Here is a 54938-nt window from a genome sequence, read left to right as displayed (position 1 = left end):
CAACCAGCTGTACATGCCGTCCGGTGCGTCGGCCGAGCGGAGCAAGGACGCCGCGTATCGAGGTCGCGGCGTCAGACCAGGCGGTTGCCGCTCGACGGATCGAACAGGTGGACCGCCTTGTCGGCCTGGCGCAACCGGATACTCTCGCCGCGCTTGGCCGGTGACCGTTCCGCCGAACGCGCGACCATGACCATCGGTTCGCCGTCGAGGTTCTTCACCGACTGGTCGGCGAGGTTGGCGTAGATGTAGGTCTCGCTGCCGAGCTCTTCCAGCAGTGCGACCTCCGCCTCGATGCCGGTGCCGCCGTCGGCGAGGGCCAGGTGCTCGGGGCGGATGCCGACGATCACCGAGTCGAGACCGGAACGACGCAGGGCCGCCTCGGTTTCGGCATCGATGTCCACCGTGCCACCGGAGATGGCGATGGTGCCGTCGATGACGGGTGCGGTGAACAAATTCATCCCGGGCGAGCCGATGAACCCGGCGACGAAGGCGTTTACCGGCTTGTCGTAGAGATCGGTCGGAGTCGAGAACTGCTGCAGCTGACCGTTCTTCAGCACCGCGACCCGATCACCCATGGTCATGGCCTCGACCTGGTCGTGGGTGACATAGACCGTCGTGGTACCGAGTCGACGCTGCAGCGCGGCGATCTGGGTGCGGGTCTGGACGCGCAGTTTGGCGTCGAGGTTCGACAGCGGCTCGTCCATGCAGAAGACCTGCGGTTCACGCACGATCGCGCGTCCCATCGCCACACGCTGGCGCTGACCGCCGGAGAGCTTGGCCGGCTTGCGGTCGAGGAAATCGGTGAGGTCGAGCAGTTTGGCGGCCTCGGCGACCTTGCGCTTGCGCTCCTCGAGGGGCACGCCGCGCATCTTCAGTGCGAAACCCATGTTCTCCCCGACGGTCTTGTTCGGGTAGAGGGCGTAGTTCTGGAAGACCATGGCGATGTCGCGGTCCTTGGGCGCGACGCCGACCATGTTGTCACCGCCGATGCGGATCTGGCCGGAGTCGATCTCCTCCAGTCCGGCCAGCATGCGCAGGGCGGTGGACTTGCCGGAACCCGACGGTCCGACGAGGACGACGAACTCGCCGTCGTTGATGTCGAGGTCGAGGGAGTCGACGGCCAGCTTGTCCGCGCCCGGGTAGACGCAGCAGGCCTTGTCGTAGGTGATGGAAGCCATGATGTTCTCCGGTTCTCTCTCAGAGGTTTTCGAGTCGGTGGGTGCGGGCCGCGGTCACTTGATGGCACCAAACGAAAGGCCGCGGACCAGCTTGTTCTGCGCGATCCAGCCGCAGATGACGACCGGCAGCGCGGCGAGGACGGATGCGGCGGACAGCTGCGCCCAGTAGAGGCCCTGTCCGGACATGAAACCGGTCAGGAACACCGGCATCGTCTGTGCGTTGACCGCGGTCATGTTGACGGCGAAGAAGAATTCGTTCCACGAGAAGATCACGCAGATCAGGGCGGTGGCGGCGATCCCCGGCGAGATCAGCGGGAGGATGACCTCCCGCACCGACGTCCAGAGGCTCGCGCCGTCGATGCTGGCGGCCTCGAGCAGTTCGCCGGGCACCTCGAGGAAGAAGGACCTCATCATCCACACGGCGATCGGAAGATTCATCGCGGTGTAGAGGATCACCAGCGTCCAGATGTTGTCGAGCATGCCGATCTCGCCGACGATCACATACAGCGGGATGATCGCCGCGACGATCGGCAGCATCTTGGTGCTGATGAAGAAGAACAGGGCGTCCTTGGTCTTTCGCACCGGCCGCAGCGACAGGGCGAATGCGGCGGGCACGCCGAGCAGCAGCACCAGGATGGTCGAGACGATCGTCGCGAACAGCGAATTGAGCAGCGGTGTCGCGATTCCCGCGTCGAAGACGTCGCGGAACTGTTGCAGCGTCGGCTCGAAGAAGAAGGTCGGCGGGTTGGTGGCCGCGTCGCTCTCCTGCTTGAACGCGGTCAGGACCATCCACAGGACGGGAAAGAAGAATCCGATCGCGATGATCCAGGTGACCGCGGTCAGCAGACCCTGCCGGGGATTGCGGTGTCGCCGGATCTTGTTGCCGGACTGCTGTTCTGCGGGTTCCGCTGCGGTGCGGTCGGGGCGGATGTCGGTGCTCATCAGGCCGGCTCCTCTGTTCCGGAGAATGATTTGAAGATCAGACGCAGCGCCAGTGTGGCGACCACGATCGTGCCGACCACCGTCACGACACCCATCGCGGCGGCCTGACCGATGTCGAAGCCGAGGAAGGCGCGTTGGTAGATGTAGTACGAGAGGTTCGAGCTCGAGACCCCTGGGCCACCCGAGGTCATCATGTACACGGCGTCGAAGGTGTTGACCAGGTAGATCGCGCCGAGGACGGCGCCCAGTTCGATGAACCGCCGCAGGTGCGGGAGCGTCAGCTCACGGAACAGCCGGAAGCTGGTCGCACCGTCGACGCGGGCGGCCTCCTGGACGTCGCGGGGCATCGACTGCAGTCCGGCGAGGATCAGCAGCATCATGAACGGCGTCCACTGCCAGACCAATTCGGCCATGACACTCATGAGCGGGAACTCCGAGAGCCAGTCCACCTTGACGCCGAACGGGCTCAGCATCCAGTTGACCAGGCCGTTGGTCGGCGACAGCAGGCTCGTCTTCCACAGCAATGCCGCCGCCACCGGGGTCACCAGGAACGGGGTGATCAGCAGGGTCCGAACCACGCCCCGTCCCAGGAACTTCCGGTCCAGCAACAGAGCGAAGATCAGTCCGAGGATCACCGAGATCAGCACCGTGCCCACGATCAGCAGGATCGTGTTGACGGTGACCCGCCAGAACTGGCTGTCACCGAAGACCGCGACGTAGTTGTCGAGGCCGACGAACGCCCGGGAGTCGGGACGGACGAGGTTCCACGACTGGGTCGAGTAATACAGGGTGAACACGAACGGGACCTGCGTGACCACGATCATGAAGATCAGGGCCGGCAGCAGGGGTCCGCGCCGGCGCCACCCCTCCGCCCGCGAGATGCGGTCGCGGGATGACGTCAGTGGTGTCCGCTCGGGCGAGGATTCCTCGGGCGAGCGCGTCGAGACTGCGGTGGCCATGATCACTGCTCCCTCTGGTAGGACTTGCCGACGACCTCGGCATACTCCTGGGACTGGGCCAACGCGTCCTTGACGCTGATCTGTCCGGCGATGGCCGCCGAGATCTGTTGGCTGACACGGGTACCGAGATCCTGGAATTCAGGGATCGCGAGGAACTGCACCCCGGTGTAGGGCACCGGCTGCAGCGTGGGCTTCAGCTGGTCGGCGGACTGCATCGAGGTCAACGTCTGCTCGGCGAACGGCTTCGCGAGCTCCTTGTACGCGGGCAGTTCGTAGGTCGACAGTCGGCTGCCCGGCGGAACGTGGCTGGGGCCGAGCTTCTCCGACACGTATTCGATGTAGCTCTTGCTCGTCATCCAGCGGATGAACGACCACGCCTCGTCCTGATGCTTGCTGCTCGTGGGGATGCCGAGCGACCAGGTGTAGAGCCAGCCGTTGTCCTGCTTGGCCATGCTCGGGGCGGGGAGGTAGCCGACGTCGCCGGCGATCGACGAGGTCTCGGGACTCTCGAGGACCGAGACCGCCGACGTGGCGTCGTACCACATGGCGACCTGCCCCTGGGACAGGAGATTTCCGCATTCCTGGAAGCCCGACGACGATGCGCCGGCCTCACCGTGGTTGCGGACGGTGTCGACGTAGAACTGTACGGCTGCCTCGACTTCCGGGCTGTCGAGCTGCGCGTTCCACTCCTCGTCGTACCAGCGGCCACCGAAGGCGTTGATGACGGTGTTGAGCGGAGCGAGCACCTCACCCCAGCCGGGCTTGCCACGCAGGCAGATCCCCGCGGTGCGGTCGTTGTCGAGCTTCTTCGCGACCTCCGCAACCTCGGGCCAGGTCGGGTTCGGCGGTAGGGAGACCCCGGCCTGCTCGAAGAGCTTCTTGTTGTACATCAGGAACGACGACTCGCCGTAGAATGGCGCCGAGTACATCGACCCATCATGTGACAGCGCGGTTTTCAGCGTCGGGATGAAGTCGTCGGCGTCGTATTCGGGATCGGCGTCCATGTAGGGACTGAGGTTGACCAGCCAGCCGTACTCACCCCACATCGGGGTCTCGTAGTTGCTGATCATCACGACGTCGAACTCGCCGCCGCCGGTGGCGACCGAGGCGGTGATCTTGGCGCGCGCCTCGTTCTCCGAGAGCGTCACGAACTTCACCGAGACACCGGGGTTCTGCTCTTCGAACTGGCCGGACAGCGCGACCGCGTCCTGCATCTGGGAGTTGGAGACCATCGCTACGGTGATCTCGCGCCCGCCTCCGCCGGTGAGTGAGCCGGCGCCGGAACAGCCGGTCATCACCAGCGCCACGGTCGCCACCAGGGCGCCGAGCATCCGGGGTCGGGAGAACTTCATTGTTCACCTTTCTTCTGCAACACAAGCCATTCCGCCGTGGGGACGTCGGTGACCAAGATGGTGGCGTAACCACCGCGGAGAGCACCGAGGATGGACTCCCGCCGATGCTCACCACCGGAGACCAGGATCGAGGTGGGGCAGGCCCGGACCGCGTCGAGGGAGACCGACACCGTCCGGTCCACGAGGCTCGATGCCACCGCGTTTCCTTCTGCGTCGTAGAACCGGCCGCCGATCTCGCCGACCGCGCCCAGCTCGACGAGTTCGTCGAGCACGATCGCGTCGATGAAGGCGCCTTCGAAGAGGGTGGTCGAGGTCGAGACCGAGCCGACTCCGAAGAGCATGACCTGCGCGCCGCGGGCGGCCGAGAGCGACTGCGACAGAATCGAATCGCGGTTGACCGCGGTGACCGTCTCCGGATCGACGTAGAGCGGCGCGACCAGCCGCAGAGGCCGGGCGTGCAGGCGTTCGGAGAAGCGTGAGAGGGCATGGTCGACGCCCGTGTGGTACTCCACCGAGGTCATCGAGCCGTCCATCTGGACGACCCGCTGGCACGAGGCGGCGGCGCCCATCGCGTCGGCGACGGCGACCTGCTCTGGCCCCCAGGTGAATCCGAAGGTGTCTGCGGCCTGGATGCGGCGGGTCAGCACCGATGCGCCGGCCCGCCCCAGTGCGGCGTTGCCGGTGGTCGATCCGTCGGCGATCTCGTCGATGACCAGCACCTCGTCCAGACCGAACGTCTCCTCGACCGCCCGCTCGAGCTCGGTGTGGATCGACGACGACAGATGCGGCGGCGCCGAGACCGACACGTGGACCAGTCCCTGCGCACGGGCACGGGCAACCAACCGACCGGCCGTGGGTCGGGAGACTCCGAGGCGGGCGGCGATCTCCGCCTGCGTCAGGCCTTCGAGGTGATACATCGTCGCGGCGCGGACCAGCAGTCGCAGATCCTGGCCGGCGTCGGTGCCGCGCGGTCCAGCCGCCCGTCCCGACGAACCCTGTTGGTCGTCGGCGGTCTCGGCCGACTGCTTACGAGGTGCCATCGATGGCCTACTCCCGTTCTCTCGTGAGCAGATGCTCACTAGCGGTGAATATGCTCAGTAAGCTAGCATCCTGATGTGACCCACGCAACAACCGATACGAACGTCCCTGACGCTCCACAGGCGATGCGCGCCGGCGTACTACACCCGGACCTCTCGGTCGGCACCGAAACCCGCAGGTCACCACGCCCAGCTCCCGGTGATGTGCTGGTCGCGGTGCGGGCGGTCGGCGTCTGCGGCTCCGATACCCACTACCTGCGTCACGGACGCATCGGGGACTACGTCGTGCGCGAACCGCTCGTCCTCGGCCACGAGGCGTCCGGGGTGATCGTCGCGGTCGGCGACGGAGTGAGCCCCGATCGCATCGGCGAGCGCGTCTCCATCGAGCCGCAACGACCCGATCCGACCACCGCCGAGAGCAAGCGCGGCGACTACCACCTGTGTCCGCGCATGGAGTTCTATGCGACACCGCCGATCGACGGCGCCTTCGCCGAATACGTCACCATCGGGGCCGATTTCGCTCATCCGGTGCCGGCGGAGGTCTCGGACGAGGCCGCAGCACTGTTCGAGCCGTTGTCGGTCGGTATAGCCGCTCTGCGCAAGGCGACTGTTGCGGCCGGTGACTCGATCCTCATCGCCGGCGCGGGACCCATCGGGCTGATGATCGCACAGGTCGCCCGGGCGTCGGGACTGGCACGGATCGTGGTCAGCGAACCCGACGAGCAGCGGCGCAGACGCGCCCAGGACTTCGGCGCGACCGAGGTGATCGCCCCCGATGAGGAGACCGATCCGGTCGATGCCTTCGTCGACGCGAGCGGCGTTGCCGCCGCGGTCCGGGACGGGATGGCCCGCGTGCGACCTGGTGGTCACGTCGTACTCGTCGGAATGGGTTCGGACACAATGGAACTACCGGTCACACTGATCCAGAACCGAGAACTCGTGATGACCGGCGTCTTCCGGTATTCCAACACCTGGCCCACTGCCCTGGCCCTCGTCCGCACCGGCGCCGTGGACCTCGACGCCATGGTCACCGCACGGTTCGGACTCGACGAACTCACCGACGCCCTCAACGCCGACCTCCGGCCCGGGAACATCAAAGCCATCGTCTATCCCGGCATCTCACAGTGGCGCGCCGCCGAACAACAGACAGGAGAAGCTCGCCGATGAGCACCCCGCTGAACGCCGAATCGTTGGCCCGCATCGACGGTGCCGCTGTTCCCGCGTACGACCGCACCGCCGTCACACCCGGCATCGTGCACTTCGGAGTCGGCGCATTCCACCGCGCCCACCAGGCCATGTACCTCGACCGACTGCTCGCGTCGGATCCCGCTGCGAAGGAGTGGGGTATCTGCGGTGTCGGAGTGCGGCCGGCGGATTCCGCCATGCGCGATGTACTCGTCCCCCAGGACGGCCTGTTCACGCTCACGCTGAAGCACCCCAACGGCGACACCGAAACCTCGGTGATCGGGTCGATCGTCGAATATCTGTTCGCGCCGGACGATCCCGGGGCAGTTCTGGACCGCCTCAGCGATCCGGCCACCCGGATCGTGTCGCTGACCGTCACCGAGGGTGGTTACAACTTCTCCCCCACGACCGGCGAGTTCGACGCCGCGAACCCGGACATCGTCGCAGACCTCGAGGGATCGGCACCTCCGAGCACGGTGTTCGGACTGGTCACCGAGGCACTCGCCCGACGCCGCGAACGCGGGATCCCGTCGTTCACCGTCATGTCCTGCGACAACATCCAGGGCAACGGACACATGGCCCGGTCGACATTCCTCGCCTACGCCCGGCTCCGCGACGAGGCCCTCGCCGACTGGATCGAGAAGAACACGCGCTTCCCCAACTCGATGGTCGACCGCATCACTCCCGCGACGCCCCCCGATCTCACCGACGAGGTCGCAGCCCGCACCGGGATCGCCGACGCGTGGCCGGTCGTCGCCGAACCCTTCACCCAGTGGGTCCTCGAGGACGACTTCTCGATGGGCCGCCCCGGCCTCGAGACGGTGGGCGTGCAGGTGGTCGACGACGTGATCCCCTACGAACTGATGAAACTGCGGTTGCTCAACGCCGGCCATCAGGCGCTGTGCTACTTCGGATATCTGCTCGGTTACCGCTACGTCCACGATGCAGCGTCGGATGACGACATCCGAACCCTGCTGAGGCGCTACATGATCGAGGAAGGTCGCACGACGCTGCAGGAGATGCCCGGTGTCGACGTCGAGTCCTACATCGACACACTGCTCGAGCGCTTCGCCAACCCGGCCATCGCCGACACCATCGCCCGGTTGTGCCAGGATTCTTCGGACCGCATCCCGAAGTGGCTGCTGCCGGTGATCCGCGAACGGTTGGCGTCCGGTCAGCGTAGTGAACTGGCGGCGGCCGTCGTCGCCAGCTGGACCCGATACGCCGAGGGCACCGACGAACAGGGTGAACCCATCGACGTCGTCGATTCCCTGGCCGCGGAGCTCGTTCCGCGGGCCAAGCGCTCGCGCACCGACCCACTGGCGTTCGTCGCCGACCGCGACTTGTTCGGGACTCTCGCCGACGAGGAAGGATTCACGACGCCGTACCTGGCCGCGCTGGATTCGCTGCGCACCAAGGGGGCTCGCGCCACACTCACCGAGCTGCTGTCATGACCCTGGTCGCCGGGATCGATTCGTCCACCCAGTCCTGCAAGGTCGTCGTCTGCGAGGCCGAGACCGGGACCGTCGTCCGGTCGGCGAGCGCAGCACACCCGGCCGGCACCCAGGTACACCCCGACCGGTGGTGGGATGCCCTGTGCGAGGCCGTCTCCGCCGCGGGCGGGTTCGACGACGTGGCCGCGGTGTCGGTCGCAGGGCAGCAGCACGGGATGGTGTGCCTCGACGCCTCCGGGCGAGTGGTGCGAGATGCCCTGTTGTGGAACGACGTCCGATCGGCGTCGAGCGCCGCCGACCTGGTCGACGACCTCGGCGGTCCGGGAGCATGGGCAGAGGCGGTCGGCGTGGTCCCGGTCGCCGCCATCACCGCCGCGAAACTGCGCTGGCTCGCCGACAACGAACCCGGGAACGCCGACGCGACTGCCGCGGTGTGCCTCCCCCACGACTGGCTCACCTGGCGACTCCGCGGGAGCACCGACATCACGGAGCTGACCACCGACCGCAGCGATGCATCGGGAACCGGCTACTTCGACGCCGCATCCGGTGAGTACCGCAAAGACTTGTTGGAACTGGCTTTTCGCGGTCGAAGCCCGCAACTGCCGACCGTCGTCGGAGCGGGTGACCGGGCAGGAACCACCGCCGCCGGGGTGGTCGTCGGCCCCGGTGCCGGAGACAACGCGGCCGCGGCCCTCGGACTCCACGCCCGACGCGGCGACGCCGTGGTGTCCCTCGGGACGTCGGGCGTGGTGTGTGCCGTTTCGGACACCGCGCCCAATGATCCCGCCGGCCTGGTCGCCGGTTTCGCCGATGCCACCGGTCGGCACCTGCCGCTGGTGTGCACCCTCAACGGTGCACCGGTGCTGGCGTCGACGGCGAAGATGCTCGGCGTCGACTTCGACGAGTTCGCACGGCTCGCCACGTCCGCCGAAGCGGGTTCCGGGGGACTGACGATGGTGCCGTGGTTTGCGGGCGAACGCTCCCCCAATCTCCCGGATGCCACCGGGACCCTCATCGGCATCACGGCAGACAATTTCGGTCCTGCGTCGATCGCGCGCGCCGCGGTCGAGGGGCTCATCTCGTCCCTGGTGTTCTGCCGGGAGAAGATCGAGGAACAGGGCGTGCGCGTCGACCGCATCCTCCTGACCGGGGGCGGCGCGAAATCGGCTGCGGTGCGGGCGATTGCGCCGGCGCTCTTCGGAGGCGAGGTCGAGGTCCCCGCGGACGGCGAGCACGTGGCACTCGGCGCCGCCCGCCAGGCCGTGTGGGCGCTGACCGGCGACCTGCCGGAGTGGACGGTTGCGCGCGAAACGCTCACCGCGGCAGAAACTCCCGAGGTGTATGCCCGATACCGCGAGATCGCAAAAATGGTTGCCAATTCCGCTCTCTGAGGAACCGGATCTGGCGCCACCGCCCTCGCTCCCTGAGGTGCGAGGAGCGCAAGCGACGAGCCTCGAAGGGCTCGCGACTTCCGCTGCTACGCAACCACGTTCCGGAGCGATGTCACACGCGACGTCGCTTCGGCTGACCACGCGACAACCACGCAACTGACCTCGATACGCGGCGTCCGAGCTTCGCTCGGTCGACGCACTCGGCCAGCGGACAGGAAGGGCTCGCGAGTTCCCGCGAACCCGCGCGGACTCGACCGCCGCGGGTGGACGATGGGAGTCGATGCTCCGACGGCGGGAGAAGCGATGGTCGACTGGGATGGTGCGCGGTACGCGGAGGTGAGCGGGCTCCAGCGCATGGTCGCCGAGGAGTCGATTTCCGGTCTCACGCTGGCCGGGAACGAACGTCTCCTCGACGTCGGGTGCGGGGACGGGTTCATCACGATGCTGCTAGCGGAGCGGCTCCCCGAGGGGTCGGTGGTCGGCGTCGACGCCTCGCACCGGATGATCGACCGCGCCCTGGCGCGGGTGCCGTCCGACCTGCTGCGCGTCCAGTTCCACGTCGACGACGTACTGTCGTTGCCGTTCGACGCAGATTTCGATCTCGCGGTCTCCTTCAACGTCCTGCACTGGGTGCACGACCAAGGGGAGGCGTTGCGACAGATCGCGCGGAGCCTCGTCGACGGCGGGCGTGCCGTGTTGCAGATGGTCTGCGCGACCGACCGGCCGAGTATCGAGGACATCGCCATGCAGGTCGCGGCCGATCCGCGTTGGGCCGGCAGTTTCGAGGGGTTCAGCGCACCGTATGAGCATGCGGAGCCCGCCCGTTTCGGTGAGCTGGCGGCCGCGGCCGGTTTCTCCGTCGATGACCTGACGATGAAGGACCTGTCCTGGCAGTTCGATTCGGTCGAGGACTTCCGTGCCTGGTTCGCCGTCGGATCGCCCGACTGGACGAGCCGTCTCCCCGAGTCGGAGGCCGACCGGTTCGTCGCCGAGGTGGTCGAGAAGTACCAGTCGGTGGTCGGCGAGCCCGCGCTCTTCCGCTTCGGCCAGCTACGGGCCTCACTCACCAAGCCCGCCGGCCATTGACCAGAGCACAAAAACGGGCGGGCCACCTTGTTCAGGTGGTCCGCCCGCTCGCACCCTGAGCGATCAGGGAATGTAGTTGAAGGTGTCCGGATCGGGACCGATGCGCTCGTCGGCGTTGAGTCCCTCGATCGCCGCGACCTCGTCGTCGGACAGTTCGAAGTCGAAGAGCGCGAAGTTCTCCTCGACGCGGGCCCGCGTCACCGACTTGGGGAAGACGATGTCGCCGCGCTGGATGTGCCACCGGAGCGTGACCTGGGCGGCCGAGCGTCCCTTGGCCTCCGCGATCTTGGTGATGACCGGGTCGTCGACAACCTTGCCCTGCGCGATCGGCGACCATGCCTCGGTCGCGATTCCGTGCTGAGAGTTGAACGCGCGCAACGGGTTCTGCGACAGGTACGGGTGCACCTCGATCTGGTTCACAGCGGGGACCACGTCGGTTTCGGCGAAGAGTCGCTCGAGGTGGGACTGCTCGAAGTTCGAGACACCGATGGCACGGGCCTTGCCGTCGGCGTATGCCTTCTCCAGGGCCTTCCACGTCTGTACGTAGTCGCCCACCTCGGGGAGCGGCCAGTGGATCAGGAACAGGTCGACCTGGTCGACGCCGAGATCGGCGTTGGTCTTGTCGAGCGCCTTGAGCGCGTCGTCGAAGTCGTGGAATCCGTTGTTGAGCTTGCTGGTGATGAAGACTTCGTCGCGAGCGAGCCCGGAGTCGCGCAGTGCTTCGCCGACGCCCTTCTCGTTGCCGTACATCTCGGCGGTGTCGATATGCCGGTAGCCGACCTCGAAGGCGGTCAGCGTGGCCGCCCTCGTGTCCTCCGGCGGCACCTGGAACACGCCGAATCCCAACTGCGGGATGGTGACTCCGTTGTTGAGCGTGATGTTGGGGACTGTCATATGCGATCCGTCCTTTCGTTGGGCGAGACGAGGGCGTATCTCGTCATCGGGTCTGTGGGACTGCGCACCCGATCCCGGGAGCGCCGCACGACCATGTTCAGGTTCAAGGCCTCCGGCCACCCCGGATATTCCTGTCCACACCCTGCACCGTTGTGACCTGGCGTTCTCGATGAACCGCTGACACGGCCGGGGCCCACCCGGTCTCGCGACCCGGCCAATCCGTACGGTTCTCGTCACCGCCGGGATGACGACGCTGGTCTTCACCATCATCCGGACCGATGTCGTCGGCTGGGGTTCACCGGCCACCGTCGGCACGCTGGTCGCGGCCACCGTCGGCACGCTGGTCGCGGCCGCCGTCCTCCTGGCCGGACTCCTGGTCGCCGAGCGGACCACGCACCGTCGGTGGCAATGGGGTGGCTGCAGGTGTTGCCGTGCATCGCCGGGCTGGTTGCCGTGCTCGCATCTGGTGACGATTAACAGGCGTCGATGCAAGCTGCGTGAAATCCGTTTCGCCCTCCGGACCTGGCCATCTGCGCCGAAATCGGTCGAATTCGTCACTCACCGTTTCCCAGGACGCGTTTTCTGTGCCACACTTGGCGGGCGGTCATCAGTTTTGGTGGCTGCTGAACTGAAGAAGGAAGTACAGCAGTATGGCACAGGGAACCGTCAAGTGGTTCAACGGCGAAAAGGGCTTCGGCTTCATCGCACCCGACGATCAGGGCGCCGATGTTTTCGTCCACTACTCTTCGATCACCGGTAGCGGCTTCCGCAACCTCGAAGAGAACCAGCGCGTCGAATTCGACGTGGAGCAGGGCCAGAAGGGCCCCCAGGCAACCAACGTCAGCGCGCTCTAAGCACACCTGACTTCACGAAGCGCCTCATCCGGCTCCGGCCAGATGGGGCGCTTCGTCGTTTCCGCGGTCTGCGCAAATCGGCTGCTGCGCAGCTTCTTTCGCTACCGAAGTGCGCGCGGGAGACGGGACACCGGGACGACGCCCGTACCCTCGAGGGTCGCCGAGGACAGGATTCCGACGACGCGTCCCCGGCTGTCCCGGACACCCGCGCCGCTGTCGCCCGACTCCGAACGCAAGCTCGTCTGAACCGAAAACGAGTCGTGGCTCGTCAGGAACGGCGGTGCGAGCGAGAAGCCGTGCGAGGTGCGCAGGACCTCTGCCGGATCGGTGACCTTGCCGGTTCCATAGCCCGTGGTGATACCCGACTTCCAGACCAGCTGTCCCCGGTGGAACTTCGCATCCCAGTCCACCGTGTCGATCCGGGCCGAGGTACGCGGAGCCAATCCGACGACCGCGATGTCGAGCCGTTGGCCGATGCGATTGGCGGTGATCGTCCCGATCTTCTTTCCCGTGCGGTCGTGGACGGCCCGGCCCACGGCCCCGCAGTGTCCCGCGGTCAGCGCCTTCTTGGCGGAGATGACCGCACCGAGCGTGCAGCTGTTCGAGGTCAGGACCGTGTCGTCGATGCTGATCGCCATCCCCGACCGCACCGTCGGCGTGGCCGCGTCCGCCACCACCGCAGGCGTCGTGACCAGAGCCGCCGAGGCACCCAGCGCCGTCAACGCACGAAATCGCATCCCCATACTTCCTCCCCAGGCAACCTGCTCAGCCTAACCGGGCCGGGACCTTCCGCGCCGGGGAGTGCCGCGCTCACCCGAAACCCGCCCCGCCCGCTGTAACCCACGACACAATGGGACCATGGGCGGTCTCCGTCGGGGGAGCGGCCATGGGACACCGATGCTCGGAGCACACCGAACGGCGCGGTGTCGACGACGATGACGTGAGGGTGATGCAGATGTCCGATCCCGTTCTGGTCCTGACCAAGGCGCGTACGTCGTGCGAGATGCATGCGGTCAAGGACTGGGCCGCAACCGCCTACCCGGACGCCGAGGTCCGGCAGGGTGCCGACGTCGATTTCGACGAACTGTCGCCGAACACCCTCCTCGTGCCGGTGCGTCCGGTGTGGCTCCCCGCGGTCCGCCAGGGCGAGCGGCGGGTGACCCTCGGCGACGTCCTGGTGCTGTCGAACCCCCGGCGCCCGCTCGGCCTCATGCAGCCGATCATCCGCAGACGCCGCCCCGACGCCCTACGCGTGGTGGCCGGGGAACCCGCCACCATTGCCGAACTCCGCGAACGGCATGCACGCGATCAGGCCGAGGGCGAACCCTTCGACCAGTACGTCCGGATCGCGGCGTCGGTCTCCGCCGAACGTGCCGAACGCCAGATCGTCGGCGATCGGTACAAGGTCCCGCGCCTGGTGGCCGAACAGATCAGCAGTTCGGCCAGATTCCAGAGCGGTGCCGCCAAACTCGCCGCCGAACTCGGCCGGCCCACGGATGCGGTCGTGTCCGAGGCAACCGACAAGCTGTCGGGGTTCGTCGCCACCCAGAGCCGGCTGATGGACGACATCTTCTCGGCGACGTTCAACCGGCTGCACGAGCGCGCCTGGAACGTCACGGTCGACGTCGACACCCTGAACTCCCTACGGACCCTGAACAAGTCGACCGGCCTGGTCTTCCTTCCCTCGCACCGCTCCTACGTCGACCCGTTGGTCTTGGCAACGGTGCTGCGCAACAACGACTTCCCACCGAACCTCGTGCTGGGTGGCAACAATCTGTCGTTCTGGCCGGTGGGACCTGTGGCCCGCCGCGCGGGGATGATCTTCATCCGCCGCAAGTTCGGGTCGGACCCGGTCTACAAGTTCGCGATGCGTTCCTACCTGGCCTACATCATCGAGAAGCGGTTCAACCTCGAGTGGTACATCGAGGGTGGTCGCAGCCGAACGGGCAAGCTGCGCAAGCCGATGCTCGGACTGTTGAACTATGTCGTCGACGCCGCAAGCCAGCTCGACGACGCCGATGTGACGATCGTGCCGACGTCGATCGTGTACGACCAGCTGCAGGAGGTCGGCGCGATCGCCGCAGAGGACGCGGGCGGCGTCAAGAAGCCCGAGGGCGTCGGCTGGCTGTTGCGCTACGCCAAGGCCCAGCGCAGCTATCTCGGCGAGGCGAGAGTTCGTTTCGGTACGCCGATCTCGCTGAAGCAGGCGCTGGACGAGGCCGGCGACGGACCTGCGCGTCTGGAGAAGGTCGCCTTCCGGGTGATGGACGAGATCAATTCGGCCACGCCGATCACCGCGACCTCGCTGGTCGGTTTCGCCGCGCTGGGTGCGCAGGATCGGGCGTACACGCTGCGGGAGATCGAGGCCGTCCTCGCTCCCCTGCTCGACTACATCGACCGCCGTGGCCTCCCCGGACCCGATCCAGCACTGTGCCGCGGCGTCGGGCTCGTCCGGACGCTGCGGGTGCTGGCCGGCAACGGCGTGGTGACCTGTTACGAGGGCGGTTCGGAGCCGGTCTGGTCCGTCGTTCCCGAGAACCGCGCCGTCGCCGCGTATTACCGCAACGGCGCGCTACATCATTTCGTCGACCGCGCGATCGTCGAGATGGGTCTGCTGGCGCTGGCCGAGGGCGAGGTCAAAGCCGGCAGCACCCCGATCCGGAGCAACCATGTCGGTTCTCCGCCGGCACCGGACGAGGAACTGCTGACCGCAGCGCAGCGCGAGGCCCTACGAATCCGCGATCTCCTGAAGTTCGAGTTCTTCTTCCCGCCCAAGACCGAATACCTGCACCGACTCGGCATCGAACTCGATCTCCTCGCCCCCGGCTGGCGAGCGGTCACCCCCACCCAGGAGTGGACCTACGAAGTGCTGCACGGCCACACGGGAGCACTCTTCGCGCGACGCACACTCCAGACCTTCTTCGACGCCCAGCTCGTGGTCGCGACCAAGCTGGTGGAACTGGGCAACACCGCCCAGGAGAAGGATGCCCTGATCGCCGACTGCCTCGGACTCGGACGCCAACTGGCGTTGCAAGCCGTTCTGCGCAGCAAGGATTCGGTGTCGAAGGATCTCTACGACGGGGCTTACCGCCTGGCCGACAACCGCGGCCTCATCCACGGCGAGGACATCGTGGATCTCCGGGCCGCCCGTCAGGACTGGCTCGACGAGGTCGAACTCATGCGGGATCGGCTCGCGCGGATCGCCGCGATCGAGGACCTGCAGCCCGTCGTCGCCGGCGAGGAGGAGCAGTGAGCGCCTTCACCGATCGCATGCGGGCCATCCGTTCCGCGCCGACGGGCAAGAAGGTGGCCGCCCTCTTCGACTACGACGGCACGCTGATCGAGGGGTTCTCCGCCGCAGCCATCATGCGGGCGCGGCTGCGCAGCATGGACTTCGGGTTCGGGGAGCTCGCCGACTTCCTGGTGATCGGACTCCGCGGTGTCATGTCCGAACAGGACTACGCCGAGGTCCTGGCGGCCACGCGGCCGACCTTCGCGGGCAAGACCTACGCCGAGCTCATCGCCTTCGGTGAGCACTTGTTCAAATACGAGACCGCGGCCAAGCTGCGTCCCCAGATGTGGCAGATCCTGCGTGCGCATCGCGAGATGGGGCACACCATCGTGATCGCGTCGTCGGCGACCCGCTTCCAGATCGAACCGATCGCGCGCGAGATCGGTGCGGACTTCGCGCTCGCGACCGACGTGGAGGTCGTCGACGGGGTGGTCACCGGGAACATCAAGGGACGCCCTCTCTGGGGTCCCGGCAAGGCAGCCGCCGTCCGGGAGTTGGCTCGCGCGAACGACATCGACCTCGACGCGTCCTTCGCCTACAGCGACGGCAACGAGGACATCCCGTACCTGGAGTCGGTGGGCAACCCGGCGGCGATCTCGCCGCGCCGAATCCTGCGGGCGGAGGCCGAAGCCCGCGGCTGGCCGATCATCGACCTGAAGAACCCCACTTATAACCGCCTCGGATCGCTGGCCCGGACCGGCGCGTTCTACGGCTCGTTCGTCGCCTCCGCCGCCGTCGGTGCGGCCGCGGGCCTGATCCGCCGCGATCCGCACGCGCTCGTCGAGGCACTCCCCACCGGTAACGACATCGGATTGTCCCTCGCCGGCGTCCACGTCCAGGTCCTCGAGGGCGGCGAGTACCTCTTCTCCGATCGACCCTGCGTCTTCCTGTTCAACCATCAGTCGAAGCTCGACCTGCCGGTCATGATCAATCTGGTTCGCACCGACGCGACCGGCGTCGCCAAGAAGGAAGTGCAACGGGTCCCGGTGCTCGGCGAGATCCTGCGCCAGGCCGGCCTCGTTTTCATCGACCGGGCCGACCGGGGTAAAGCGATCGAACAGCTGGCACCGGCGGTCAAAGCATTGCGCGAGGACGGCCTGTCGCTGGTCGTCTCACCGGAGGGGACCCGATCTCCGACGCCACGGATCGGGCCGTTCAAGAAGGGACCGTTCCACATCGCCATGCAGGCCGGCGTCCCGATCGTCCCCGTCGTGTTGCGCAACACCGGTGAATTGATGTGGCGCGGTGCGCAACTCATCCGGCCCGGTACGGTCGAGGTGATGGTTCTGCCGCCCATAGACACCAGCGACTGGACGGCTGACGAGATCGGCGCCCGCGCCGAGGAGGTTCGCCAGATGTATGTCACGGCGCTCGCCGACTGGCCGCTGGAGTCGTTTGTCGACGACTCGGTGGAGTCACTGCGCACACCGTCTCACGAGGAGGACTGACGATGGCCGACGACGCTGATCTCACCGCAGGCGCCGACCGCCCCCTGGACTGGGCGAGCGATCCCCACATGAGCGCGGTGGACACCATCATGTGGCGCGGCGACACGGATCGTCGTATGCGCGGCACGATCTGCATGCTGGAGATCTACGACTGCGATCCCGACTGGGACCGGTTGGTGGCCGCCCACGAGTGGGCGAGCCGGATGGCACCGCGCTTCCGTCAGCGGGTCGTCGACTCCCCCTTCGGGACCGGAACGCCCAGCTGGGCAGTCGATCCCGACTTCGATCTGCATTACCACCTGCGCCGCATCAGTCTGGGCGGCGACGGCAGCATGCGGGAACTGCTCACCACGTGTGAGCAGCTCGCCATGACCGCGCTCGACGCCGCACGCCCGCCGTGGGAGGGCTACCTGATCGAAGGGTTGCCCGACGGCCGGGCGGCCTACTTCCTCAAGGCGCATCACGCCCTCACCGACGGACTCGGTGCGATTCTCGGCCTGGCGCAGTTGCATTCGCCGACGCGGGAACACAACCCGAGCAAACCGCAACCGCCGAGCCCCGACCCGGTGAACATAACGCCGATCGACCTGATCCAGCGGCAGATCGTCGAGGAGGTCCGCCGGGTACCGCATCGGCTCGACACCACGTTCCGTGGCATCCGTGCGCTGACGAATCCGCGCCAGGCGTTGAGTACCGCTCTGCGCTATGGCCGTTCGGTACCGCGGGTCGCTGGACTCGTCAGCCCGCCGGGTTCTCCGTTGCTGGCTCACCGCAGTCTGTCCTGGCGGTTCAGCGCCTTCGAGGTGCCGTTCGCCGACATGAAGGCCGCGGCGACCGCGGCCCGATCCTCGATCAACGACGTCTACCTCGCCGGGTTGATCGGTGGATTCCGGCTCTACCACGAGAAGATGGGCACGCCCATCGAGACGATGCCGGTGGCCATCCCGATCTCGGTGCGCCGTCCCGAGGATCCCGCCGGCGGCAACCGCATCGCGGTGGGCCGCCTGGCCGGTCCGGTCGGCATAGCCGACCCCTTCGAGCGCGTGCTCACCATCCGGGAGCAGGTCCGGCAGGCCCGCCACGAACCTGCGGTCGACATCTTCAACACCCTCGGCTCGGTGATGGCCTGGCTGCCCGGCACGGTCCTGATGCGGTTCAGCGGCACGACGAGCCAGAACGACCTCCAGGCCAGCAACGTCCCCGGAATCCCCTGGGAGACCTACGTCGCCGGCGCCAAGGTCGAGCGCATGTTCCCGTTCGGCCCGCTGCCCGGTTGCGCCATGATGGCCACGATGATCACCCACAACGGAACCGCCTGTCTCGGGATCAATTCCGACGGAGCCGCCGTCACCGACCAGGAGCTGTTCGCCGAGTGCCTGGTCGCCGGGTTCGGTGAAGTGCTGGCATTGGCCGCCGATGACGACGTCACCCCCGGCGAACTGAAGCGGGTGGTGTGAGGCGCCGACCGGTGAACCTCGTTTCGACGATGCGACCTCGATCGAGGTCGTGTCGTCGAAGTGGCGTCTGGGTGTCGCACCGGTTCGATATCCCCAGGGCGGGCGCGTGACCACGGTGATGCTGATTCTCGTCCTCACCACCGGGGTGGTCGCCTCGGTGTGCGCGATCCTGGCGGCCTTCACCTACCTGCGCCGAGGGAGAGATCCCGTCGCCGCCGACCGTGATGCTCGGCGGTGGCTGCTCGGCGTCGCGATCTTCGGGATCAGCGCGATCGTGCTGCGGTTCGTGTGGTTGTTGCTGCTCTGAGCGCGACTGTCACCGGAAGTACGGCTCGTCCTGCACCCAATTGAATCCCCTGCCCCGCAGGGTCATCGCATCGTGGTCCAGCCGGTGCGCGACGATCGTCGTCGGAGTCCCGTCGAGGTCTCCGGACAACACCAGCGTGTCATTGTCGGGACGGTCGATGGTCAAGGATGCGAGCGGTTGTTGCATCTGCATTGTGCCGTCGGCGATCTCGGCCGGTACCGGGACCAGCGCGCCGTTCATCATCTGGAGAGTCGTTGCGCCACCGATGTCGAAGACGATCCGCTGCCAACGATTCTCGTCCGTCATCAGCGGCGGGACGGGCCTGCCATCGACACGGAAGTCCTGGACCGACCAGATTCCGTACAGCTCCGGCTTCGGAGCTCCGGCGCCGTACTCCTGGTAACCGGTCCAACTGGTCTGGGCCGCGCCGATCGCCACCCAGATGCCCAGGACCACCTGAACTCCCGCCGCCCACCGGTTGAGCTTGTCCCGCGTGAACAGCGCGGGCGGGTCGACAGGGTGCGCTGATCGCCCGAATACGAACAGATCCAGAAGGTTTCGCATCTGCGGCGCCAGCAGGATGAGCGAGAAGACGACCAGGTGGAACGACAGGATCTTGACCGGGACGTCGAAGGTCATGTTGAGGATGAACACCTGCACCATCGCCACGAAGCTGACGATCGCGCCGAGCGTGGCCGTGCGGGTCCAGAAGAGCAGCAGGCCGCCGATCACCTCGACGCTGCCGAGGAGCATCTCGTAGATCGGCGAACTCCCGACCTGGAGCCACAGCACCGATGCCGGGCTGAAGTCGCCGAAGGGTTCGAGCAATGCGGCGAGGGGTGGCGGCCCCATCTGCGACGGGATGACCTTCGCGAACCCGTAGAACAGCATCTGTCCGCCGAGCGCGAGACGAAGGTAGAGCGTCGTCCAGGACCACAGTCGGGCGTAGTCGGGTCGTCGGCGGTCGACGATGGACCAGAGCAGAGTGCCCACCGCCGCCACGACGGCGATGAGGAAGAGGTAGATCCAGATAGCGGTCTGGTCCCCGCTGCCGGAGTCCACATGGAGCACCGCGTCGACGCCGAAGACATTGCGGCCGACCCACTCCATCACCGGCGACAGCGCCCGCATCTGCCACAGGATTGCCGAGTCGGGCAACAGGTTTCCCGCGACGCCGACGAACACGAAGGTGATCTGCGCGAAAGTCAAACAGAACAAAGCCGTGTAGGTGAAGGTGAAGCGGAACACCACCTTCTTGGCCGGACTCCATGTGCGGGGCGGCGCCGGGGGTTCACCGGTAGAGACTGCCGGGCTCTCGGCTGTGTCGATCACACTCATGTCCCGACGGTAGGTCGGCGAAGATGCCCCGCACATCGGTGAGAAGACCGAGCCCGACCCTTACTTTCGAGTGAGGTCGCTTCCGGGTCCACTCGGGGTTGACCGCGACTCCCGGCGTGGCCGGATCGGTCTCACGGCCGTTCGGGAACGGGACGCCCCGATTGACGGGACCACTGCTCCGGGTCATCCCGCAGCAACCGCGCGCGGCCTTTTCGGCGGTATCGCCAGATCTGTATCGCGCCCAGTCCCCAGAGCAGGAATTGCGCAGCCATCGCCCAGGTGAACGCCTCGGCCGGGTAACCGTCGACGCCGTCCGGGGTGCGCCAGTCGAGGATGAGGCCGATCAGTCCCGCCGTGACGAGGGTCGCCAGAAAGCCGGCCTGATTGATGAGCCCGGTGGCGGTGCTGGTGCGGGAGGCGGGGTTGGAGGTGCGGCCGAGGTCGAAGCCGACCATCGACGCGGGCCCACCCATCCCGCAGATGATCACCAGGATGACGAGCAACCAGAACGGCGCCGCGCCGGGCCACGCCAGCACCACCGCCCAGGCCGCCGCGATGCTCGCGATCACCCCGAGGACCAACGTCGACCGGTGCCACGGCGACCGGGTGATCAACCACGCGAACGCCGGACCGAATGCCATGATCGCGAGCACCATGATCGTCAACAGGAGACCCGCGGCGCCGGCGCTCAGGCCCTGGCTCTCCACGAAGAACGGGTAACCCCACAGCAGGCCGAGGACATTGGCGCTGAACGGTGTGGAGAAATGCATCCAGAAACCCAGGCGGGTCCCGGGGTGTTCCCACGATTCACCCAGACTCTGCCGGATACCCGTCCACCCGAGGATGGGGCCAGACACCGAGCGCGCCACCGGCGAATCGCGCACCACCACCAGCGTCGTCAACAGGAGCGCTGCCCCCATCGCTGCGGTGGCGAGGTAGGCGTGGGTCCAGCCCAGGGTCGACAGCGCCCACGTCATGGGGATCGCCGCCGCCACCGCACCCAACTGGCCGAGCACCCCGGTGAGCTGGGTCATCAACGGGATCCGCCGCGTCGGGAACCAACTGGTGACCAACCGCAGAACGCACACGAACGTCATCGCGTCGCCGATCCCGACGAAGAACCGCGACGACAGCGCCCACGGGTAGCTGTCGGCGAACGCGAAGCTGAACTGCGCGAGGGTGAGGATCAGGGTCCCGGTGAGCATCACCCGCCGCGGACCGAACCGGTCGACCAGGAGTCCGACCGGAACCTGCATCAGGGCATAGACCAGGATCTGCAGCACGACGAAGGTCGACAGCTGCGACGCGGTGATGTCGAAACGCTCGGCCGCCAGCAGGCCTGCCACCGCCAGCGAGGACCGCTGGAGAACCGCGACGAAGTAGACCGTGAGCGCGACCAGCCAGATGACCATGGCCTGGGTCGAGCGCGCGGGTGCGGTCATCGGTCGCCGACGTTCACGGGCGCGAGATTCGTTCGGTCACGTCACCATTGTCGGGGTGGGCGCAAACGGTTTGACCGGCGACCCACCGCACGGGGGTTCGCCGAACCGTCTCCGGCCTCGCCGACGAAAAGCGCCCCTGGTTTGCACCCTCTGTAGCGACGCCGAAGACACTGTGTCGGCCATGGACCGCTGGAGGGTGGGTCTCAGGGGCGGATTTCGGCAGACGCCGGCGAAGCCCGCCGCTAACCCCGCGCCATGTCCACGAACCGGCTGAGGTGCAGCTGGTGCGCGACGGTTATGGTGGCGGTCGGGCCGTTACGGTGCTTGCCGACGATGATGTCGGCCTCACCGGCGCGCGGGTCGTCGCGCTCGATCGAGTCGGGGCGGTGCAGCAGGATGACCATGTCAGCGTCCTGCTCCAGTGAACCGGACTCACGGAGGTCGGACACCTGCGGTTTCTTGTCAGTACGTTGCTCGGGACCACGGTTCAGCTGGCTGATCGCGATCACCGGGACCTCGAGTTCCTTTGCCAGCAGCTTGAGCTGACGCGAGAACTCCGAGACCTCTTGCTGTCGGGACTCGACCTTCTTGCCCGACGTCATCAGCTGCATGTAGTCCACCGCAACGACTTTCAAGTCGTGGCGCTGTTTGAGACGACGCGCCTTCGCGCGGATCTCCATCATGGTGAGGTTCGGCGAGTCGTCGATGAAGAAGGGCGCATCGGAGATCTCACCCATCCGACGGGCCAGGCGCGTCCAGTCGTCGTCGCTCATGGTGCCGGCACGCATGTCGGCGAGCTTGACCTTGGCCTCGGCCGAGAGCAGTCGCATGACGATCTCGGTCTTGCTCATCTCCAGCGAGAACATCGCTGCGGTGAGGCCGTGTCCGATCGCCGCCGAGCGCAGGAAGTCCATGGCCAGCGTCGAGTTGTGGGTGGGGACCATCGCCTCACCGGCGAGGTAGAGGTGCTCGTCGTTGTCGACCTCGACGCAGCGCACCGGCACCGAGTCCACCGGACGAACCGCGACGACGCGGCGGACGCCGGCCTTGCGTCGGAGTTCCTTGTGCCGAATTGCCTTGTGGTGGACGGTGAACACGTCCTCGTCGGCGTCGACGCGCAGCCAACCGGTCGCCGAGCGCTTGTAGTTGAACCCCAGGCCGGCGACCAGGTCGGCGACGACCGCGGTCATGTGCCGGGTCGCGGCGGGCACGGTGATCCAGCCATCGTCGTCGACGGTGGCGCGGGCGTCGAGCAGACCGGCCAGCAGCGCCCGACGCTGAGCGATCGAGCCGCGCAGATACTCGTAGGGGATCCGGCCGCCGAGGTCGGCCATCAGCGTCATCACGTCGACGGGCCCTTCGGCGTCGATGCGCATGCTGATCTCGGGATCGTCGAACGCCATCCCCGCCAGCGCCGCGACGGTGTACGGGCCGTAGGCGAAACGCTTGCGCGGCAACTCGAGTGGCGCGGTGTTGCGGATGACCGCACAGCCCACGTGTGCGCGCAGGCCCGCCGTGGTGACGACCTGCCGCTCGCCGTCGATCTCGGCCGCCCACTGGTGCTGCTCGTCGGCGACCAGCACGGCGCCGTCGTTGAACTCGACCTCGTAGCAAGGACGCTCGGTCATCACCTCGGTCGCGGCGACCACCTTGGTGGGTCGGCCGTGCGCGTCGAGCAGCTCGTCGCCCACCCCGACCTTGCCCATCGTCGTCCAGCCGGACGGCGTGGGCAGCGGGGTGTCGAGGGCGAGCGCCTTGCCGACACCGGGTCGCGCGGCCACGATGATCATCTGGCCCGGGTGGAGACCGTTGGTCAGCTTGTCGAAGTCGGCGAAGCCGGTCGGCACGCCCAGCGAGATGCCGCCCCGCGACGCGATGGAATCGATCTCGTCCATCGTCGGCTGCAGCAGCTCTTCGAGCGGGAGGTAGTCCTCTGCCTGACGGCGTTCGGTGACCTCGTAGACCTCGGCCTGCGCGCGGTCGACGACCTCGGCCACATCCTGGCCGTCGTTGCCCGCGTAGCCGTACTGCACGATGCGGGTGCCGGCGGTGACCAGACGGCGCAGGATGGCCTTCTCGGCCACGATCTCGGCGTAGTAGCCGGCGTTGGCGGCCGTGGGCACCGTCGAGATCAGGGTGTGCAGATACGGTGCGCCACCGATGCGTTTGAGCTCGCCCGACCGCTCGAGTTCGGCGGCGACGGTGACCGCGTCCGCGGGTTCGCCCTTGCTGTAGAGGCTCAGGATCGCCTCGAACACCGCCTGGTGCGCGGGCCGATAGAAGTCGGCCGTACGGATCTTCTCGACGACGTCCGCGACGGCGTCCTTGGACAGGAGCATGCCGCCGAGCACGGATTGCTCGGCCGCAAGGTCCTGCGGGGGTTGCCTACCGAAGTCCTCGGTGGGTGGGGCGTCGTCCCCGCCTCGACCTCGACCTCGTTCTTCCCGATCGCCGGCGGCAGGACCGTGCCCGCGGTCATCCACAACAGCCACGTGTGTCTAACCTCTCGCATACGCTCGCACCACTCGCCCTGACGAGTGGATACGACCTCTGTGGTGTCGGCCCCGGCAGGCCACCTCGCGAGTCTCCGGTGTCGACGTACTGCTCTGTCTCTTGCTCTGTCCGTCTCTTTCCTATCGGGACGCTCCGACAACGACTGCCGGCGGGCGCGCGAAAACAGGACTGAGACCTGAGCCGTGACACTAAGACCTCCGCCACGACGACTCAAACCGGGCTGTTGATGGATCTGGGGAGGACTTGTGGACGACGTGTGAATGAGCGGGGGAGCGATTGTGCACCCGTTGTGGACAACCTGAGGAATTAGGGTGTGAACAACTCTGTTCGTGCAGGTCAGCGCCCCCATTAATTTCCACAATCAAGAAACTGAAAATCCTTCGCCACTCTTCGGCGCGTCGTCACTTGGGCGTGTTGCGACGACCGTTCAAGTGCGAGTGGCCAACAATTCGGTGAATTCCCCGAGTGATCTACGTAACAACCAGGCACGACAGCGCTCAGCTACGTGCCATCTCGCCGGATAGCCGACGGCGACCCGAATCCATGTGATGCAATGTCGATCGTGTCGAGGTTGGGGTTGGGAACCGGGGTCATCCGCCGAACGGTCGGTGCGGTGGCCGCGCTGACGGTCGCGGCCGGGATCGCGCTGGGAGCGCCTCCGGCCGACGCCGCGCCCGGTCCCACGATGCCCGTCGAATTCGACCTGTCGCGGTACCAGCCGGTCGATCCGACGACCTTCCGCTCGATCGCCTACGGCGACAACGGGCGCTCGTTCTTCACCACCGGCCGCTGGATGTGCCAGATCGGGCAGGCCTACCGCTACGTGGGCTGCCAGGGCCGTCCGGCGACCGCCCCGCCCACCGCGACCGGCGCCGCCATCACAGCGGACCAGCAGGGTCCGTGGTGGGTCAACCGAGACCAGACGTACCGCTTCGGTTCGAAGACCGGGTTCCGTCCGCCGACCCTGGGCGTCGGCAAACGCGTCACCATCGCCGGGGTCACCTGCACCGTGCCGCGGCGCGACGTCGTCGCCTGCCGCACCGGTGAACGGGCGTTGATCTTCACCCCCGCGTGGCACAAGTTCTTCTTCCCGTCCTGGGACACCCTCGGACCGGGCAACAACGCCGTCGCGCACAGCGCCAATCCGGCGCCCCGGTACCTGCCGCCGCGGCTGCAGTACTGGAATCAGTTGCCCGCCAACCCGCCCGCGCCGAAGTAGGTTTCGCAGACCCCTGAGGTCAGAACCCGGCGACCGGGTTGACCTCGGATGCGGGAAGCGCCGAGGTCGGGACGTTCCATTTCTCGAACAGTCGGCGGTACTCCCCGCGCTCGATCAGGGTGTTGATGGCCTGACTGATCGCCGGGGCGATCGGAGAGCCCTTGGCCGTCACGAATCCGACGACGGTACTGGAGTATTCACCGAGGAACTTCGTTCCGGGCACTTTGTCCACGAGGTATCGCAGCGTCAGGGTGGGCCCGAAGTACGCGTCGACCTTGTTGTTCTGCAGGCTGAGAATGATCGCGCCTTGATCGTCGAGATACTGAACCGTGTACGGCGGCTCGCCTTTCGAGGTGCATTGCTGCACGCCCTTCTCCAGGATCTGCTGGAAGGTGGTGCCCGATCCGGTCACGATCTTCTTGCCGCACAGGTCCTCGAGCGTCGCGACGGAGGTCAAGCCGGACTTCGACGAACCCACGAAGGACTGCCCGTCGTTGAGGTACGTTGCGTAGTCGACGACCTCGAGCCGCGACTTGGTGACGCCGAAGTTTCCCTGCCCCACCTGATATCGGCCGTTCTGCACGCCGGGAATGATGCTCGCGAAGGTGCCGGTCTGCGGCTTCCAGGTGACCCCCAGGGCTTTGGCGACCGCGTTACGCAGGTCCACGTCGAGGCCCACCGGATTGCCCTCGGGGACCTCGCCACCGTGCGGCAGGCTGTTGACGCCGGGTTGTCGTACCAGGCCGATCGTCAACTCCGTGGTCCCCGGCGGCAGAAGCCCCCGGGCGGTCGGGTCGACCGCCACCGAGGACACCACGTCCTCGGTCGGGATCGGATAGCTGTCCGTCGCCGGGTCAGACGAACCGCCGCACGCGCCGAGCACGAGTGTGACGGCAGTGAGCAGAGGTAGGGCGATCGAGTCTCGGCGTCGCATGGGTCTCCTTGGGATCGACTCTGATGGTGCGAATCAGCGCACTGCCGCGAGGAATTCGCGGGTGCGAGGGTGCTCGGCGGCGGCGAAGATCTGCTCCGGCCGGCCGGTCTCGACGATCCGGCCGTCATCCATGAAGATCACCGTGTCGGCGACGTCACGAGCGAACCCGATCTCGTGGGTGACGACGACGAGCGTCATACCGGACTCGGCGAGGTCGCGGATGACGGCGAGGACCTCGCCCACGAGTTCCGGATCGAGCGCGGAGGTCGGTTCGTCGAACAGCACGACGTCCGGCTGCAGCGCGAGGGTGCGGGCGATCGCCACCCGCTGCTGCTGCCCACCCGACAAGTGCGACGGGTACGACTTCTCGCGTCCTGCGAGACCCACGCGGGCGAGCAGCGCCCTCCCGCGTTCGGCCGCCTCGTCCGGGGAGATGCCGCCGGCGAGCTGGCCCTCGGTCAGGTTCTCCAGGACCGTGAAGTGTGGAAACAGGTTGAACTGCTGGAACACCATGCCGATCCGACGACGCTGTCCCGCCACCTCGCGCGGCGGCAGTTCGCGGAGCACCGTCTCGCCGTCGCGCCGGCGTGCTTCGCGGTAACCGATGACATCGCCGTTGACGCGCACGTATCCGGCGTCGGGACGCTCCAGGTGGTTGATGCAGCGCAGCAGGGTGGACTTGCCGGACCCCGACGGGCCGAGCACGATGGCCACCTCCCCGGTCGCGACGTCGAGGTCGACACCGCGAAGAACCTCCCGGCCGCCGAACGACTTCGAGAGGCCGCGGACCTCGATGGCGCTCATCGCGGTGCTCCGGACACGCGCGGGCGCAGACGCGCGGCGTCGCGCAGGACGTCGACGAAGGGACGTGCCCCGCGCCGGCCGCGTGCGAAGTAGCGCTCCAGGAAGTATTGACCGACTGCCAGCAGCGACGTGATCACGATGTACCAGATGGTGGCGACCAGCAGGAGCGGCATCACCTTGAAGTTCTGGTTGTAGACCAGCTGCACCGAGTACAGAAGATCGGTCACCGCGATCACGCTGACCAGCGATGTCGATTTCAGCAGCCCGATGAGCAGGTTCCCCGACGCGGGAACGATGGCGGGCATCGCCTGGGGCAGCACGATGCGGCGGAACACACGCAGTGGCGTGAGCCCCAGCGAGCGGGCGGCCTCGGTCTGCCCGGGGTCGACCGAGACGAGACCGCCGCGCACGATCTCGGCCGCGAACGCGGCCACATCGATGGTCAGGGCGATGAACGCCGCCGTGAGTGGACCGATGAGATGGGTGGTGTCCACCGAGGTGAACTCCGGCCCGAATGGGATGCCCAGAGATAGCTGGGGATAGAGCGACGCGAGCTGAAACCAGAACAGGATCAGGACCAGCGGCGGTACCGAGCGCACTATCCAGACGAAGACGAACGAGACCGACTGCAGGAGGGGTCCGCCCCACAGCCGCATCGCTGCGAGTCCGACACCGAGGACGAACCCGGCTGCGAAGGTCACTGCGGTGAGCCACAACGTGAGCCACAGGCCGCGGAGTACGGACTCCTGCGTGAAGTAGTGCGCCACGGTGGGCCACTCGAAGCGCTCGTTGGTCACCAGCGTGTGCACGAACATGGCAGCGAGGACGACGACCACGGTCGCGGCGACCCAGCGGGCCGGGCGGCGACGTCCCACCAAGCGCACATGCGGGGCCGGTACGTCGAGCGTGCGCCCCGGCGACACAGTCGGTAACACCATGATCGGCGACGCTAGGTGCATCGCCGCAACGACAGAAGAGTAAGAATCACCCGGACGGGATGGTTTGCGCCGGCGACCTCGATACGCGGCGTCTCGCTACGCTCGGGCGTCGCCACTCGGCCGGCGAGGCCATGGATACGACAAGGCCGGGTGGAATCTCTTCCACCCGGCCTTGTGTGTTCGACGCTGGGGTCAGCTGGCGGCGACGACGGCGAGCTGCACGGTTGCCGAGACCTGCGGGTGCAGGGTGACGGTGACCGGGTAGCTACCGGTGGCCTTGATGTGACCCTTGGGCAGCACGACGTTGCGCTTGTCCACGACGGGTCCGCCGGCGGTCTTGATGGCACCGGCGACGTCTGCCGCGGTGACCGAACCGAACAGCTTGCCCGAGTCGTGGGTCTTGACGTCCAGCGAGACTGCGTCGAGACCCTCGAGGGCCTGCTTCAGCTCGTTGGCGTGCTCGAGACCACGGACCTCGCGGGCCTCCTGCGCACGGCGGATGCCCTCGACCTGCTTCTCGGCGCCGCGGGTGGCCTTGATGGCCAGGCCGCGGGGCAGCAGGTAGTTGCGGCCGTAGCCGTCCTTGACCACGACGATGTCGCCGGCTTCGCCGAGGTTCTCCACGGCGGCGGTGAGGATGAGCTTCATGTCAACTGATCCTTTCCGCTTATCGGCTGGTCGAGGTGAAGGGCAGCAGGGCCACCTCACGCGAGTTCTTGACGGCCACAGCGACGTCGCGCTGGTGCTGCACGCAGTTACCGGTCACGCGACGCGAGCGGATCTTGCCGCGGTCGGACAGGAAACGACGCAGAAGCGCGGTGTCCTTGTAGTCGATGACGGCCTTCTTGTCCTTGCAGAAGCTGCACGCCTTGGTCTTGGTGACCTTTTCGACGCGAGGCTTCCGGCTGGCCTTTGCCTTTGCCATGTGTGTATTGCTCCAGTCAATGCTTCTTCGGGATCGGTCGCTGCCGTGCCCGAGGCTGTCCGAAACCGGTCACCCGAGGTGCCGGCTCCGGGAGATATCAGAAAGGTGGTTCGTCGTCCCCGCCACCGAACGATCCGCCGCTGCTGGCAGGCGCGCTGCCCCAGGGATCGTCGGCGACCTGCTGGTTCGATCCGCCGCCGCGGCTACCGCCGCCGCCACCGGATCCGAATCCGCCGCCGCCACCACCGCCGCCGCGCGAGGCGCGGTTGACCTTGGCGGTGGCGTACCGCAGCGAGGGGCCGATCTCGTCGACCTCGAGTTCCACGACCGTGCGTCGTTCGCCTTCTTTGGTTTCGTAGGACCGCTGCTTGAGCCGTCCCTGCACGATCACCCGGGAACCCTTGGTCAGGCTTTCGGTCACGTTCTCCGCGGCGTCGCGCCAGATGTTGCAGCGGAGGAACAGCGCTTCGCCGTCCTTCCACTCATTGGTCTGGCGGTCGAACGTGCGCGGGGTGGAAGCCACCGTGAAGTTGGCAACCGCTGCGCCGGACGGCGTGAACCGCAGTTCCGGGTCGGCGGTGAGATTGCCGATGACGGTGATGACCGTGTCGCCTGCCATGTGTGTTTCCCCTTGGGTCGTAGGTGGGCACTCGCTGATCGACATGCACCGGGATTTTCTGGGTCAACCCTAGAACCCGGTACCGACGTCTTCAGACGTTCAAGAAACCCTGTGGATTACTTCCGCAGGACCTTGGTGCGCAGAACCGACTCGTTCAGCTTCAGCTGACGGTCGAGCTCGGTAACCGTGGCGGGCTCGGCATTGAGATCGATGACGGCGTAGATGCCCTCATTGTGCTTGAGGATCTCGTAAGCAAGACGGCGCTTGCCCCAGATGTCGACACCATCCACCGAACCGCCATCCTTGCGGACAACATTGAGGAAAGTATCGAGTGAGGGTGCGACGGTGCGCTCGTCCAGATTCGGATCGAGGATGACCATCAATTCGTAGTGACGCATAAGACCACATCACCTCCTATGGGCTAGGTCGGCCACGGACTGTCCGTGGCAGGAGGGTCGCCTGCGTCGGCAACCGGTCCAAGATACATGACCAGGACGTTTTCCCGGAAATCCGAGGTCGTGAGCACCGGTTCAGCGGCTGGTGACGACCTCGTTCTTCGTGGCTCGTCGCTCGCGCTCCTCGCACGTCGCACCTCGCGGAGCAGGGATCGGACACGACGACCTACTCTGTTGGCCATGTCGGAGCCGCGGACCAGTACGCCTCGGCGGATCCCGTGGCTGTCCGGCCGCGGTGAGACCGCGGTCATCGTGCTGGTGTCACTGCTGGCCACCGCGGCGACGATGTTCTGGAGTTTCCAAGCCAAGGCCCGCTGCGGCGGGGCGCCGTTCGACGCCGACGGCCGCAGCGCCAACTGGCCCTCCGGCGATCCCGGCGGTCTCATCCCCTGCTACTCGGACCTGATGTACCTGTGGCTCGGCCGCGACATCAACAACCACGTGTTCCCCTACATCCACGGCGGGATCACCGGGGACGGCACGTTGTTCGGCGGCGTCGTCGAGTACCCGGTGTTGTCCGGTCTGTTCATGTACGTCGGGGCGATCGGCGCCGACACCGACACCGCCTTCTTCACCCAGTCCGCACTGCTGCTGGCGCCGTTCGGATTCGCGATCACGGTGATGCTGGCGCTGATGGTCCGCTGGTGGGCGCTGCTGTGGGCGGCCACTCCCCCGCTGGTCCTGTACTCCTTCCACAATTGGGAGTTGCCGGTGGTCGCGACCGCGGTCGCCGCGATTGCCGTGATGACGTGGGGCGGCTCGATCGATCCCGGCACCGGCCGACGACGACTCCCGCTGCGCACCTGTGCCGTGGTGGCGGCCGTGCTGCTCGCAATCGGGTTCTGTCTCAAGCTCTATCCCGGGATCTTCGTGCTGCCGTTGGCCGCCTACGTCCTGACCGGGGGCGCCGGTGGACTGCGCCGCGCCGGGCGTCGCGGCCTCGACTGGGTGGGTGCCGCATGGGTGGCCGGCACCGCGGTGGTCACCGTCGTCGCGATCCAGTTGCCGTTCATGGTCCTCGGATTCGACGGCTGGAAAGCGGCACTGACGTTCCAGGGGCGGCGCCGGGCCGACGTCGACACCAACTCCATCTGGTACTGGGGTCTGCGCTATCTCACCGGGACGACGGACACCTACCACTCCGTCGTCGGGGTGGCGTCACCGTTGCTGATCCTCGTCGGCTTCGCCGTGGCCATGTACCTGGGGTGGCGCCGCTACGAGCGGATCGGCATCTTCCCCTGGATCGGTGTGAGCGGGGCCATGCTCGCCGGCTTCATGCTGTTCCACAAGGTGCACTCACCGCAGTACACGCTCTGGATTCTCCCGTTCTTCGTGCTCATGCGGGTCCGCTGGCAGGTGATCGCCGTCTACCTGATCACCGACATCGCCCTCGACCTGACGATCTTCCGCCTGTTCCCCATCCGCGACGCCGGCGATCCCCTGCCCTGGTGGGTGCTCACCGGAGTCGCCGGCTCGGTCTGGGTGCATGCGGCGCTGCTGGTCTACCTGATCGGCACGCTCGCCCGCACACCGCTGCGGGAACCCCTCGCGTCGAGGACGATCCGCACCGCCGCGGGACCGGATGATCGCCACGGAGATCCGGCGACTCAGCCGGTACCTGCCACGGACCGTGCCTGACATGAGTTCCTGGTTGGGCTCGGGCCCACTCGTCGGGGAGCGGGTCACCCTGCGGCCGTTGACCGTCGACGACGCTCCGGCGCTCGCCCGCGTGGTCGGGGATCCGGACCGGTTCCGCTGGTCTCCCGGCGTCCCCGTCGACCTCGCCAGCGCCCACCGCTACATCGACGCCGCCAACGCCGACCCCGATGCGCGTGTGGCGTTCGCGGTCGTCGACAACGTCGACGGCCAGGTCGTCGGGTCGACGAGCTTCTACGAGATCGACCACGCCCACCGAAGTGCCTGCATCGGGTACACGTTCTATGCCGAACGTGTTCAGGGGACGACAGTCAACCCGACGGCGAAGTTCCTCCTTCTGCGGCACGCGTTCGAGGACTGCGGCGCCGTACGGATCACCTGGCACACCCACGAGCACAACGCCCGGTCGCGCGCCGCGATCGAGAAACTCGGCGCCCGATTCGAGGGACTGCTCCGCAAACACCGGCAGTTCGGTGACGGCTGGCGGACCACCGCGCTGTACGCGATGACCGACGACGACTGGCCGGCCGCCAAAGCCGAACTGCTACAGAGGATGTCCGCCTGATCCGGGCTCTCTGCCCTCGGGCCCCTTGGTGTGGTCGGGGTGACCGTGCGTCCGTCGATCCTCTTTCATCCGCGCCTCGTGGAGGTGCGTGATCCCGTCGGTCAGCTCGTTCCGTGCCCGATCGGCGTGCTCGCGCAGCGGTTGCCAATAGGTGGCGTCGAACTCCTCGACAACCTGGAACGTCCAGCGGCCGTTGATGACATTGCGTCCGACCATCTCGGTGGCGAGCGCATCCGCGATGTCGGTGTGCCCATCCTCGCGCAGTGCATCCACGGCCTCGCCGAGCAACAGGTCCGCGCGCCCGATGAGCTGATGGAAAGTGTAGAGGTGGCCACGGGCGCGCTCGACGTACTCCAACGCCTCCCCCACCTTGCCGACCGCCTCTGCGGTGCTGTCCGGGATGTTCTCGCCACGCTCAGCCATATCCGGACCATACCCACGACGGGCCCGCCTCAACCCTCAGAGGCGACGGCCGAGGTAGCTGCCGTAGACGTAGTCCTCGTCGAACCCACCGTTGATCTCACTGACCTCGCCGTTGAGTGCATGGCTGATCTTGCGACTCAGTTCACGGAATTCGGGTTGCGCCTCAGCGGATCTCGGCGCCAACGCGGAGAGGGTGCACAACCAGCGGTGGACAACACGCAGATCGTCGGTGGACAAGGGGCCGCGCACCCAGTTCGCCTTCTCCCAGGTCTGCCGCTCCCACGCCTGCCACGGGTGGTCCCATCCGGTCGGAGGCGAGATCGCGAAGAGGCCGCGCACGATGACGTCGTTGCGATCCACCCCGGCGTCCGTGCGCCAGCGGTCCACGAGCCGCGAGTAGGCAACGTAGTCGGCGGCAGTCCAGACGCCGTCGCGCAGGCCCTTCCACCCGGCGCGTCGCAACGACCGGCCCACCTTGGCCTCGAGCACCGGACTCGGATGTTTCGGGTCGCCGCCGCCCGCGAAGTACAGGAACCAGGTGAAACCACCCGGGCCGAGGCGGTCGATGGTGTTGCCGCCCTTGTCCGGTCGCAGCATCGCGTATGCCGCGCCCGGGTCGTCACGACTCGCGAGGGCGGCCTCCTGGAGAAGCCTTCCGAGGCGCTTGCGGTCCGCGGCCACGGCAGCGATCCGCTTCTTGCCGTCGGCGTTCTGCCGACCCAGGCAGAACGCGACGACATTCCACAGCAGCGCGATCGCGTCCTCCGGGGATTCGCCGGCCACCGCACCGAGCGCGAACAGCTCCTGCCGACCGATTCGACTGCCGTGCAAGGTGTTCGGCATCTCGAACTCCGCCAGCGTATCGGTCCACCACTGATGGTCGACCAGTACAGAATCGGCGAGGAGTTCGGCCGTGCGGTCGCCGGCGGCGAGCCAGTCGGTGAGGTCGTCGGGGACTGCGAGTTGCAAGGTGTTCATGGTGGATTGGACGCACCGGCACGGCGTTCGGTTCCCTCGGGTCCGCATCGAACCGCGGTGCGCGGCTACCGGATCACGAAGCCCCGGCCGAAACCGGCTCGGCCACTTCGTCTTCGACTCGTCGCACTCGTCTCGACGGCAGACGGAGCCGGATGCGGTCTGGTGCGCCGTCGAGCACCCCGCCGGCCGGGTCGTCGTACCAGCGTCCGTCGTTTCCGTGTCGGACGAGGTCGTCCTTGGGATGCCAGATCTGCCAGACCACGACCGCACACAGCACGAGGACGATCAGTCCGCGGAGCACCACCGCGGTGGTGAACCACTGGTCGGGGAGCCAGCGTCGCTCCTGGTCGAGGAACAGGCCCATCCGTGGGATCCAGACCAGCGCGTCGATCGTCATCCACGTCAAGAGCAACCGGGTGTGCGGGATCGCGAGGACCGCCAACGGCACCAGCCACAACGAGTACTGCGGACTCCACACCTTGTTGACGAGGAGGAAGCCGGCCACCGCGAGAAACGCGAGTTGCGCGACCCGGGGACGGAACGGCGCGCACAGCCCGATGCCGGTGACCGCCACCAGAACGAGGACGGTCAAACCGACCGACAGCGCGTTCAGATGGTTGATGTTCCATGTGAAACCAAGCGTGTCGGCGAGGATGCGGTAGATGGTGTCGGCATCGGCCGAGCGGTCGCCGTTGAACCGGAAGAACTCCCACCACCCGGTCGGGTACGGGATGAGGATCGGCAGGTTGACCAGCAACCAGGCGGCGATCGCGGCCCCGGCCGTTGCCCCGAACTCGCGGACCCGGCCGGACCGAAGACACAATGCTCCCAGCACCACCAGGAGCAGCGCGGGATAGAGCTTTGCGGCGGCACCGACCCCGATGGCGACGCCGGCGATCCACGGCCGGTCCCGTGACCAGGCGAGCAGCGCGACCGCGACGGCGGCCGTCGCAATGGTGTCGAAGTTGGTGAAGGCGTGCACGAAGACCAGCGGCGAGAGCGCCGCCAGCCAGACCGTCCATATCCGGGTGCGTGCGGTCAGGGCCGTCGCCCAGATCGTGACCAGCCAGAACAGCGCCAGACCGAGCGCGACGATGGTGAAGAACAGCACGACGTCGAGCGCACCGGGGACACCCCAGTTCTCCTCGGCCCACACCCAGCCGCGTGTGAGCTGCGCGGCGCCGTACATGAACATCCCGGTGAGGACCGGGTACTCCATGTAGCGCTTGATGGTCTGGCCCCCGGCGTCCTCCTGGAACCAGAAATCGCGGTAGGGCAGTGCCCCGATGTTGAGTCGTTCGGCGCCGTACAGGCTGATGACGTCGCTGTAGCAGAGGTTGGTGAACTGCCGCTGGTCATCCCAGTCGAGTCGCATCTCGGCGCCCGGCCGACCCGCCGAACCATCGTCTGGCGGAGCCTGCTGCAGACAGCTCGCCTTACCGAACCAGCCGAGGGCCAGTCCGCACAATGCGAGCGCGAACAACACACGCAGCGGTGTCAGGTGGCGGGTGCGGCCGATGACGGCATGCGCGCCCGCCGGGCCGCCGACGAGTGAACTCGCCTCGCGCACCAGGTTGTCCGAGCGCGTGGGGAGTACTCGTTCGGCGTCGACGCGTTCGTCGCGCGCCAACGGCGCAGGGCTGTCCAAGGAAGGGTCGGCTGCGTCGACAGAGTCAGCCGGGGGATCCTGGTCAGCCGACGGGCGGTTCAGGGATTCCTCCGCCGTCCTCACCGCCGGGCTGGTTGCCTCCGCGACCCGGCGTGTTCCCGCCGCCGGCACCACCACTGTCGGGCGAGTTGCCGTCCGGCGAGTTGCCACCACCGTTGCCGCCTCCACCGCGCGGGCCCCCCGGGAGCGGGATGGTGACGCCCGGTGCGAGTGTCAGGTTGCCGTCACCGCCCTGATCAGGGATCTCGAAGGTCGGTGCGGAAGGTCCGCGCGAGCGCGTCGACGGCGCGTAGGTCGTCGCCGGCGCCTCATACGGGATGCCGACCTCTCCGCCGATCGCCTCTTCGGGTTCGGGGAACTCCTTGATCTCCTTGCCCTCGAGGGCGGAGTTCATGGCCGCCTTCCAGATCTGCGAGGGCAGGCCGCTGCCGTAGATCGACGCGCCGCTGTAGTTGGTGAGCGCGGTGCCGTCGTTGGTGCCGACCCAGACCGCGGTGGACAGCTGCGGGGTGTACCCGACCATCCATGCGTCCTTGTTCTTACCGGTGTCACCGAGCTGCACGGTGCCGGTCTTGGCAGCGGCGGGACGCGCGCCGAGCGACGGGTCGTAGAGCGAGTTGCCGTTGGAGTACGCCGGGATCGGTTCGAGTGCCGCGGTCACGGTGTCGGCGACCTTGGCCGGGAAGACCCGCTTGCCCTCGTTCTTGCGCTCGAAGAGCACCTGGCCCCCGGAGTCGGTGACCTTCTGCACGAAGTACGGCTCGTGGTAGACGCCGGAGGCCGCGAGCGTCGCATACGCCGAGGCCATGTCGATGACGCGCGACTGGTACTGGCCCAGCACGACGCCGCCCTCGGGCGAGCCGTTCGCCTCCTGCAGGGTCTTCTCGATGTTGCCGAAGGACTCGGCGACGCCGGCTCGGTGCGCCGCGTCGGCGACATCCTGGGCGCCTCGCTTGAGGTCCATCATGAGGCGGTAGTAGACGGTGTTCAGCGACATCTTCATCGCGGTCGCGAGGTTGCACGAGCCGCAGCTCTCGCCGTCGGAGTTCTCGACCGTCAGTCCGCCGCTGGCCTCGAAGGGCGCCGAGCTGTAGGTCTTCGACAGCGGGATGTCCTGTTCGAGGGCCGCGATGAGCGCGAAGACCTTGAACGACGAGCCGGTCTGGAGGCCGGCCTGTGCGAGATCCCAGCCACCGGCGTTGTCACCGCCGTAGTAGCCGCGCACAGCGCCGGACTGCGGGTCGATAGAGACCACCGACGCGAGGAGGTCGTTGGGCTCCCCGTTCAGCTGGCCGTTCGGGCACTTGTAGATCTTGTTCTTGCGGCAGGCCGCCTGGACGACGCCGTTCTGCACCTGGGGGTCGATGGTGGTGCTGATCTTCAGGCCGCCGGTCTGCAGCTGCTTCTCGGTGATGCCGACGCTGTTGAGTTCTTCGAGGACCCGACGCTTGATCAGACCGTTGGGACCGGGAGTCTCGTCACTGCCGCTGACCCGCGCCTTGACGGTCTTGGGGAAGACCGCGTTGTCGGCCTGCTGCTTGGTGATGGCTCCGGTCGCGACCATGCCGCTCAGCACGTAGCGCCACCGGGCCTCGGTCGCCTCGAGGTTGTTCTCGGGGTCGTAATACGACGGCGCACGGATGACGCCGGCGAGCAAAGCCGCTTCCTCGAAGGTCAGCGGGTTTTTCTTGGCACGCGCCGGATCGGTGATCGACTTGTTGAAGTACTTCTGCGTGGCGACGGCCACGCCGTAGGCGCCGCGCCCGAAGTAGATGGTGTTGAGGTAGGCCTCGAGGATCTTTTCCTTGGACCAGCCGTGCCGCTCGTTCATCTTGGCGGCGATCGCGAGTTCCTTGAACTTGCGATCGAAGCTGCGTTCGTCGCCGACGATCGCGTTCTTGACGTACTGCTGGGTGATCGTCGAACCACCACCGGCGGAGGTGTTGCCGGTGATCTGACCGATTACCGCGCGGGACAGGCCACGCGGCGAGAAGCCGTTGTTGGTCCAGAACTCGCGGTCCTCGGCGGCGACGATCGCCTGGATCATCGTGTCGGGGATCTCGTCGAACGGCACCACCTGGCGGTTGCCGTCGGGCTGGGTGATGTCGGCAAGGGTGCGGCCGGAGGTGTCGACGATCGTCGCCTTCTGGCTGACCTCGGGTTCGGGGATCTCCGCGGTGAAGTAGGTGAAGGCGAACGCGATGATCAGCACCAGCACGATGGCCGGGACGATCGCACCCACCGCGCCGAGCGCCCAGGCGAACCGTTTCTGCCGCTCCTCCGCGGCCTGCCTGTTGGCTCGTCCGTTGTTACCGCCACCGTTGCGACCGGGACGGGATCCGGTACCGCGCGGTGTGGGCGAAGAACCGTACGCCTCGCTCATCGTCCACCTTTCCTACCGGGCCGTGCGGCGCGTTCACACCGTTGACCTCGGTCTCAATTCTCTAGCCTCGTGCCACTCCACTTTGACAGCCCGCATGAGGCCGCGGCAAAGAGCCGCAGGCCAGCGCGCTACTTGGCCACGCGTCGGGTGCGACGCGTGGTCCGCGGCGGCAGCCCGGCAACGTATGACTGCACCAAATGGTTCCAGCTGCACGTCCGACACACTTCGACGACATGCACCGAGAACTCCTCGGCGGTGGTCGCCAGCCGGGCGATCTCCTCTGCGCTCCGCGCTGAGCCGCTCACCTGGCCCAGACGTTCGCCGAACACCCAGGAGACAAGCGTGACCTGCTCTTTCCGGCAGATCGGGCACATCGTCTCGCTGGGCCGACCGTGGAACTTCGCCGCGCGCAGAAGATACGGACTCGCATCGCACACATCGGCCACGGCGGTCCGGCCCGCGTGGACCGAGGACAGCCGAGCGCGCCGCTGCAGGGCGTAGTCGACGATCTGGCGTTGCACGGTTTCAAGCGTACGTGGTCACAGGTTTGTCGTCGGCGCGACGGTCCGGGCGCTTCACCGAGACGGGTGGTCCCCCATCGCGGCCCGGGACCCGGAGTACCTCCCTCGACCGACCTCCTCGTGGACACGGTTATATCGGTGCGATACATTGGCAAACACATCGGAGCGAGGTGTTGTGCTGTCAGCACCTTCCGACACATCGACGGACCGGAGGGGGTGACGAAGTGCTCGAGCTCGCGATTCTCGGATTGCTTCTCGAAGCCCCGATGCACGGTTACGAGCTGCGCAAGCGACTGACCGGTCTCCTCGGGGCTTTCCGTGCCTTCTCCTACGGTTCGCTGTATCCGACCCTGCGTCGGATGCAGGCCGACGGTCTCATCGACGAAGCCGACGCGCCCTCGGGCATGAAGGTTCGTCGTGGGCGTCGGGTGTACCAGCTCACCGATGCCGGTCGCGCTCGGTTCGCCGAGCTCGTGGCCGACACCGGTCCGCAGAACTACACCGATGACGGTTTCGGTGTGCATCTGGCGTTCTTCAGCCGGACTCCCGCAGTTGCGCGCATGCGCATCCTCGAGGGTCGTCGCCGGCAGGTGGAGGAGCGCCGCGAAGGGTTGCGTGAGATCGTCGGACGGTCCAACCGGGCGGTCGATCGCTACACCCGCCAGCTGCATCAGCTCAGCCTGGAGTCCAGCGAACGGGAGGTCCGCTGGCTCAACGAGCTGATCGCCGCCGAGAGCTCCCAGCAGCGAGACGGGACTCCAAGTCCGTTTGATTCCGACACATTCGATCCCGACGACACCGCTCGGGACGACGCCGGAACCGAACAGTCACCTGTCGATCCGGGGCCGGGCACCGGCACCGGGCGATCCGATGACGAATTGCCAGAACCGGACTCGACGCAGAGCCGGGACGAACAGCTCGGGCACCCGAGCAAGTGAAAACACCGGTGGCGCAGCGAAGGTCTGCGACGCCGCAACAAGAAGGAGAGCCCGACCATGGGTGAGCCCAATAAGGTGCGCGTTGCCATTGTGGGCGTAGGAAACTGCGCTTCATCCTTGGTGCAAGGCGTGCAGTACTACAAGGACGCCGACGAGAACGCCAGCGTTCCCGGCCTGATGCATGTGAAGTTCGGTCCGTACCACGTCCGCGACGTCGAGTTCGTCGCCGCGTTCGACGTGGATGCCAAGAAGGTCGGCTTCGACCTGTCCGACGCGATCTTCGCGAGCGAGAACAACACCATCAAGATTGCCGACGTGCCGCCGACCGGTGTCACCGTCCAGCGCGGCCACACCCTCGACGGTCTCGGCAAGTACTACCTCGAGACCATCACCGAGGCCGACGGCTCGGGTGTCGACGTCGTCCAGGCCCTCAAGGACGCCGAGGTCGACGTCCTCGTCAGCTACCTGCCGGTGGGCTCGGAGCAGGCCGACAAGTTCTACGCACAGTGCGCCATCGACGCCAACGTCGCGTTCGTCAACGCACTCCCGGTCTTCATCGCCTCTGACCCCGAGTGGGCCCAGAAGTTCACCGACGCCGGTGTCCCGATCGTCGGCGACGACATCAAGAGCCAGGTCGGCGCCACCATCACCCACCGCGTGATGGCGAAGCTGTTCGAGGATCGCGGCGTCACCCTCGACCGCACCTACCAGCTCAACGTCGGCGGCAACATGGACTTCAAGAACATGCTCGAGCGTGAGCGCCTGGAGTCCAAGAAGGTCTCGAAGACCCAGGCCGTGACCTCCAACCTGACCGGCTCGCTCGCCGGCAAGGTCGAGGACAAGAACGTCCACATCGGCCCGTCGGATCACGTCGCATGGCTCGACGACCGCAAGTGGGCCTACGTCCGCCTCGAGGGTCGTGCCTTCGGTGACGTGCCGCTGAACCTGGAGTACAAGCTCGAGGTCTGGGACTCCCCCAACTCGGCCGGCATCATCATCGACGCCGTGCGCGCCGCCAAGATCGCCAAGGACCGGGGCATCGGCGGCCCGATCCTCCCGGCATCGGCCTACCTGATGAAGTCCCCGCCGAAGCAGCTCGCCGACGACGTCGCGCGTCAGCAGCTCGAGGCGTTCATCGTCGAGGCCTGATCCTCTTCGGAACGATCCACGACGTCCCCGTCGGGATTCGTGAGGTACATCCTCACGATCCGGCGGGGACGTCGTCGTTTCCGGCGACAAGTTCGTGAATCCGCCCGTGACCTGGTCGTCGGTGCCCGAGAATGATTCCTCGAACCACCAGTTGCCGGACGAGCGACGAGGAGACGACCGGGATGGCTTCGAAACTGATCAGGGCTTGTGTGCAGTGGCTGTCTCGGGTGTCGTGGTGATGCTCGGTCTATCCGGGGGTGGAACCGCGGCCGCCGCACCGTCACCCACGCCGGCCGCGACCGTGGTGGGCGGCTGCGACGGCGCGAAACTGGTTCAACCACGCACCCTCTCGTCGATCTTCTGCGCCGATGTGGGAGTCATCGTCTCCGACATCACCTGGCTGGCGTGGACCGACGCCTTCGCCGTCGGCTTCGGTACCGAGAACCGCAAGCTGTGCGAGCCGAACTGTGCGGCCGGGAAGGTCGCGAAGTACCCGGTCGGGATCTGGCTCTTCGCTCCGAAGAAGGGTGCGTTCACCCAGGTCTCGCTCTACTCCTCGATCACCGGTCCGCCGGAGACCTATCAGCTCACCGGCTTCGTGCGCTGATCGCACCCCGGGTCAGCTGATCTCACCGCTGTCCTGCAGCACCGTCTCCTCGGCACGATGTTCATCCGGATGCTCCTCGGCGGCGAGCCGCGGGATGAGGCCCCCGGCCAGGACATCCGAGACCTGACGCTTCGAGAGTCGATGTCGGACCTCGATTTTGCGGTCCTTGGTGACGTTGCGGACGGTGAGCACGTCGTCGGTGCCGAGCGCGTCGCGCAGGTTCTCCAGCCGCAGGGTGTCGTCCTGGTCGACGGCGTCGTAGTCGGCGGGATCGGTGAATTCGACTGCCAGCACACCGAAGTTCGCGAGATTCTGCCAGTGGATGCGTGCGAACGACTTGGCGATCACCACCCGCAGGCCGAGGTGGCGCGGCGCGATCGCCGCATGCTCGCGTGACGAGCCCTGCCCGTAGTTGTCACCGCCGATGATGATGTGCCCGGTGTCGGCGGATCGTGCTCTCTCGGTGTAGGTGTCGTCGATCCGCGTGAAGCAGAACTCGGCGAGCTTGGGGATGTTCGACCGGTACGGCAACGCTTTCGCACCTGCCGGCGAGATGTCGTCGGTGGAGATGTTGTCGCCGACCTTCAACAGCACCGGCGCCTCGACGACGTCGGGCAGGGCGTCGAGATCCGGCAGGTCGGAGATGTTGGGCCCCTTCACCGGTTCGACCTTCGTCGCCTCCTCCGGCGGTAGCGGCGGGACCAACATCGCGGTGTTGATCGAGTGCTCCTCGGGCAGGCCGAGTTCCGGGTAGGAGACATCGTTGTCGGCAGCCCACTCGCGGGGATCGGTGATCACGCCGGTCAGCGCCGATGCTGCCGCGGTCTCCGGCGAGCACAACCACACCTTGTCGTCCTTGGTGCCCGACCGCCCGGGGAAGTTACGCGGCATGGTGCGCAAGGAGTTCTGGCCGGTCGCGGGTGCCTGTCCCATGCCGATGCAACCCATACAACCGGCCTGGTGGATACGTGCACCGCTGATGACCAGGTTGGTCGTGGCGCCCATCTTGGTGAGGTCGGTGAGGATCTCGCGCGAGGTCGGGTTGATGTCGAAGCTGACACTCGACGACGTCTGCCTCCCCGCCACCATCGCTGCGGCGATCGCGAAGTCGCGGAGACCGGGGTTGGCGCTCGACCCGATGACCACCTGCGAGATCTCCTCGCCCGCGACCTCGCTGACCGGCACGACGTCGCCCGGCGAGGACGGCTTCGCGATCAACGGGACGATCTCGGAGAGGTCGATGGTCTCCTCGGCGTCATAGCTCGCGCCGTCGTCGGCGACCAGCTCGGTCCAGTCGTCTTCGCGGCCCTCTGCGCGCAGGAACTCGCGCACCGCGTCGTCGCTGGGGAACACCGTCGTCGTGGCCCCGAGTTCGGCACCCATGTTCGCGATCACGTGGCGATCCATCGCCGTCAGACTCGCCAAGCCGGGACCGTGGTACTCGATGATGCGGTTCACGGCACCCTTCACGTCGTGGCGCCGGAGCATCTCGAGGATCACGTCCTTGGCCGAACACCACGGCGGCAGTTCGCCTTCCAGCCGGACGCCCCAGATCTCGGGCATACGGATGTTCAGCGGGCGACCCGTGATGGCCAGTGCCACTTCGAGTCCGCCGACCCCGATCGCGAGCATCCCGAGTGATCCGGCGGCAGGCGTGTGGGAGTCGGAACCGACCATCGTCTTGCCGGGGACGCCGAACCGCTGCATGTGAGTGGGATGGGAGACGCCGTTGCCGGGCTTGGAGAACCAGAGGCCGAAGCGTTCGCACGCGGTGCGCAGGTACTCGTGATCCTCGGCGTTCTTCTCGTCGGTCTGCAGCAGGTTGTGGTCGACGTACTGGACGCTCACCTCGGTGCGGGCGCGGTCGAGACCCAGCGATTCCAGTTCCTGCATCACCAGCGTGCCGGTGGCGTCCTGGGTGAGGGTCTGATCGATGCGGATCGCGATCTCTTCACCGGGCGTCATGTCCCCGGCCTCGAGGTGGGCTTCGATGAGCTTCCGGGCAACGTTCTGGGCGGGCATCGCACACTCCTGATCGGCTCACGCCCGAGCCATTCATGGCTCGTGGCTGAACCGGAGTCAGAACCTGTCCGCGTCGTCGACGCGGTGACGCGCCAGGCGCTCTCGCTCGGACTGATCCCCATGGTCCCAGCGATGGTCGGCGGACGCCAGGGTCGCGTCGACGTGCGTGCGCCGAACGACTCCTCGGGTGGGTCCGGAAACCGGGAACCCGCAGGTCATCCATCCGACTCAGTGACCACGACACACCCTTCGCATAGAGTGTTGACGTTGCTCCGTACGGCCGAACAACGGGTGTACCGGACATCGACAGACCACGTACCAACAGAAAGGCACAATCTCATGGGCGTGAGCCTGAGCAAGGGCGGAAATGTCTCGCTGACCAAGGAGGCCCCGGGACTCACCGCAGTGTCCGTCGGTCTCGGCTGGGACATCCGCACCACCACCGGCGCCGACTTCGACCTGGACGCCAGCGCGATCGCACTCGGCGCCAACAAGAAGGTGCTCTCCGATCAGCACTTCGTCTTCTTCAACAACCTGCGCTCCCCCGACGGCTCGATCGAGCACACCGGCGACAACCTGACCGGTGAGGGCGAGGGCGACGACGAGTCGATCAACGTCGACCTGGCGGCCACCCCGCCGGAGGTCGATTCCATCGTCTTCCCCGTCTCGATCTACGACGCCGACGCGCGTTCGCAGTCGTTCGGTCAGGTCCGCAACGCCTTCATCCGCGTCGTGAACCGCGCCAACGGCGCCGAGATCGCCCGCTACGACCTCACCGAGGACGCCTCCACCGAGACCGCGATGGTCTTCGGTGAGCTGTACCGCCACGGTTCGGAGTGGAAGTTCCGCGCTGTCGGCCAGGGCTACGCATCGGGGCTCGCGGGTATCGCCCGCGACTTCGGCGTGAACGTCTGACATTCTCGTCGACCCGGCTGCCCGTCAGCTTCATGGATGCCGCACCCCCTGTTTCAGCGGGTGCGGCATCCGTGTGTCGTGACCACCGTCCGACGAAGCTGTCGGCCAGTCCATCTGCTCCCTAGAAAGGCCACAATCCAGTGGTAGTAAGAATTTTCGGCCTCTCCTTCGTCATAACGATCGTGGCGCTGGTCGTCGCGTTCCTCTACGGCGGCGTCGAAGCGCTGATCCTCACCGCGATCCTCGGCATCTTCGAGGTCACGCTCTCCTTCGACAACGCGGTCATCAATGCGACCGTGCTCCGCAGGATGAGCGAGTTCTGGCAGAAGATCTTCCTCACCATCGGCATCCTGATCGCCGTCTTCGGTATGCGTCTGGTGTTCCCGCTGGTCATCGTGTGGCTCGCATCCGGACTCAACCCGGTTGAGGCGCTCGATCTCGCGTTGAACCCGCCGCCCGCCGACGCCGCCTACTTCGCCGACGGTTCCCCCAGCTACGAGACGATCATCACCGACGCCCATCCGCAGATCGCCGCCTTCGGTGGCATGTTCCTGCTGATGCTGTTCCTCGGCTTCCTCTTCGAGGAGAAGGAACTCACCTGGCTGACCTGGATCGAGCGCCCGCTCGAGCGTATCGGCAAGCTGGAGATGCTCGAGGTCGTCATCGCGATCGGTCTGCTGGTGCTCACCGCCACGTTCATCGCGCCGGCCGACGAGCGGTCGACGGTCATGATCGCCGGCTCGCTCGGCATGATCACCTACATCCTGGTCAACGGACTCGGTGAGTTCTTCAACGTCGAGATCGAGGAAGAGGTCGAGGGACTCGACGAGTCGGCTGAGAAGTCCACCGGCCGTTCGGGTCCGACCGACCTGGCCAAGGCCACCGGCAAGGCGGGCTTCTTCCTGTTCCTCTACCTGGAGGTCCTGGATGCCTCGTTCTCGTTCGACGGTGTGATCGGAGCCTTCGCCATCACGGCCGACCCGATCCTGATCGCGCTGGGCCTCGGCCTCATCGGCGCGATGTTCGTCCGTTCGCTCACCGTGTACCTCGTCCGCAAGGGCACGCTCTCGGAGTACGAGTACCTCGAGCACGGCGCGCACTGGGCGATCGGCGCGCTGGCGCTCATCCTGCTGTACTCGATCGGCACGCACGTGCCCGAGATCATCACCGGCCTCGTCGGTCTGGTCCTGATCATCGCGGCACTGTTGTCGAGCATCGTCCGGCGGAAGCGCAAGGAAGCGGCCGAGCCGGTAGGCGTCTGACCCTTCGAGGCTCGTCGCTGCGCTCCTCGCACCTCAGGGAGCGGGGACACCGCAAACAGCTGCGCCGCAGATCCTTTCGGGGGTCTGCGGCGCAGTTGTCGTATGGGTCGTGCTCAGCCCTGGTGCTGCGTGAGCTGCTGGGTGATCTGCTGGTTGATCTGCTGCAGGCCCGGCACCGAGAGTCCCGGCAGCTGGCCCTGGATAGTGCGAAGGACCGACGAGTCGTCGCGCACCTTCTCGCTCGACTGCACCAGAACCGTTCCGGCGCCGGTGAAGTCGAACTGTCGTTCCTCTCCGGAGCTGATGCCGAAGCGCTGGCCGGCAGCCGCGATGAAGCTGTTCACCCACGCCTGGTCGTAGTGATGGCTCGGAGACGGGCAATCCGACCATCCGACAAGCGCTTCGGGGTCGACGCGCACGGGTGGCTCGACGAACATGACCGGCCCGTTCGACGACGCCAGGAACTTGCCGGTGCCGATCAGGGTGAGGAAGCCGGGCACGATCGACTGGTTCAGCGAGAGATCCGGCTGGAACGCCAGCAGATTCGAGGCACGGATGGTGAGGTTGCCGTCCTCGAGGTCGTAGGCGTTGATGTCGTAACCGCGGTCACCGATGATCAGCTTGCCCTGCCCCTCGGCCACCACGTAGTCGCCCAGGTACAGCGGGGCCGAGAACTGCTGCGCCACCATCTGCAGCAGCTGGCCCTGCAATCCTTGCTGGAGCGAGGTGAACTGCATCTGGCCGTAGTAGGCGATCATCGCGCCCTTGGACATGAACCACGGCTGGGTGAGGTCGATGCAGAACGAGTAGTTGTTGTCCGCGACGTTGTCGTCCGATGGCAGAGTCATCGGATTCCACACGGTGTTGAGTTGGCTCACAGCTTCTCCTCCGATGCCTGCACGTAGACGATGCCCTGTCCGGAGCATTCCAATTGCATTGCCTCGCCGCCGGTCCGGCCGACATTGCGCCAGCTGACGGTCGAGCGCAGGTTGGTGTTGACCTGTCCCGCGGAGCCGACGAAGGCCTGCGGGTCGACGGTCACCGGCGGCTTGTTCGGCGACACCTCGAGTTCGAAAATGCCTCCGTGACCGAGGATCACCGCCTGCCCCGGCCCGGAGAGCTGCGTCGTGAACATGCCCTGGCCCGTGACGACACCGGCAGCCGCGGACCGCAGGGCACCGAAGAGGCCGCCGCCTCCGCCACCACCGCCGACAGAGCCGCCCTGCGAGGCGACAGAGACCACCGATGCCTGCAGGTTGGCCCCGTACGCGAGCAGCCGAGACGCCTCGACGCGGATGGTGCCGCCGACCGCGCCCAGGTCGACGACGTGAACCTCGATCCCGAGGAATCCGTAGTGCACCTCGCCCTGGCCCTGCGCGATCATCGTCGACTCGTGCTCGCCGGCGAGCATCCGGCCGGCCATGCCGCCCACGGCACCCAATCCCGGCATGCCGCCGCCCATTCCCCCGCCGACCTGGTGCGGTTGGAAGAAGACGTTGCCCTTGTAGAAGAGCATCGCGCCCTTACGGGCGACTATCGGGCCGCTGCGACCGATGTCGACGGAGACGACCTTGCTGTTGACCTTGGTGAACATCCGCTACCCCACCCTCACCGCTCGGCCGGCTGGATCGACACGACACCGGTTCCGTCCCACCGCAACGAGAACGCCTCGCCGCTACCCTGCCCCATTACCGAGCGCCACGAGACGTCCGTGACGAAAGACTGATTCAATTGCCCACGGGCACAGACGAATGCGTCCGGGTCGACGACCAGTGGGTACTGCGGGGACACCTCGAGATGGATCAGCGGTCCGCCGTTGGACAGCAACGCGATCTGGCCGTAACCGCTGACCGTCGTCGTGAACAGGCCCTGACCCGACGACGCGCCGCGCAGACCCGCGAACGTCACATTCGTCTGGAGGTTCCCGTTGAGCACCATGAGCTGCTCGGACTCGACCTGCAGCGTCTCGTTGTTGAGTTCGATGATCGTCGTCTCGGCCGCGTTGTGGGCGAAGTAGACGATGCCGTTGCCCGAGGCCTCCATGAGGGACAACGCCTCACCGGTAGCCCGCTGCTTGAGACCGGCGAGCACCCCGTCGCCACCGCCGAAACCGGCCGACTTGAACGCGACCTGCCCCTCGTAGGCCACCATCGACCCGCTGATCGCGCGGACCGACGTGTTGTTCAGCCTGGCCTCGACCACGCGTTTGGATCGTTGTACCAACTGCATTCGACGTGCCTCTCTCGCGCCGCCGGGAGGCCGCCGCTCGGCCGCCCTCGTGTGTTCCCCGACGCCATCCCCGAATCACGGCACCACCGCCGATCGGCATCCATCACCGCCATGAGGCGACTGATCAGCTCGGCCTCGAGTCGATCGGTCCGGCCTCATACCGAGTTGAAATTAGCCGATAGCATCGTGTCGTGCCCGGAAACTTCGTACGTCGTTGGTTCGGCAACGATTCACGCACGAATTCCGCCTCACCTGCATCATCGGAACAAATGACAGCGGCCTTCCTGGAGTCCGAAACGGTTCTCGCCGACATCGATCCGGCGGTCGCCGTGGTCGCCGCCACCGACCCTCGCTCCCAGTTGCGCGGTGCCTGGTCGACGATCCGCGATCAGCACGCCCAGGTGACCGCCGACTATCTCCATCTCGTCTCCCCGCCCGAGGGCACGCGCGTCCGACAGCAGGACTACGACCGCACCACCGAGGCCCTCCGGGCGGTCACGGCGTCGATGCGCGGCTTCGCCGAGGCAAACGCGGGTGCACTCCGACGCGCCCGTGCCACAGTGCAGGCCGCGAACGCTCAGGACCACGAGGCGCGCGTCGCCTCGCATCGGGCGATGACCGCCCTCGAGAACGCCGGTCCGGCGATCGGCCGGCTGCAATCGGTCACCAGGGCCACCGACGAACTCGACCGGTCCTTGAGAGTTTTCGAGCAGAGTTCGGCTCTACACGAGCGGCAGTCGGCAGCTGCGACAGTCATCACCTCGGCACAGCGGCTCGAGAGCCTGCTCCGCGAGGCGCCCGCCTTCGCCGACCGCGCCCGTCAGGTCATCCGGTCGGTGGAAACCCGACGCAGCGCCATCGCGACCCGCAGCACACAGGTTCCCGACACGCTCTCGGCGTTGCGCCGCGAGTTCAGCGCGGACTGTTCCACCGACCTGGAGCGCACCGAGGCCATCGTCGACGAGCGTCTCGCCCATGCGGATACGGCGATCTCCTCAGCGCGCGGGATGCTCGCCGATGCCCCCGACCAGGCAATCGACCAAGCCGACGCCGCCCGCGACGATCTGTCCGTCGCGGAGGCCGCCGTCGATGCCGCCCTCGATCGGCTTCGGGTCCTACGTGAGGTGCGTGCCGACCCCCAGGACGCCGAACGCAGCGTCCGCTTTCGTCTCCGCGACGCCCAACTCTTCGCGGTCAACCATTCTCTGGTTGACGAATGGGGCTCCGTACTCGATGCTCAGGCCGACCGGATCGAGCGTGCGAAGGGGGACCTCGATCGCGTCCACCCCGACTATTGGGGATATCTGACCCAGCTACGAGCCGTGGACGACCGGATCAGCGAGATCGTTTCCCGGATGAGAGGACAGGTGGCCGCGCGATGACCACCACGGCCAGCCACGACGAGACCTGGCTCGAACCCGGAACAATCCGGCATTTCGATCATTTGGGGCCTGCCACCCGTGAGCAGCTGTTCTTCCGGCACCCGGAGGCGATCGATCGCACCTGGCCCGCACCGAGATTGGCGATCGCGCTCGGCGCCACCCTCTACGTGCCCGCCACCCGCCCCGATCTCGTCGAGGTCATCCGCAAGCGGCGGGCCGAGGGCGTGATCTCCATGGTCATCGACCTCGAGGACGCGGTCGCCGATCACGACGAAGCGGACGCCATCGACCACGCGGTCGCAGCCCTGCGCGACATCGGGGAGAATCCCGGCGCGCCGATGCTCCTCTTCGTCCGTCCGCGATCGGCCGACCGCATCCTGCGCATCGCCAGGGCGCTCAAGACCCCTTCAGGCGCGAACACTCCGTCCGCGCTGACCGGTTTCGTCGTCCCGAAGTTCGACTCCACCAACGCCGAAGAGGCGCTCGCCGCCGTCGTCCAGGCGAGCGAGCTACTGGGTCAACACCTCTGGGTCATGCCGGTTCTGGAGTCCGCCGCGGTGGTCCACCGCGAGACACGCGACGACGAACTCACCGCCCTGGCCGCACACCTCAGCGCGCATCGCGCCAACGTACTCGCCGTTCGTATCGGGGCCACCGACATCTGCGGTTATTTCGGCATCCGTCGCGACCGCGACCTCACGATCTATGACGTCCGGGTCGCCGCCGACGTGATCGCCGGCATCGTCAACCATCTCGGACGCACCGACGAATCCGGCTTCGTCGTGACCGGGCCGGTGTGGGAGTACTTCGCCGATCACGAGCGCATGTTCCAGCCGATGTTGCGGCACACGCCTTTTCGCGAGAACGACGCCGTCTACTTCCGGCAGCAACTGGTCAGCAGGGACATGGACGGCCTGTTGCGTGAGATCTCGCTCGACCGCGCCAACGGCCTCCACGGCAAGACGGTGATCCATCCGGCCCACGTCGCCGCCGTGCACGCGCTGTCCGCGGTTACCCACGAGGAGTATCACGATGCGCTCGACATCCTCGCCGGTGAAGCCGGCGGTGTCCGGGCATCCTCGTATCGGAACAAGATGAACGAGCTGAAACCGCATCGCAATTGGGCGCTGCGCGTGATCGACCGGGCCGCCGCTTTCGGCGTGACCCGCCAGGGCATCGGTTTCGTCGATCTTCTGACCGCCCTCGCCGCTCCGGGACCGGCGGCCCGGTGAACGCAGTGAACCACGAGCCGTACGACCGCGAACCGGACTGGGTCACCACCCGCTTCGGCGTGCAGGTCGCGCCCGATGGCACCGGATATGCCGGGCATCATCTGCGCGACCTCGTCGTCCTCGGTCTGCGACACAACAAACGGCGCGCCCACCTACTGGTCTCGACTGTGCTCGGCAAGCACATCCCCACGCCCCCTCACATCGTTCGCGGCGCGGCCGACGACCTCGGTGCGGCGATCATCGAGCAGATCGGCGCCGACGCCGCGCGCAACTCCATCGTGTTCGGTTTCGCCGAGACCGCGACCGGCCTCGGCCACTGTGTCGCCCAGCGGATCTCCGCATCCCGTTACCTGCATTCGACGCGACGCCAGCTGCCCGGCGTGGTCGTGTCGGGGACGTTCGAAGAGGGGCATTCCCACGCCACGACCCACCTGCTGCAACCGAGTGATCCGGGCTTCCTCGACGCTGCCGCACCGGACGAGACGCTGATCCTCGTCGACGACGAGATCTCCACCGGCACCACGGCACTGGGCGCGATCGAGACGATCGTCGCGGCGCGTCCGCGCACACGGTTCGTCGTCGCCTCCCTCGTCGACATGCGCAGCCCCGACCAGCGGGCCGAATGCGAGAAGGCCGCCGCCGACCTCGGCGTGGAGGTCTCCTACGTCGCGCTGACTCACGGTTCGGTCACGCTGCCACCCACTCTGCTCGACGACGTGTGGGGGCTGACATCGGGCACGCTCAATCCCGTTGCGGGGAAACGAGCGCACGTCACCACGCTCGACCTCGACTGGCCGGCGGGGACACCCGACGGCGGCCGCCACGGTTTCGAACGATCCGATGCGGGGCCCTTCCGAGAGGCGACCGAGGCCGCCGCCTCGACCATCGCAAAGCATCTCGACTCGCAGCGGCCCGTCGTCGTGGTCGGACACGAGGAGCTGATGTACGCGCCGCTGTGCATCGGCGAGGGTCTCGAGCAGCGTGGCTTCGTGACCGGTTACCAGACGACCACCCGGTCGCCCGCGCAGGTGCACGACGTGCCCGGTTACCCGCTGCGGCGGGGATTCCGTTTCCTCGCACCCGAATCCGATCCCGAGACACCGCGCTACATCTACAACGTCTCGTCGGACGCCCTGCCCGATCCGCAGGTGGTGGTCGTGGTCGACACACCGGCCGACACACCTGAACTCCGCGCCCCCGGCGGCCTCCTGGACGTGCTCACCGCGGCCGGCCATCCCGTCACGCTGGCGATCCTCCCGGCAACCGACCAGGCGCAACTCCGCGCATCACGACAGGCGGTCAAAACCGTGACGTCCACACCCCCGCTCCGCGGTCCCGATTTCGGCTCCTATGCACCCGACGAGGTCACCTGGCTGCTCAAGGACCTCTCCGACATCGCACTCGAGGGCGACCTGCACGAGCGCGAACGCCGAATCCAGTCGGGCAAGGCGCATTACGCCGAGTCCCTGCCGATCGAGTACCAACCGGGTCGCGAGTATCAGGACCTCTTCCAGGCGACGCTGGAGTCGTCGGCGCAGCGGCTCGCCGAGGCGGTCGGCGTCGTCTCCGAACTGATTCTCGCCGAACGGAGTTCATCCCCGACACTCGTGTCGCTCGCGCGAGCCGGGACACCCGTCGGAATCCTGATCCGCCGGTGGATGCAGGCGGTCCACGGTATCGAGCCCCAGCACTACACCATCTCCATCGTGCGCGACCGCGGGATCGACACGGTTGCACTGGATCACATCGTGAAACGCCACCCCGCCGAATCGGTCGTCTTCGTCGACGGATGGACCGGCAAGGGTGCGATCCAGCGCGAACTCACCGCGGCGCTGGCCGACTACGCGCGGCTGCCCGGCCGCCCGGCCCTGCATGACGAGCTGGCGGTACTCGCCGACCCCGGGTCCTGCACCACCCTGTTCGGCACGCGCGACGACTTCCTCATCGCGTCGGCATGCCTGAACTCCACCGTGTCCGGCCTGGTGTCGCGTACGGTCCTCAACGCCGACCACATCGGGCCGGGAGATTTCCACGGAGCCAAGTTCTATCGGCAGCTGGCCGAGTTCGACGTCTCCGGCCGGCTTCTCGACGCGGTGAGCGCCGAGTTCCCCGCCGTCACCGACCGCGTCGCCGCCACGCTCGCCGCTCTGTCCCCGGAGGAACGGACACCGACCTGGTCGGGATGGCGTTCGGTCGAACAGATCCAGCTCGACTACGGACTGTCGTCGATCAACCTGGTCAAGCCCGGCGTCGGTGAGACGACCCGGGTGTTGCTGCGTCGGGTGCCGTGGCGGGTTCTGGTCCGGGCCGACAATCTGCCCGAACACCGTCACATCCGGTTGCTCGCCGCCGAACGCGGAGTGCCGGTGGAGGTCTCACCCGGTCTTGCCTACTCGTGTGTCGGGCTGATCAAGGAGGACGCGTGAGCGTTCTGGTCGCCACCGACCTCGACCGGACAATGATCTACTCGCAGCCGGCGATGGGCGAGGCACAGTTCGCAACCCTCGACACCGTCTGCGTCGAGATCTACCGCGACGCCCCGCTGTCGTACATGACGACGACCGCCGTCGAACTCCTCTCCCGCCTCGCCGACCGGGTGCCGGTGATCCCGACGACGACCCGGACGCCTGCTCAGTACGAGCGCATCGCTCTGCCCGGTGCGCCGTTTCGGTACGCCGTGGCGAGCAACGGCGGGCGAATCCTCGTTGACGGAACCGACGACCCGGAGTGGCGTCACCAGGTCGAGCGTGGAGTGGCCGAGACCGGCGCAGGGCTCGACGAGGTACTGACCGAGCTCCGCACCCGCGTCGACGATTCCTGGGTGAAGTCGTTGCGCGTCGCCGACGAGCTGTTCTGCTACCTCGTCGTCGAGGCGGCGGCCCAGCCGGAAGAGTTCCTATCTGCCTGGCAGGACTGGTGTGCGGTGCACGGGTGGACGGCCTCGCAGCAGGGTCGCAAGATCTACGCGACGCCCCGGTCGGTCACCAAGTCCGCGGCGATCGCCGAAGTACGCCGGCGCCTCGTCGACGACGGCGCGATCACAGCGGACGCAAAGCTGTATGCGGCCGGCGACGGGTGGCTCGACGCCGACCTTCTCGAGTTCGCCGACCAGGCGATCCGGCCCCGCCACGGCGAGCTGGAACTGCTCGGGTGGACGACGCCGGGGCTCACCGTCACCACCACGACCGGCGCTCTCGCCGGCGTGGAGATCCTCGAATGGTTCCACGACCGGTGCTCGGTCAGACCGGCATCGGACCCAGCACGTCCGAGTGCCCGTGCCGTCGGCACCAGCTGATCAGGTACCGCGCGTGCAGACCACACCACCGGTAGACGGCTGCCTGCGTCATCGCCGAGGACGCCGGGTCCTCGCCTCGCTCACAGATGATCGGGCCGAGATAGTGACTCGTCACCTTGTTCGCCGTGTTGGGTGAGACCTTGGCCGCGCGCGCCAGGCTCGCACCATCGGACGCGTTGCCCGAGGCGATCGCGCCCGCCAGGCGTCCCGCGGTATGACCCCGCTGCCCCGTGAACAACTCGTACAAAGGCTTCCGACGCGACGGCCGCGGCTTCTCCCCGAGTCCCTGACCGAGCGCCACCGCGCGCACCGCACTCATGAGGGTCGCGAATCCGTCGGATTTCGCGATGACGCCGGCGACCTCGTCGCGCAACCGCGCCTCGTCGAGATGATCGAGCTCGAGCCCGTGGCCCTGGGTAGCGAGGATGACCGGCGCCTGGCGGTCGTGTTTGTTCAGGGCGTCGATGGCGTCGAGTCCGTCGAAGCGCCATTCCAGATCGGGGCGGTTCCAGATGAGGTCCGCTATGACAACGTCGAACCGGACGTGGCCGGCAACCGAGCGGGTGAACTCGTCGTCGCTCGTCGCCACCGTGACGACGGCGTGCTCGAGTGCGCCCTGGAGGGGGCCTGCCACGACGTGACCGAGCGGGGAGGCAACCAGCACTCGCAGTCGGTTCGGCACGTGCATGATTTTGCCTGATATTGATCATTCGTGCGTGATCACGCATTGATTGGAGTCATTCGGGCTAATTATCGCTCGAATACTTATTAGTCAGGCCGTAAAGACCATGACTTATCGACAAATGTTCGTAACTCTAGACAAGTAGACGTTGAGAGCAGTTCATCTCTCCGCCTGACAACCGATCGCGAGCAAGGTCGATCACGGCTCCATCATGCCGCCGGGTCGAGAGAATCGGCGGCATTCGGGACCGCAAGCAGGATTCTGCCGACAGGAGGACGGTACCGATGTCAGCCCCTCTGGACGAGCTGCACCGCCCGCACGAAACAACGCCTCAGCCCAATGTGTCCCGACTCAATTCGGTCGGCCGGGCGGCACCGCAACCCGCCGGCCCGCACTCGCATCTCAAACGCCTCGCCGCCGTGGTCGCCGAAGGGGATCTGTTCGACGCCGCCCTGGTGGCCCTCATCGAGGGGGCCGGTTACGGGGCCACGCTCGTCGAGCCCACGCAGCTTCCCTACCTGCGCAACCCCGCCGTCCTCCTTGTTCGGTCGCCGGGCTCGCTCGCGCTGGTGCGCCGGGCGCCGATGCTGCGCGGTGTGCGCGTCGTCGTCCTCGGCGACGGGATCGCCTCTCGCGACCACATCCGCATCTCCCCCCGCTCGCCCGTCGCCGAATCCGCACTGCGCCAAGCCCTCGCCGCGATCATCGGCCCGCCCGATCAGCAACCGGCCCCGCCCGCGCCCGCCAACCGCGTGCGGGTGACCGAACGCGAACGCGAGATCCTGCAGACCTACACCCTCGGCGCGACCCTCCGCGAGACATCGCAGGCGCATCAGATCGCGGAGAGCACCGTCCGCGAGCACTACCGTCGTGTCGTGCGTCGCTATGAGGAAGCCGGGCGGCCCATCGGCAACAAGGCCCAGCTCCTCCTCGAGTTCATGGCCGACGGCTGGGTTCGCCCCTGAAACGTCCTGGTCGGGGACCTAGTACTCACGACGCCGCGTCG

48 protein-coding genes and 1 pseudogene are annotated in these 54938 nt (G+C 66.9%); 22 read left to right on the top strand and 27 right to left on the bottom strand.

Annotated elements, in window-relative coordinates:
• Positions 1-71 precede the first annotated feature (71 nt).
• Genes GONAM_RS20220 through GONAM_RS20200 form a run of 5 tightly spaced genes read right to left on the bottom strand, consistent with a single transcriptional unit; the run spans position 72 to position 5471 of the window.
• Positions 72-1178, bottom strand: a complete 1107-nt coding sequence (locus GONAM_RS20220) for an ABC transporter ATP-binding protein (protein WP_006868609.1) — start codon at positions 1176-1178, stop codon at positions 72-74.
• Positions 1179-1232: 54 nt separating this feature from the next.
• Positions 1233-2120, bottom strand: coding sequence for a carbohydrate ABC transporter permease (locus GONAM_RS20215; protein ID WP_006868608.1), 888 nt, complete (start codon positions 2118-2120; stop codon positions 1233-1235).
• Positions 2120-3079, bottom strand: coding sequence for a carbohydrate ABC transporter permease (locus tag GONAM_RS20210; RefSeq protein WP_035754057.1), 960 nt, complete (start codon positions 3077-3079; stop codon positions 2120-2122). The genes GONAM_RS20215 and GONAM_RS20210 overlap by 1 nt, the downstream gene beginning before the upstream one ends.
• Before the next feature lie 2 nt (positions 3080-3081).
• Positions 3082-4431 carry an ABC transporter substrate-binding protein gene (locus tag GONAM_RS20205; protein WP_006868606.1) on the bottom strand — a complete coding sequence of 450 codons (1350 nt, stop codon included), beginning with the start codon at positions 4429-4431 and terminating at the stop codon, positions 3082-3084.
• Positions 4428-5471, bottom strand: coding sequence for a sugar-binding transcriptional regulator (locus tag GONAM_RS20200; protein ID WP_006868605.1), 1044 nt, complete (start codon positions 5469-5471; stop codon positions 4428-4430). The genes GONAM_RS20205 and GONAM_RS20200 overlap by 4 nt, the downstream gene beginning before the upstream one ends.
• Positions 5472-5594: 123 nt before the next feature.
• Here GONAM_RS20200 and GONAM_RS20195 point away from each other — a divergent pair, with 123 nt between their 5' ends.
• The 4 genes from GONAM_RS20195 to GONAM_RS20180 all read left to right on the top strand — a co-directional run bounded on the left by GONAM_RS20195 (position 5595) and on the right by GONAM_RS20180 (position 10584).
• The gene (locus GONAM_RS20195) at positions 5595-6635 is read left to right on the top strand and encodes an NAD(P)-dependent alcohol dehydrogenase (protein ID WP_051992619.1); all 1041 of its coding nucleotides are present in this window, start codon (positions 5595-5597) and stop codon (positions 6633-6635) included.
• A complete protein-coding gene (locus tag GONAM_RS20190; protein ID WP_006868603.1) occupies positions 6632-8107 on the top strand; it encodes a mannitol dehydrogenase family protein in 1476 nt (491 codons plus the stop codon). Before GONAM_RS20195 ends, GONAM_RS20190 begins: the two co-directional genes overlap by 4 nt.
• Positions 8104-9498, top strand: a complete 1395-nt coding sequence (locus GONAM_RS20185; RefSeq protein WP_006868602.1) for a xylulokinase — start codon at positions 8104-8106, stop codon at positions 9496-9498. Before GONAM_RS20190 ends, GONAM_RS20185 begins: the two co-directional genes overlap by 4 nt.
• 303 nt (positions 9499-9801) lie before the next feature.
• Positions 9802-10584, top strand: a complete 783-nt coding sequence (locus GONAM_RS20180) for a class I SAM-dependent methyltransferase (protein WP_006868601.1) — start codon at positions 9802-9804, stop codon at positions 10582-10584.
• Positions 10585-10647: 63 nt separating this feature from the next.
• Here the strand turns inward: GONAM_RS20180 and GONAM_RS20175 are convergent, their stop codons facing one another.
• Positions 10648-11478, bottom strand: coding sequence for an aldo/keto reductase (locus GONAM_RS20175; protein WP_006868600.1), 831 nt, complete (start codon positions 11476-11478; stop codon positions 10648-10650).
• 650 nt (positions 11479-12128) lie between these two features.
• On the opposite strand from GONAM_RS20175, the gene GONAM_RS20170 reads away from it, so the two are divergent.
• The gene (locus GONAM_RS20170) at positions 12129-12332 is read left to right on the top strand and encodes a cold-shock protein (RefSeq protein ID WP_005193773.1); all 204 of its coding nucleotides are present in this window, start codon (positions 12129-12131) and stop codon (positions 12330-12332) included.
• A gap of 101 nt (positions 12333-12433) precedes the next feature.
• Here GONAM_RS20170 and GONAM_RS20165 read toward each other — a convergent pair whose 3' ends face one another.
• Positions 12434-13075, bottom strand: coding sequence for a trypsin-like serine protease (locus GONAM_RS20165; RefSeq protein ID WP_006868599.1), 642 nt, complete (start codon positions 13073-13075; stop codon positions 12434-12436).
• 206 nt (positions 13076-13281) lie between these two features.
• Between GONAM_RS20165 and GONAM_RS20160 the strand changes: the two genes are divergently transcribed.
• The 4 genes from GONAM_RS20160 to GONAM_RS20145 are packed head-to-tail and all read left to right on the top strand — an operon-like array spanning position 13282 to position 18836.
• Complete coding sequence (locus GONAM_RS20160) at positions 13282-15585, top strand: glycerol-3-phosphate 1-O-acyltransferase (RefSeq protein ID WP_006868598.1); 2304 nt, start codon at positions 13282-13284, stop codon at positions 15583-15585.
• Positions 15582-17072, top strand: a complete 1491-nt coding sequence (locus GONAM_RS20155; RefSeq protein WP_006868597.1) for an HAD-IB family hydrolase — start codon at positions 15582-15584, stop codon at positions 17070-17072. The genes GONAM_RS20160 and GONAM_RS20155 overlap by 4 nt, the downstream gene beginning before the upstream one ends.
• Positions 17073-17074: 2 nt before the next feature.
• A complete protein-coding gene (locus GONAM_RS20150; protein WP_006868596.1) occupies positions 17075-18529 on the top strand; it encodes a wax ester/triacylglycerol synthase domain-containing protein in 1455 nt (484 codons plus the stop codon).
• 49 nt (positions 18530-18578) lie between these two features.
• Positions 18579-18836, top strand: coding sequence for a hypothetical protein (locus GONAM_RS20145; RefSeq protein ID WP_006868595.1), 258 nt, complete (start codon positions 18579-18581; stop codon positions 18834-18836).
• A 9-nt stretch (positions 18837-18845) separates the two neighbouring features.
• Here the strand turns inward: GONAM_RS20145 and GONAM_RS20140 are convergent, their stop codons facing one another.
• From GONAM_RS20140 to dnaB, 3 genes are all read right to left on the bottom strand, one after another.
• Positions 18846-20174 carry a DoxX family protein gene (locus GONAM_RS20140; RefSeq protein WP_040537049.1) on the bottom strand — a complete coding sequence of 443 codons (1329 nt, stop codon included), beginning with the start codon at positions 20172-20174 and terminating at the stop codon, positions 18846-18848.
• A gap of 131 nt (positions 20175-20305) precedes the next feature.
• Complete coding sequence (locus GONAM_RS20135) at positions 20306-21616, bottom strand: MFS transporter (protein WP_006868593.1); 1311 nt, start codon at positions 21614-21616, stop codon at positions 20306-20308.
• A gap of 242 nt (positions 21617-21858) precedes the next feature.
• Positions 21859-24108 carry a replicative DNA helicase gene (dnaB, locus tag GONAM_RS20130; RefSeq protein ID WP_040537047.1) on the bottom strand — a complete coding sequence of 750 codons (2250 nt, stop codon included), beginning with the start codon at positions 24106-24108 and terminating at the stop codon, positions 21859-21861.
• Between the two features lie 575 nt (positions 24109-24683).
• On the opposite strand from dnaB, the gene GONAM_RS20125 reads away from it, so the two are divergent.
• Positions 24684-25349 carry a hypothetical protein gene (locus GONAM_RS20125; RefSeq protein WP_040537045.1) on the top strand — a complete coding sequence of 222 codons (666 nt, stop codon included), beginning with the start codon at positions 24684-24686 and terminating at the stop codon, positions 25347-25349.
• 19 nt (positions 25350-25368) lie between these two features.
• Here GONAM_RS20125 and GONAM_RS20120 read toward each other — a convergent pair whose 3' ends face one another.
• The 7 genes from GONAM_RS20120 to rpsF form a co-directional block, all read right to left on the bottom strand.
• Positions 25369-26283, bottom strand: a complete 915-nt coding sequence (locus GONAM_RS20120) for an ABC transporter substrate-binding protein (RefSeq protein WP_006868590.1) — start codon at positions 26281-26283, stop codon at positions 25369-25371.
• 33 nt (positions 26284-26316) lie between these two features.
• The gene (locus GONAM_RS20115) at positions 26317-27087 is read right to left on the bottom strand and encodes an amino acid ABC transporter ATP-binding protein (RefSeq protein ID WP_006868589.1); all 771 of its coding nucleotides are present in this window, start codon (positions 27085-27087) and stop codon (positions 26317-26319) included.
• Positions 27084-28025 carry an amino acid ABC transporter permease gene (locus GONAM_RS20110; RefSeq protein WP_040537043.1) on the bottom strand — a complete coding sequence of 314 codons (942 nt, stop codon included), beginning with the start codon at positions 28023-28025 and terminating at the stop codon, positions 27084-27086. The genes GONAM_RS20115 and GONAM_RS20110 overlap by 4 nt, the downstream gene beginning before the upstream one ends.
• A 192-nt stretch (positions 28026-28217) precedes the next feature.
• Positions 28218-28673 (bottom strand): 50S ribosomal protein L9, encoded by a 456-nt coding sequence (rplI, locus tag GONAM_RS20105; RefSeq protein ID WP_006868587.1) that lies wholly within the window; start codon positions 28671-28673, stop codon positions 28218-28220.
• 19 nt (positions 28674-28692) lie between these two features.
• The gene (gene rpsR, locus GONAM_RS20100) at positions 28693-28950 is read right to left on the bottom strand and encodes a 30S ribosomal protein S18 (protein ID WP_005194109.1); all 258 of its coding nucleotides are present in this window, start codon (positions 28948-28950) and stop codon (positions 28693-28695) included.
• A gap of 97 nt (positions 28951-29047) precedes the next feature.
• Positions 29048-29569: a single-stranded DNA-binding protein gene (locus tag GONAM_RS20095; RefSeq protein WP_006868586.1), complete on the bottom strand. Its 522-nt coding sequence runs from the start codon at positions 29567-29569 to the stop codon at positions 29048-29050.
• Between the two features lie 116 nt (positions 29570-29685).
• Positions 29686-29967, bottom strand: coding sequence for a 30S ribosomal protein S6 (rpsF, locus tag GONAM_RS20090; RefSeq protein WP_004020660.1), 282 nt, complete (start codon positions 29965-29967; stop codon positions 29686-29688).
• Between the two features lie 237 nt (positions 29968-30204).
• Between rpsF and GONAM_RS20085 the strand changes: the two genes are divergently transcribed.
• Positions 30205-31662: a glycosyltransferase family protein gene (locus GONAM_RS20085; protein ID WP_006868585.1), complete on the top strand. Its 1458-nt coding sequence runs from the start codon at positions 30205-30207 to the stop codon at positions 31660-31662.
• Between the two features lies 1 nt (position 31663).
• The gene (locus GONAM_RS20080) at positions 31664-32245 is read left to right on the top strand and encodes a GNAT family N-acetyltransferase (RefSeq protein WP_040537065.1); all 582 of its coding nucleotides are present in this window, start codon (positions 31664-31666) and stop codon (positions 32243-32245) included.
• On the opposite strand, the gene GONAM_RS20075 is transcribed toward GONAM_RS20080, so the two are convergent.
• The 5 genes from GONAM_RS20075 to GONAM_RS20055 form a co-directional block, all read right to left on the bottom strand.
• Positions 32225-32668: a hypothetical protein gene (locus GONAM_RS20075; RefSeq protein WP_006868583.1), complete on the bottom strand. Its 444-nt coding sequence runs from the start codon at positions 32666-32668 to the stop codon at positions 32225-32227. The two genes, GONAM_RS20080 and GONAM_RS20075, sit on opposite strands and share 21 nt — an antisense overlap.
• Before the next feature lie 36 nt (positions 32669-32704).
• Positions 32705-33646: an 8-oxoguanine DNA glycosylase OGG fold protein gene (locus tag GONAM_RS20070; RefSeq protein ID WP_006868582.1), complete on the bottom strand. Its 942-nt coding sequence runs from the start codon at positions 33644-33646 to the stop codon at positions 32705-32707.
• A gap of 73 nt (positions 33647-33719) precedes the next feature.
• Complete coding sequence (locus GONAM_RS20065) at positions 33720-35276, bottom strand: glycosyltransferase family 87 protein (protein ID WP_006868581.1); 1557 nt, start codon at positions 35274-35276, stop codon at positions 33720-33722.
• Positions 35277-35337: 61 nt separating this feature from the next.
• Positions 35338-37698: a transglycosylase domain-containing protein gene (locus GONAM_RS20060; protein WP_006868580.1), complete on the bottom strand. Its 2361-nt coding sequence runs from the start codon at positions 37696-37698 to the stop codon at positions 35338-35340.
• Between the two features lie 128 nt (positions 37699-37826).
• Positions 37827-38219, bottom strand: a complete 393-nt coding sequence (locus GONAM_RS20055; RefSeq protein WP_006868579.1) for a DUF5318 family protein — start codon at positions 38217-38219, stop codon at positions 37827-37829.
• 224 nt (positions 38220-38443) lie between these two features.
• Here GONAM_RS20055 and GONAM_RS20050 point away from each other — a divergent pair.
• From GONAM_RS20050 to GONAM_RS20040, 3 genes and pseudogenes are all read left to right on the top strand, one after another.
• Positions 38444-39222, top strand: a pseudogene (locus GONAM_RS20050) (PadR family transcriptional regulator).
• Complete coding sequence (locus GONAM_RS20045; RefSeq protein WP_039879823.1) at positions 39215-40306, top strand: inositol-3-phosphate synthase; 1092 nt, start codon at positions 39215-39217, stop codon at positions 40304-40306. Before GONAM_RS20050 ends, GONAM_RS20045 begins: the two are co-directional and overlap by 8 nt.
• A gap of 214 nt (positions 40307-40520) precedes the next feature.
• Positions 40521-40913 carry a hypothetical protein gene (locus tag GONAM_RS20040; protein ID WP_245548648.1) on the top strand — a complete coding sequence of 131 codons (393 nt, stop codon included), beginning with the start codon at positions 40521-40523 and terminating at the stop codon, positions 40911-40913.
• A gap of 12 nt (positions 40914-40925) precedes the next feature.
• Here the strand turns inward: GONAM_RS20040 and GONAM_RS20035 are convergent, their stop codons facing one another.
• Positions 40926-42935, bottom strand: a complete 2010-nt coding sequence (locus GONAM_RS20035) for an aconitate hydratase (RefSeq protein ID WP_006868576.1) — start codon at positions 42933-42935, stop codon at positions 40926-40928.
• A gap of 339 nt (positions 42936-43274) precedes the next feature.
• Between GONAM_RS20035 and GONAM_RS20030 the strand changes: the two genes are divergently transcribed.
• Entirely contained in the window at positions 43275-43850 is a 576-nt protein-coding gene (locus tag GONAM_RS20030; RefSeq protein WP_006868575.1) for a TerD family protein, read from the top strand.
• Between the two features lie 140 nt (positions 43851-43990).
• The gene (locus tag GONAM_RS20025) at positions 43991-45112 is read left to right on the top strand and encodes a DUF475 domain-containing protein (RefSeq protein WP_006868574.1); all 1122 of its coding nucleotides are present in this window, start codon (positions 43991-43993) and stop codon (positions 45110-45112) included.
• Positions 45113-45225: 113 nt separating this feature from the next.
• On the opposite strand, the gene GONAM_RS20020 is transcribed toward GONAM_RS20025, so the two are convergent.
• The 3 genes from GONAM_RS20020 to GONAM_RS20010 are packed head-to-tail and all read right to left on the bottom strand — an operon-like array spanning position 45226 to position 47341.
• Complete coding sequence (locus GONAM_RS20020) at positions 45226-45990, bottom strand: AIM24 family protein (protein WP_006868573.1); 765 nt, start codon at positions 45988-45990, stop codon at positions 45226-45228.
• On the bottom strand, positions 45987-46706 hold the full coding sequence (locus GONAM_RS20015) for an AIM24 family protein (RefSeq protein ID WP_006868572.1): 720 nt from the start codon (positions 46704-46706) through the stop codon (positions 45987-45989). Before GONAM_RS20015 ends, GONAM_RS20020 begins: the two co-directional genes overlap by 4 nt.
• 14 nt (positions 46707-46720) lie before the next feature.
• The gene (locus GONAM_RS20010; RefSeq protein WP_006868571.1) at positions 46721-47341 is read right to left on the bottom strand and encodes an AIM24 family protein; all 621 of its coding nucleotides are present in this window, start codon (positions 47339-47341) and stop codon (positions 46721-46723) included.
• 269 nt (positions 47342-47610) lie between these two features.
• Between GONAM_RS20010 and GONAM_RS20005 the strand changes: the two genes are divergently transcribed.
• The 4 genes from GONAM_RS20005 to GONAM_RS19990 are packed head-to-tail and all read left to right on the top strand — an operon-like array spanning position 47611 to position 53250.
• Positions 47611-48723: a hypothetical protein gene (locus GONAM_RS20005; RefSeq protein WP_006868570.1), complete on the top strand. Its 1113-nt coding sequence runs from the start codon at positions 47611-47613 to the stop codon at positions 48721-48723.
• Positions 48720-49955 carry an HpcH/HpaI aldolase/citrate lyase family protein gene (locus tag GONAM_RS20000; RefSeq protein WP_006868569.1) on the top strand — a complete coding sequence of 412 codons (1236 nt, stop codon included), beginning with the start codon at positions 48720-48722 and terminating at the stop codon, positions 49953-49955. Before GONAM_RS20005 ends, GONAM_RS20000 begins: the two co-directional genes overlap by 4 nt.
• The gene (locus tag GONAM_RS19995) at positions 49952-52381 is read left to right on the top strand and encodes a phosphoribosyltransferase (RefSeq protein ID WP_157159184.1); all 2430 of its coding nucleotides are present in this window, start codon (positions 49952-49954) and stop codon (positions 52379-52381) included. Before GONAM_RS20000 ends, GONAM_RS19995 begins: the two co-directional genes overlap by 4 nt.
• The gene (locus tag GONAM_RS19990; RefSeq protein ID WP_006868567.1) at positions 52378-53250 is read left to right on the top strand and encodes a hypothetical protein; all 873 of its coding nucleotides are present in this window, start codon (positions 52378-52380) and stop codon (positions 53248-53250) included. The genes GONAM_RS19995 and GONAM_RS19990 overlap by 4 nt, the downstream gene beginning before the upstream one ends.
• On the opposite strand, the gene GONAM_RS19985 is transcribed toward GONAM_RS19990, so the two are convergent.
• Complete coding sequence (locus GONAM_RS19985; protein WP_006868566.1) at positions 53195-53938, bottom strand: MSMEG_1198 family transcriptional regulator; 744 nt, start codon at positions 53936-53938, stop codon at positions 53195-53197. The genes GONAM_RS19990 and GONAM_RS19985 overlap by 56 nt on opposite strands.
• A 278-nt stretch (positions 53939-54216) precedes the next feature.
• Here GONAM_RS19985 and GONAM_RS19980 point away from each other — a divergent pair, with 278 nt between their 5' ends.
• Positions 54217-54897 (top strand): helix-turn-helix transcriptional regulator, encoded by a 681-nt coding sequence (locus tag GONAM_RS19980; RefSeq protein WP_006868565.1) that lies wholly within the window; start codon positions 54217-54219, stop codon positions 54895-54897.
• Positions 54898-54938: the final 41 nt, after the last annotated feature.

This window comes from Gordonia namibiensis NBRC 108229, from assembly GCF_000298235.1.
GTDB lineage: Bacteria > Actinomycetota > Actinomycetes > Mycobacteriales > Mycobacteriaceae > Gordonia > Gordonia namibiensis.
The sequence above is the reverse complement of the archived record's forward strand: the minus strand, read 5'-3'. Positions and strand labels throughout refer to the sequence as shown.

What these genes read in the sequence shown, in the direction of transcription:
- GONAM_RS20190 (WP_006868603.1), top strand. Translation starts at nt 6,632, where the DNA reads ATGAGCACCCCGCTGAACGCCGAATCGTTGGCCCGCATCGACGGTGCC.
- GONAM_RS20085 (WP_006868585.1), top strand. Translation starts at nt 30,205, where the DNA reads ATGTCGGAGCCGCGGACCAGTACGCCTCGGCGGATCCCGTGGCTGTCC.
- GONAM_RS20075 (WP_006868583.1), bottom strand. Translation starts at nt 32,668, where the DNA reads ATGGCTGAGCGTGGCGAGAACATCCCGGACAGCACCGCAGAGGCGGTC.
- GONAM_RS20185 (WP_006868602.1), top strand. Translation starts at nt 8,104, where the DNA reads ATGACCCTGGTCGCCGGGATCGATTCGTCCACCCAGTCCTGCAAGGTC.
- GONAM_RS19985 (WP_006868566.1), bottom strand. Translation starts at nt 53,938, where the DNA reads ATGCACGTGCCGAACCGACTGCGAGTGCTGGTTGCCTCCCCGCTCGGT.
- GONAM_RS20045 (WP_039879823.1), top strand. Translation starts at nt 39,215, where the DNA reads ATGGGTGAGCCCAATAAGGTGCGCGTTGCCATTGTGGGCGTAGGAAAC.
- GONAM_RS20150 (WP_006868596.1), top strand. Translation starts at nt 17,075, where the DNA reads ATGGCCGACGACGCTGATCTCACCGCAGGCGCCGACCGCCCCCTGGAC.
- GONAM_RS20220 (WP_006868609.1), bottom strand. Translation starts at nt 1,178, where the DNA reads ATGGCTTCCATCACCTACGACAAGGCCTGCTGCGTCTACCCGGGCGCG.
- GONAM_RS20005 (WP_006868570.1), top strand. Translation starts at nt 47,611, where the DNA reads ATGACAGCGGCCTTCCTGGAGTCCGAAACGGTTCTCGCCGACATCGAT.
- GONAM_RS20175 (WP_006868600.1), bottom strand. Translation starts at nt 11,478, where the DNA reads ATGACAGTCCCCAACATCACGCTCAACAACGGAGTCACCATCCCGCAG.
- GONAM_RS20080 (WP_040537065.1), top strand. Translation starts at nt 31,664, where the DNA reads ATGAGTTCCTGGTTGGGCTCGGGCCCACTCGTCGGGGAGCGGGTCACC.
- rpsF (WP_004020660.1), bottom strand. Translation starts at nt 29,967, where the DNA reads ATGCGTCACTACGAATTGATGGTCATCCTCGATCCGAATCTGGACGAG.
- GONAM_RS19980 (WP_006868565.1), top strand. Translation starts at nt 54,217, where the DNA reads ATGTCAGCCCCTCTGGACGAGCTGCACCGCCCGCACGAAACAACGCCT.
- GONAM_RS20170 (WP_005193773.1), top strand. Translation starts at nt 12,129, where the DNA reads ATGGCACAGGGAACCGTCAAGTGGTTCAACGGCGAAAAGGGCTTCGGC.
- GONAM_RS20125 (WP_040537045.1), top strand. Translation starts at nt 24,684, where the DNA reads ATGTCGATCGTGTCGAGGTTGGGGTTGGGAACCGGGGTCATCCGCCGA.
- GONAM_RS20110 (WP_040537043.1), bottom strand. Translation starts at nt 28,025, where the DNA reads ATGGTGTTACCGACTGTGTCGCCGGGGCGCACGCTCGACGTACCGGCC.
- GONAM_RS20135 (WP_006868593.1), bottom strand. Translation starts at nt 21,616, where the DNA reads ATGACCGCACCCGCGCGCTCGACCCAGGCCATGGTCATCTGGCTGGTC.
- GONAM_RS20165 (WP_006868599.1), bottom strand. Translation starts at nt 13,075, where the DNA reads ATGGGGATGCGATTTCGTGCGTTGACGGCGCTGGGTGCCTCGGCGGCT.
- rplI (WP_006868587.1), bottom strand. Translation starts at nt 28,673, where the DNA reads ATGAAGCTCATCCTCACCGCCGCCGTGGAGAACCTCGGCGAAGCCGGC.
- GONAM_RS20205 (WP_006868606.1), bottom strand. Translation starts at nt 4,431, where the DNA reads ATGAAGTTCTCCCGACCCCGGATGCTCGGCGCCCTGGTGGCGACCGTG.
- GONAM_RS20070 (WP_006868582.1), bottom strand. Translation starts at nt 33,646, where the DNA reads ATGAACACCTTGCAACTCGCAGTCCCCGACGACCTCACCGACTGGCTC.
- GONAM_RS20010 (WP_006868571.1), bottom strand. Translation starts at nt 47,341, where the DNA reads ATGCAGTTGGTACAACGATCCAAACGCGTGGTCGAGGCCAGGCTGAAC.
- GONAM_RS20195 (WP_051992619.1), top strand. Translation starts at nt 5,595, where the DNA reads ATGCGCGCCGGCGTACTACACCCGGACCTCTCGGTCGGCACCGAAACC.
- GONAM_RS20060 (WP_006868580.1), bottom strand. Translation starts at nt 37,698, where the DNA reads ATGAGCGAGGCGTACGGTTCTTCGCCCACACCGCGCGGTACCGGATCC.
- GONAM_RS20000 (WP_006868569.1), top strand. Translation starts at nt 48,720, where the DNA reads ATGACCACCACGGCCAGCCACGACGAGACCTGGCTCGAACCCGGAACA.
- GONAM_RS20035 (WP_006868576.1), bottom strand. Translation starts at nt 42,935, where the DNA reads ATGCCCGCCCAGAACGTTGCCCGGAAGCTCATCGAAGCCCACCTCGAG.
- GONAM_RS20160 (WP_006868598.1), top strand. Translation starts at nt 13,282, where the DNA reads ATGCAGATGTCCGATCCCGTTCTGGTCCTGACCAAGGCGCGTACGTCG.
- GONAM_RS20115 (WP_006868589.1), bottom strand. Translation starts at nt 27,087, where the DNA reads ATGAGCGCCATCGAGGTCCGCGGCCTCTCGAAGTCGTTCGGCGGCCGG.
- GONAM_RS20030 (WP_006868575.1), top strand. Translation starts at nt 43,275, where the DNA reads ATGGGCGTGAGCCTGAGCAAGGGCGGAAATGTCTCGCTGACCAAGGAG.
- GONAM_RS20120 (WP_006868590.1), bottom strand. Translation starts at nt 26,283, where the DNA reads ATGCGACGCCGAGACTCGATCGCCCTACCTCTGCTCACTGCCGTCACA.
- GONAM_RS20200 (WP_006868605.1), bottom strand. Translation starts at nt 5,471, where the DNA reads ATGGCACCTCGTAAGCAGTCGGCCGAGACCGCCGACGACCAACAGGGT.
- GONAM_RS20015 (WP_006868572.1), bottom strand. Translation starts at nt 46,706, where the DNA reads ATGTTCACCAAGGTCAACAGCAAGGTCGTCTCCGTCGACATCGGTCGC.
- GONAM_RS20140 (WP_040537049.1), bottom strand. Translation starts at nt 20,174, where the DNA reads ATGAGTGTGATCGACACAGCCGAGAGCCCGGCAGTCTCTACCGGTGAA.
- rpsR (WP_005194109.1), bottom strand. Translation starts at nt 28,950, where the DNA reads ATGGCAAAGGCAAAGGCCAGCCGGAAGCCTCGCGTCGAAAAGGTCACC.
- GONAM_RS20215 (WP_006868608.1), bottom strand. Translation starts at nt 2,120, where the DNA reads ATGAGCACCGACATCCGCCCCGACCGCACCGCAGCGGAACCCGCAGAA.
- GONAM_RS20095 (WP_006868586.1), bottom strand. Translation starts at nt 29,569, where the DNA reads ATGGCAGGCGACACGGTCATCACCGTCATCGGCAATCTCACCGCCGAC.
- GONAM_RS20210 (WP_035754057.1), bottom strand. Translation starts at nt 3,079, where the DNA reads ATGGCCACCGCAGTCTCGACGCGCTCGCCCGAGGAATCCTCGCCCGAG.
- GONAM_RS20180 (WP_006868601.1), top strand. Translation starts at nt 9,802, where the DNA reads ATGGTCGACTGGGATGGTGCGCGGTACGCGGAGGTGAGCGGGCTCCAG.